The organism is Idiomarina sp. (genome assembly GCF_048265525.1).
GTDB lineage: Bacteria > Pseudomonadota > Gammaproteobacteria > Enterobacterales > Alteromonadaceae > Idiomarina.
The window spans coordinates 1-57,671 of sequence record NZ_JBLXBI010000001.1; the positions used below are offsets into that span (position 1 = coordinate 1).

Genomic DNA, 57,671 nt, shown 5'->3' on the forward strand with positions numbered 1-57,671 from the left:
GTTGTGACAGTTTATGTCTGGCGGCCATAGCGGTGTGGCACCACCTGAATCCATTCCGAACTCAGAAGTGAAACACACCAGCGCCGATGGTAGTGTGGGGTCTCCCCATGCGAGAGTAGGTCACCGCCAGACTATTAATAAAACAGCCCTTCGCTTATGCGAGGGGCTTTTTTTATGTCTGAAATTCTCCTTTCAATCAGCTACGACCAAAGTCCTATTCCCCTTGTTAACAATTGCATTTACATTTGTTATCGATTCAAAACAATAATGTTGAACAACTGGAGGGGACGTTATGGCATTCGAAAGCGAATCCCATGCCAAAGCGTATTGGAAAGAAAACCTCAGCTTGATGCTCAAGCTGCTAATTGTATGGTTTGTCGTTTCCTATGGCTTTGGAATTATATTGGTGGACGTGCTTAACGAAATCACTTTCTTCGGCTTTAAGCTGGGATTCTGGTTCGCACAGCAAGGCTCCATTCTGACTTTCATCGTGCTTATCTTCATTTATGTGAGAGGCATGGCCGCGTTAGATAACAAATACAATGTACACGAGGACTAAGGCGCTATGGATATTCAAACGCTCACCTTTATAATCGTCGGCCTGACTTTCGCGCTATACATAGGTATTGCGATTTGGTCACGTGCCGGCTCAACTAATGACTTTTATGTAGCAAGCGGCGGAGTTAACCCTATTGCCAATGGTATGGCAACGGCCGCAGACTGGATGTCAGCTGCTTCTTTTATTTCAATGGCGGGTATCGTAGCCTTCGCAGGTTATGATGGCTCTGTTTACCTAATGGGGTGGACTGGTGGCTATGTACTGCTGGCTATGTGTCTTGCTCCTTACTTACGTAAGTTTGGCAAATTCACCGTGCCCGACTTTATTGGTGACCGCTATTACTCTCAGACTGCGCGTACTATTGCAGTTATCTGCGCGATCCTGATCTGTTTTACCTACATTGCAGGTCAAATGCGAGGTGTTGGTGTCGTATTCTCCCGCTTCCTGGAAGTTGACATCGCAACTGGCGTTATCATCGGTGCCATAATTGTCTTCTTTTATACCGTACTGGGTGGCATGAAAGGGATAACCTACACTCAGGTAGCACAGTATATTGTATTGATGTTCGCTTACATTGTGCCTGCGGTATTCTTGTCATTAATGATGACCGGTCACGTACTGCCTCAAACGGGCTTTGGCGCCACCATAGCCGATGGCGTTCCGGGCTCCGGGCAGTTCTTACTTGAACGACTGGATGGATTATCGACCGAGCTAGGTTTTGCTGAATACACCGAAGGTGTGCGTAGTAAAGTTGATGTGTTCTTCATTACTGCAGCATTGATGGTAGGTACCGCTGGTCTGCCTCACGTTATCGTGCGTTTCTTTACTGTACCGAAAGTACGTGATGCACGCCGTTCAGCTTTCTGGGCTCTGACTTTCATCTCAGTAGTTTACTTAACAGCTCCGACTATTGCTTCGTTTGCTAAAGTAAATATTTTCAACACCATCAATGGGCCAGACCTACAAGGTGTTGAATACGATAACGCGCCAAGCTGGATTAAAAACTGGGAAAAAACCGGTCTTATTACGTGGGAAGACAACAACAACGACGGCAAAATGTTTTACTCAGGTGATGAACGCAATGAAATGACCATTGACCGTGACATCATGGTATTGGCGAATCCAGAAATTGGTGAATTGCCGGCCTGGGTTGTCGCTTTGGTTGCTGCAGGTGGTGTTGCGGCTGCACTTTCCACTTCCGCTGGTCTTCTACTCGTTATATCAACCTCCGTTTCGCATGACTTACTGAAACGAAATTTGGCGCCGAATATAACGGATAAACAAGAGTTGTTCTACGCCAGGGTTGCAGCTGCGACGGCAATTGTCATCTCAGTCTACTTTGGTATATACCCGCCCGGCTTCGTAGCGCAGGTGGTCGCCTTTGCCTTCGGCTTAGCCGCAGCAAGCTTCTTCCCTGCGATAATCATGGGTGTGTTCCATAAACGTATGAACAGCACAGGTGCGATAGCTGGTATGGTTGTCGGTATACTATTTACCTTCAGTTATATCGTGTACTTCAAATTCGTCGCCCCCGAGCTGAATACTCAAGAGAACTGGTTGTTCGGAATTTCCCCTGAGGGTATTGGTACCTTAGGCATGATCATCAACTTTGTTGTAGCAGTTGTCGTGCATAAGTTTACTGGTGACGCCCCGGAAGAAATTCAGGAACTGGTTGAGTCTATACGGTATCCAAAAGGGTCCGGTGAAGCTAAGTCTCACTAACGAGATGTACCTCAATTGAAGCCCAGCCCCGTGCTGGGCTTTTTATTGACTAACTCAAGTTAATACACAAAACTGAAATCAGCTTCTTTATAATTTAGGATTAGCCATGGAAGTTAATTCATTTCTACAAGACTGCCCTCCTTTTGACACGTTATCTGAAGAGCAAAGAAACTGGGCTGTCTCTCAGTTGCAGTCGGTCTATATGAATGAGCAGAACTGTAACGATATATTAAAAGATATGAGGCCTGCGCTGTTTATCGCGCGTTCAGGTGTGTTTGATTTACGAGGAGCTGACGGACGACTGATAGAGCGTTTGGAGAACGGCGATTTGTTTGGCTACCCGTCTTTGCTATCAGGTCGCGAAGTGGTTAATAAATTGCAGGCGATAGAAGACGGTATCGTGTACGTGTTGCCACAGTCGGCGTTTGATCGCCTTCGTAATGCATCAAAACCTTTCGAGCAATACTTTATAAGAGCCCATGGGCAACGTTTATTAACAGAACAAAAAAGTGATGATGGCACCGATAGTGACTGGAGCGAGCAGACGGTTGGCAGTGTTGTGTCCATGCCTCCGGTCAGTTTATCCAGTAGCACATCGGTACAAGAAGCCGCTAAGTTAATGGCTAGCCATGGAATATCGTCTGTTTTGGTCGTTGATGAAACCCAGCTGGTCGGCATTTTAACGGACAGAGACTTAAGAAACCGGGTAGTGGCTGAAGGCTTACCGCTGGATGTGCGCGTTTCTGCGGTAATGACACAATTACCTGAATCGGTTTACGAAAATCGTTCGTTAATGGATGCGCTAACCACTATGACCTCCAGTAATATTCATCACTTACCGGTGGTTAATGACCAGAACCAACCCGTAGGGATGGTAACGGCAACGGACTTAATTCGTCAGCAACGTAGCGATCCTGTCTTTCTTATCAGCGCCATTCGTAAGGCAAATAGCAAATCCCAATTAATAGAAGAAGCGCAAAAACTTCCCGAGTATCTGCAGACCTTTGCCAACCGCGTAAAGCAAACCTCTGTCTTAGGACGGCTTATGGCATCGGTCACTGATGGCATGACGCGTCAACTGATACAGCTGTATGAACAAGAAAACGGTGCTGCACCAGCCGCTTATAGCTGGTTAGCATTTGGCTCGCAGGGCAGAGAAGATCAAACTTTAAGCTCAGATCAGGATAACGGTCTTTTACTCAGTAATGATTTGTCCGATAAGCAAAAAGACTGGTTTGCCGGTTTAGGAGATTACGTCTGTGAAGGGCTAAATGAGTGTGGTATCCCATCTTGCCCGGGAAATATTATGGCATCCAACCCCGAGTGTCGGGGGACTATAGACCAATGGAAGGAACGTTTCCGGAGCTGGGTTGAAAGCCCGACACCAAAGGCACTCATGTATTGTCAGATATTTTTTGACAGCAGGCCGGTTGTTGGTCCGGGTAAGTTTTATCAAGAATACCGCGAGCAGATTGCGAGCTTAGCGAAGAACGAGATGTTCCTGGGGAATTTAGCTATTTTGGTTAACCGCATAGCCGTACCTTTGGGGTTGTTTAACCGCCTACGTACAGAGGATACCGATGACGGCGATACCATAGATATTAAACGTTACGGCATTGCTTTAATTAACGACATTGCGCGTATTTACTCATTGCAGGCCGGAATCACGTCACCAGGCACTGCTGCACGTTTAAACGCACTAAAAGGCAGCCGTTTGTTAAATCGTCGCGATAATCAGTCACTGCTGGAAGCCTGGGAATTTTTGACGCAACTCAGGTTGAACCATCAGTTAAAAGTATGGGGCAGCGACAAACCAAAGAATGCCATAGACCCTGATGAACTGAGTACGCTTTCAAGACGTCAGTTAAAAACTGCTTTTAAAATTATAAAAGAAGCGCAGCAGGGCGTTGGTCTTAAGTTTAGCCGGCAAGGGTACTAATTATGTCTCAGTGGCTGCAAAAACTGGCTCATTGGTACGACAGACGACAGAAGTTAAAACAGCCGTGGCAAAGCCTGCGATATGTAGCGCTCGACATTGAGAGCACCGGACTGGATCCGAAAAAGCATCAAATTTTATCTATTGCCTGGATGAGCATTCATCCACCCGTGATGCACCTGGGGAACGCCCAGTATCATGTTTTCGCTCACGGACAAGAGCTTGAACTCGGGCAAAGCCCCACCATTCATGGTTTAACCAGGCAAGATTTTTTGCACAGTTCTGAACCTAAACAAACCTTTGCTATGCTAAGCCGTGCTTTGAATGATGCCGTGTTAGTTTGTCACCACAAAGGTATGGACTGGCGTTTTCTGAAGCATATAGAAGCGCAGTACGGTATTCCTTTTAAACCCCTGGCTATATTCGACACCTTAGCGTTCGAAAAACATAAGCTTGAACGCAACCCTCATCAACCTATTCACGGCGGTCAGCTGACTCTTAGTGCTTGTCGTAAGCGTTACAACTTACCTGACTATAATGCCCACCATGCACTGACCGATACCGTTGCTTGCGCTGAGCTTTTTTTGGCGCAGTGTTACGGGTTCAACATGTCTAAACCCCCTTTAAATTTGTTAATAAAAAGTATTGGTTAATTCATTAAAATCAACATTTTACAATCAGTAAACATATGTGTTTTTTATAGTTACACTCGTTAATTTTTTTAATAAAAAAGAATACTTAATAGCCTTTAAGGTTAATTGTTGAGCAGTCAGTTCCAGTGCTATAAGAAAAGACCTAAGTGCCTATTGAAATGAACTCCTTACAGCGTTAAAAGGTTGTTACCGAAAACGGGTGGTCGAACAATTAGTAGTCAGGCTACCATCGGTTTCAGGTTGCTTTCGCCAATCAAGCAACTCAAAAATAATGTTCCAGGGAGTAATTTTAATGAATACTAATACCTTCCGTAAAAGCGTAACAGCTTTGGCTGTTACTGCGACGTTAGGCTTTCCTGCATTTGTTGCAGCACAAGACTCAGGCGCTAACGATGTTGAGCGCATTCAGGTTACAGGTTCGCGTATTAAGCGTACCGACATGGAAACCGCAAGTCCGGTTTCTGTATTCGACGCCGAAGCTATTGAAGCTTCTGGTTTTACCACTATGGAAAACTTTATCCATAATCTTCCTTCCATGAACGGAGCCATGAACGGTTCCAGTACAAACAATGGTTCTGGCGGTTACGCAACAGCAAACCTTCGCGGTTTAGGAAGTGCAAGAACACTCATTCTTATTAATGGTCGTCGCTATGCATCAGGTGACCTGAACGCCGTTCCTATGGCTATGGTTCAGCGTGTAGAAGTTTTGCGTGACGGCGCTTCCACTATATACGGTTCTGACGCCATTGCCGGTGTTATCAACTTTATTACCAAGACAGATTTTGAAGGTGCGGAGTTTAGTGCCCAGTACGACTTAACTGGTGAAGGTGATGGTGAAACCACTAAGCTTTCAGGTGTTATTGGTACGTCAAGTGGTAAAGGCAGTGTTGTTTTGGGTCTTGAATACCAAAACCGTAATGCAATCGGTCAGGCTGACCGTGATTTTTCACGCATTCCGCTCGCTGAGAAAAATGGCAAGGCCGTCTTTGATGGTTCTACAATAAATGAGTTCGGTTCTTTTGTACCAACAGGAGAAAAGAACACATACGTACTAGACCCTCAGACTGGTGAACAGCGTTTGTTTAATGCGCAAGAAGACGGTTATAACTACGCAACTGATTCTTACTTAAAATCACCACAAGAACTCTTTACCATTAACGCGGTAGCTAATTACGATATTACTCGCGATTTACGCGTGTTCTTAGAGGGTGGTTACGCGAATCGTCAATCTAATCAGCTATTAGCGCCAACAGGTACTTTTTGGGGCGCGCCAGTTGACGCGGACTTTGAATATAATAAAACTGGAAAAGACCTATCGGTTTACCGTCGACTGACTGAAACTGGTGGCCGGGAATATACACAGGACTTCTCAGATTATCGAATGGTCTTAGGTTTCGAGGGCTACCTGGATAACGGTTGGTCATGGGATATTTCATATAATTATGCTCGTTATGTAGATACAACGGTAGAGTATAATCAAGCAAACCGTACACGTTTCAATACGTTGCTTGATGAAGAACTTTGCAATAGCGACGAAGAGTGTCCGGGAATATGGAACCCTTTCGAGGCCGATTCATTGACTGATGAAATGATGGATTATGCTCTGATTGCCAATTCTCCTGTTGTTCGTGGCACCACCAAACAGTTTATGGCGAACTTAACTGGTGACACAGGTAGCTGGTCATTACCTGCAGGCTCTATTGCATGGGCTGCTGGTGTTGAAAAACGCTGGGAATCTTATGAAAACCAACCAGACGGTGCCGCCGCGATTGGTCAGATTTATAGCACTCCAGGTATTCCATCAGAAGGCTCGTATGATGTGGAAGAAGCTTATATTGAGGTAGATGCACCACTACTGCGTGATTTACCCGGTGTACAATCTTTAGATTTATCGGCTGCTGTAAGACGTTCCGATTACAACTTCCTCGACGCACAAACTACTACTAAATTTGGTCTTGAGTACGTTCCTAAAGATGGTTTATTGGTGCGTGCAACTATCGCGGAAGGGTTTCGTGCCCCCACTATTGATAACTTGAACAGTCCTCAGGTTATTTCATTCTCTAGGTACGTTGATCCCTGCACTGAGTATGGCGACAGCAGCAATGATATTCTGGATGCTAACTGTAAGGCCGATGGGTTAGATAGTGATTTCACTCCCAAAACTAGCCAGTCAGCAACCATTTTATCTGGAAATGCAGATCTGAAACCAGAAACTTCTGATAGCTTCACGCTGGGTGTAGTTTATCAACCAGAGTTTATGGATAATTTAAATGTCGCTATCGACTACTACGATATCGAAATTGAAAACGGCATCGGCGCGCCAGATATAAGCTTGATTGCTGAGCAGTGTTACACAAGTGAAAACTTTTCTTCTGCATCATGCGATTTAATTCTGGGACCAGAGGCCGTTGATACGAAAAGCTGGCCTTCTTCTGATTATCGCGATGCGCAGGGTACGTTAGCTGGTACCGATGCAACGACTCAAAACATTTCAACGTTTGAAACGTCTGGTATTGATTTTGACGTTAACTGGAATGATGAAGTTGCCGGAGGCCTTCTAAACTTGCGTCTTGATGGTACATACCTGAAGGACTATAACTATCAGGTTCAGGAAGGTGCTGCTCCTTTGGAACTCGCCGGTAATTTCGGTGCTGATTCTAACTTCGCAGGTCGTATCGCTGCTTTCTCAAAATGGCGTACTAACTTCACCGCGTCTTATAAAGTTGAGGATGTTGCTGTCACTTGGATCTCACGATTCCAGTCTGGAGTTGATGATGTCAACTACGATAGCAGCGACTTGAGCAGCTCAGTAGGTAGTTACATCTACCATGACATGCAAGCGTCTTACTTCTTTAATTCAGAGACAACCTTTACGCTGGGTATTCGTAACTTGTTCGACAAGCAACCTCCGTACGTATCGAACAACAACGATATGAATACGTTGAACACCTCTTACGATACAGCGGGTCAATACTGGTATGCACGTGTTGGCTTCCGCTTCTAATAGTCTTTTTAGAGCGTTATAAAACAGCAGCCCGGCTCTTTGAGCCGGGCTTTTTTGTGGTAGCATGAAAGTATCGTTGCAGTAGTACTGGAGTGTATAACAATGAAAACAACAAAAAACCCGTGGAGTGACTATTGGCAAAAAGGCGAAAAAGCTAGCTTTTTAGACGATAAAGCACGCCTACAGGCCTACCAAATGCGCAAGTTCTGGTTTGAGCGTATGGACGAAAATGAGTTGAAGCAACCAATTGTGGATGTAGGCACTGGTAACGGCATTGTCGTTCAATGGCTAACGGAATATTCGCAAGAAAAAGGCAAAAAGCTCGATGTGCTGGGAATAGATTTAGCCGAGCTTAAGCCTTTTAATGACGGATTGAAGCTACACGCCGAAACGCCTTACGAAACCTTTAAGCTGCCTTCGAATAAAAAAGTGGGCACCTTTGTGTCGCACTTTGGTCTTGAATACGGTGATATGCAAGCTGGGCTTAAAAATTTACACCTGCAACTTAAGCGTGGCGGGAATGTTATTGCTTTAGTGCATTCGACCGATTCAAACATATATAAAAACAGCAAAGCGTTGTTTGAGTTTATCCCTTCTGTGCTTAAACAGTTGAAAAAATCGGTAACACCGCTTCAGGAAGCCCTGTTAAAACATGGTCCTAATAATTTGCCAAAAGCCGCGTTGCAGGAACAGCATAACCTAAACCAATTCGCCAGAAAGTACGAGCGGTACGGCGCTTTCCAGGCCATGAACTTTGTTCCGGCAACAAAGCATGCATTGCAGGCCGCGGCACAGGGAAATTCTGATGAGTCACACCGAGTGCTGTCAGGTTACATTAACGCGATAAATGAACACAAAGCCCGGTTGGTTAGTTTGCTAAGAGCAACCGAGCAATTAGGTGATATAGCTAATACTGCAGCACTTTTCGAAAGCGCGGGTTTTAAAAATGTAACGGTTCAGACCGTCGCCTTTCCTGAAACGGGAGTGGTTGGTAGTTGCGTTACGGCCTCTAAATGAAAAAAACAACAAGGCTTATTTGAAGCCTTGTTTAACACTTACCAAACAATAACAACAAAATTAACACTAAAAGTTTACAACCTTTTAACTTCCTGTTAGATTCTAAACAGCTTCTATAAAAGAAGCGATATAATAAAAACGTTCCAGGGAGTTTTTACTCATGAAAAATATGACATTTCGTAAAAGCTTAACGGCAGCAGCAGTAGCTGCGTCTTTAGGTTTTCCTGCATTAGCAGTTGCGCAAGATGCGCAAAATGATGTAAATGCAGAAGAGCAAGTAGAACGAATTCAAGTAACAGGTTCTCGTATCCGTCGTGCAGACGTCGAAGGTGCTAACCCTGTTTCAGTTTTCACAAGCGCAGACTTGGAAAAAGTTGGTATCACGGACGTTGGTGACTTCATCCAAAGAATGCCAGCTATGTCAGGTTCACCAATTGGTACTACGACCAACAACGGTGGTAGTGGTGCGGTTACTGTAAACCTTCGTGGTTTGGGTAGCGCTCGTACCTTAACGCTAGTTAATGGTCGTCGTACAGTTGACGGTGGTGACTTCCAGACAATCCCGGCTTCAATGATTGAGCGTATTGAAGTACTGAAAGACGGTGCTTCTGCTGTATACGGTGCGGACGCTGTTGCTGGTGTTGTTAACGTCATTACTAAGAAAAGTGTTCAGGGCGTTGAAGTTAACTTTCAATACCGTACGTCTACAGAAACTGAAAGTGACCGTGAACGCACTTTAAGTATCGTTACTGGTCGTGAATTTGCCGATGGCGATTTCGTGTTTGGTGTTGATATCACTGAACAGTCTCCTGTTTACCAAGGCGATACAGAATTTGATATTTTCCAGTTCCCTTATGCTGGGTTAGATGGAGATTCTGTTGCGCAAAACGGTCCTATAGCTTCAGGTCCTAATGCTAACGCGCAGTTGTTAGGTTCTGGTTCGGTACCTTGTGGTCAAGTAATCACACCATCTGGCAACTATATCTTAGGCCCATGCCAGGACGGTGAAGGTAGCTTTGAATCATGGGATGGTGCTGGTTACGTTGCATCTCGTGATGACTTCCGTGAGTGGGTAGGCTCAGGTCCAGGTAACGATACATATAACTATGCGCCTGTAAACTTCATCCAGACCCCATATACTAAGATCAATGTATTCTCAAATGGCTCGTTTAAGGTAGCGGATGACGTTGAAGCGTATACTGAACTGCGTGTAAATAAACGTGAATCACAACAAATGTTAGCGGCTACTCCTTACGATACAGCGTTTAACCCTGCTTTCTCTAGCGATCTTGCTGTATCCCCAGATAACTATTACAACCCGTTTGATGAAGATGTAACGCGAGTTCGTCGTCGTGTTTTAGAAGTTGAGCGTGGCTTTACTCAAGACATTCTTCAAGGGCAGGCTGTATTAGGCCTACGCGGTTATCTGACAGATACTTGGAGCTTTGATGTAAACTATAACTACGGTTATAGATCGCGTACAGATATTGACACTGGTCAGTTTACAGGCTCGCGTTTAGCAACAGCCTTAGGCCCATCCTTTGAGGATGCAGAAGGAAATATTGTTTGTGGTACACCAGGAAATGTAGTTGATGGTTGTGTGCCAATGAACCTTTTCGGCGGTAATGGCTCAATCACCCCTGATATGCTCGATTATGTAGGTGTAACGCTGTCCGATCACTACAGAAGCCAATTAGATACGTTTAATGCTTCATTGTCTGGCGATTTATTTGAACTGCCTGCGGGCTGGGTTGGTGCAGCGTTTGGTTATGAATACCGTCGTGACTGGTACTCTTACTCACCTGACTCAGGTAAAGCTCAAGGCACTGTAACCGGTAACACCGGTGGCGGCACCGACGGTAGTATAGTTGTGAACTCCTTGTTCGGTGAGGTTGCTTTACCAATTCTGTCAGGCGCACCTTTAGCTGACATTTTAGAAGCAGATGTTGGTTTCCGCTACGATGACTTCAGCACATTTGGTAGTGAAACTACGTTCCAGGCAGGTATTCGCTGGCAGCCAGTTGACGGCTTGTTAGTACGTGGTACTTACGGTGAAGTATTCCGTGCGCCGACAATTAGTGACTTGTACAGCCCTCAAGTTGATAGTTTCCCTTCAGGATCTGATCCTTGTCGTGCGACTAACTGGGGTGACTTAAACGGTGATCAGCAAGCTAACTGCGTAGCCCAAGGTGTACCTCAAGGCGGTCATGGTAATGATGACTCTCAGTTACGCGCTAAAGTTGGCGGTAATGAAGAGCTACAACCTGAAAGCGGTGATACAACGACTATTGGTTTTGCATGGTCTCCTGAGTTCGCGGATGGCTTTAACGTTACTTTAGACTGGTACAAAATTGATATCGAAAATGTTATCGATTCAGTCTCGGCGCAAAACACACTAAACGGTTGTGTTAATGGCGTTCAATATTTATGTGACCTAGTTACTCGTCGTGACAACGGAACACTGCAACAGATTGTTGCATTGCCTCAAAACTTAACTTCTCGTGTTGCTGAAGGTATTGATGCGGAATTTGAATATAACTTCTCTACTGAAGTTGGTGAGTTCCGTGCATTCTTGGGTTGGACTCATGTTTTGAAACGTGAAAACACAGTTGTTAACGAATTTGGTGACCTAGAAACTGTTGATTTAGCTGGTACTTATGACCAACAATATACTGGTGAGACTTATGCAGAGGACAAAGCTAACTTTACGTTAGACTGGTTCTGGGAAGATCTCACAGTTTCGTATGCTGCCGAGTACATCGGTGGATTGGATTATGAGTTCCTTTATGTACCTCAGCCGTCTACAGTTGATTCGCAGATGTATCATGACTTGTCAGTAGCTTATGACAGTGAGTGGGGAACTCGTTTCTCTATCGGTCTTACTAATATTACTGATGAAGAACCTCCATACATTGATGGTGCTTTGAACGGTTCAACCGATCCGTCAACCTATCGTGTTCTTGGACGCGGTGCCTTCTTCCGTGTAAGCCACACTTTCTAAGTTGATTACTTTGTAAGGCAAAGCCCAGCATTAGCTGGGCTTTTTTGTTTTGGCTGTTACTGAATAGCTCGTCTTAAGTTTCTCGATTATCGAGAATTATTCAGAGAGTCCGACATCAAGAGAACTCTAGCCTCGTCGTGGCCTCAGGGTATTTTTAATATGTCTTTTCCCGTTTCAATATCATTGAGATGCTTCTCAAGCTCACGTATTCGCAGTTTATCGACGAGCAGTTGTGCTGCTTCAAGTCGAAATTGAGGACTGACATTAGGTTTTGGCCTCTTGGCGCATGATAGCGTCTTTAATTAGTTGGCCAAATTCAGTTTTACACTACATTAAAAGCTGGTGAGTGGAACAATTATTGTTTTTCATATAGCACAAGCGATCGAAAATCGAATGCACGACTTTATAGCTAAACCTTCCCCAGAACCAGCCGATAACAACACATAAGCGCTATCATTAAAGGTCAGGCTATGTTTTATCGGGTGCTCATTCTTTGTTTCTCACTACCGTTTTTCTTGTTGTCAGGCTCAGTAGGGGCGCAAGCTAACAATCCCCACGAAGCTATCGGCGACGACTTAGCGGAGCAGCTCGCGAGTCAGCTCTCGCACAACAATCATTCTCACTATGGGTCTAATATTGGCGTAACTCGCTGGGTGCTGGCGGAAACGCTTGAGCAGCCGCAAGCGGGTGACTCGTTAAACGAACTCAGCCATCAGTTGAGCGAAAGCATCTATGCGCATCTTAAAGAGCGTAATTTAAGCCTGGTTGAGTTTCGTGCCCAGTCTTACATCTCTGTCGCAGAAGAGGGAGCTACGCTGCTTTCCCGTAACGTAGATGAACTTGAACAACATCCTGAAATTGACTGGGTTCTGGTGGGAACTCTGTCTCGTAAGGACGCGGGGACTATGGTTAATTTGCGTATTGTTGACCGTCGTAATCAGGAAGTTTTGGCTGCGGCTAATCGTTATGTTCCTAAGCACTTGTATTGGCCAAATAAACAAACTGAATTAGTTAACGGTCGTTTACAACGTCATTAAAAAGAGGCATCGCCATGAAGTTATCCATTTTTGTAAGTTTTACTGCGTTGTTTCTGGGTGCCTGCACCATGTCGCCGACTAAGCAGGAAGTAGCGCAGACTGAAGTAAGCGAGGAAGAGAAAGCGGTAGCAGAAGAAATTTATACTCAGCCGTACAGTGCCAGGTATAGCTCAGAACTTGCCGAGCAACTGGTCAAGAATGCCAGCATTCGGTTAAATACCGCCAAGGTGGGTATAACCAATTTAGTTGGGGTAACTGGTCAATATGATCAAAGCTCGCCGTTAAGTATGGTGCTGTCAGAGCAATTGGTGCAGGAGCTACACAGTCGTGAGCTAAGCGTTCTCGACTTTAAAGCAACTGACTTTATCCGGGTGACTCCAAAAGGTGACTTTGCGTTAACTCGTGACTATCTGGAACTCGATGAGATTATGCCAATTACTCATGTATTGGTCGGTACTTTGTCTCATCACCGGGATGGCGTTATGGCTAACGCTCGGCTAGTGAATATCAATACCAAAGAAGTGGCCAGTGTGGCTCAGGTATTTATTCCGGAGTCGGCGGTTAGGCAGCTGGACGAAAACTATGGGCAACCGGTACTTCGCAAGGCTCCATAAATAGAAAGGGCCTGACGCTTTGTGTCAGGCCCAATACTTTCCAACGTAATACTTTCTATCGTAGCTTTTATTAACGTAACTTTTACTAACGTAATTCGGGCTTCAATAAAGACATAAACTCACGAATGCGCTCAGCATTTTTGCCCACATCGCTGCGGCCCACACGTGACTTACTGCGAATATCTAACTGGCTACCATCTGCTGTACTGCGAACTCTTATCACTACGTCGTCTTTAAAACCAAACCAGGTAGTGGTTGCCGTGGCTTCAATTCTGCCTTCTGCTTCAGAACTTTCTACTAACTCCCAGCCCATTTTATCTACGGCCAGTAATGCAGCCGAAAAAAGTTCATTGGGTGACTCCAGTGACTGGTATGTGCTTAGTTCAGGGTAAGCCTGACGCTGTTGTTTCGCGGTCTCTTCTCCGGCATATTCAACCGGATTGGGCGCATCTGCACGTAGCGGGGCTATGGCAACAAACTCAGGTGGGTTTTGTGTGTCAGTTGTTATGTCGTGAATGGCAGGCACATTCTGTGCTTTCAGGTACTGACTGAAAGGCATATAAAAAGCAAAGCCTCCGGCAATAATGGCTAAACCACTAAGCCCGGCAACCAGCCCTTGTGGGCGACGAATAAAGTACCAGATAATGTTAAGCACAAAGGTTGCCGCACCAATATAAGCAGCCCAGCGCAATAATAAGAATGCTGTGCCTAGCTCAGCCGTTCCGCTTTTGTATAAAGGCCCTGATATAGCCAGCAGCACGACAGATAATAAACCCAGAAGAATAAATAAACCGTGTAACGCTTTCATAAAGACACCCTTGAAGTAATGTTGTCTGCTATTACGTCACTACATTGGGTTTGGGTCAACGGGAATTTAACAGTTTGACCCTTTTAGCGGTTTTCTAAGTTATTTAATTTCCAGTTATAGTCAACAAAACGAATATCTAAAGACTCGAAATTCATATTCTCACCGTTGCCTGAGCTATTGGAAAGAGCCCCTGAATAGGTTCTCAGATAGTCTTGAAGCCCGTCAAAATCCTCCCGGTACCAGTCAAAAATTTTCGACAGATAAATGCCTTTATCATCAATACCGTTTTTATCGCGGTCGCTTAAAAAAGTGATCATCTGATCTTCTAGTTGAGTCTCCAGATTCTCACCGGTAAAGGCTTCCGCGCGCAGCTTAGGGCAGCTTACTGCTGCGCAGACTAAAGCGGCATGTATGCGGGGCTCGTCAAAATCGACCCGAATTTTTTCGTGCTCAACCCAATCCAAAGTACGCTTTTCACTTAGTAGTGTAAAAAACGACTTCTCCCATGGGCTGGAAAATAGCCCGCCTAAATCGCGAATAGAATCAGCATCGCCGGATTCAAATTTATCGATATTGTCGATAATAAGCTGCAGGGTGAAACCGTTATATGCGTTGATTAAAAAGGCCAGTTGCTGCTCATGCGTCCAGCTTTCATATTGCTCTGTCTCAACTGCTGACAACGATGCGAGATAATTGTCCAGAGGCTGACGGTTTTTAGACAACTCACGGTAATTAACCGCAGACTTTAAACCGTTGTTATAGACTGTAACGTGCTCACTTAAAACATCGCTGAAAGCGGCATGAGATTGGTTAAATGACTGTGCGGATGCCGCCATTTGCCAGCTCATAGCCAGAACAAAAAATATGACTCGCATAGTCGCTCCATCTTAAAGGCTCAGTTTGGTATCATACTCGCGTAGTATAAAGAGTGCGATACAAGCGGCTAACATTGGCCATGCCGCAAAAAACAGAAGGTTGTTAAAGGCGTCCAGGTATTGTGGGAATGACGAAAACGTCGACACGGCATGCATGATTAATATTAAACCGTAGGTTATCGTTTTCCATAGTCCAGCAATAAAAGCCAGACAAAGAGCCACTTGAAGTCCGCCCAGTACAGCCGCTAAAGTCGAAGACAAACCACTTATTCCATAAAAGCCTTCGAACACTGCGGCGGTATGCCCCGGGTTCACAAACTTATCTAGCGCCCACACAAACATGACAATGAAAATACCGACCCGGAGTGCTAAAAGTGCCCATGGGAGTTTTTGTTCTAGTGACTGACTCATAGTTGTTTCCGTTGTTGGTTTTGATATTTCACCTGGTGCCATCGCATTCTGCTAGGCGAACTTTTTAAATGGTTCATCTATAGGTGTATTTGCAATATGGTTTGTAAAGTTGCTCATCGTTTTCTGAGCAATTCCCAAAATAACCTCAAGTGCCTGACGCTGTCCGTAACCGGCTTTATAAAAAGACTCAAGCTCAGTTTCGTCGGCGTTACCGCGCTTTTCAAGCATGACCAAAGTAAACTGGCGCAGTGCTTCCAACTTGTCATCGCCTAAGGGCTTACCTGTTTTAATGTTGTCAGTAATAGAATCATTGGCGCCCATATTTTTTGCAATAGCAGTATGAGCAGGAACGCAGTAATGGCATTCGTTGAAAACATTGATGGTTTGCCAGACAACCGTTAACTCGTCTTTGTCAAAGCTACTATTCACGAAAAGCTCGTGCACTTGTTGGTAAGCGTCCAGAATGCCGGGCGCTTCAGCCATGACAGCGTGCAAATTGGGGATCATACCGAAAGCTTTTTCAGAGCCTTCTAACAACTTCTTGCTTTCTTCGGGGGCCGATTCTTTGTCATGCAGTTTAAAGTCACTCATATTTTGCTCCTGAGCTTTTAAGTTGTATTTAATGTTGTGAGTATGAATATAGAATAAAAGCTCAAAAATAAAAGCAGGGCGTAGCAATTCCCGCTGTTTTAGTCATGAATACAGGTGTTTTTGCGTGCTAAGACGAATTAGCTACGAGTGAGTTTGGTGGCGGTACTCTGCTGGGGAGAGACCCGCATACTTTTTGAAAAAGCGGCTGAAGGCTGTTGCCGATTGATAGCCAAGTTGCTCTGCAATCAAGTCCACCGATAGCTGCGAGCTACTTAGCATTATGCGTGCCCGTTGTAATCTGAGTTGGTCGACGAGTTTTTTCGGGGTTACGCCAGTTTTCTTTATACACCTTTCTGCAAACGCACTGACTGATAAATAAGCGAGTTCTGCCAGTCGTTCTACAGTCCAGTCCGCGCCCGGCTCGTTAATCACGGCCATAATAACTGTGCGCAACTGGCGATCACTCAGAGCGGCTAAAGGGCCACGAAGAGACTCTCCCTTATCAATGACTTGCCGCAGCAGATTCAGGGAGAGAACGTCACTTAGCCGACTAATCACGGTTTGGTATCCGGGAGACTGATTAATTGTCTCAGCTCTGATTAATTCAATAATATGTGATAGCTGCTGATGTTGGTCTGCTTGTTTTAGAATGAGCCAGGGAGGGAGAAGTTGAAATAGAGTATCATTTGCTCCTGGAGCGGAGTTAACGTCGTAACAAACAACACCAGATTGCTCATGGTCGCGCTGACAATACTTGGGAATATCGGATTCGCTTATGTCAGATGGAATTTGAGCCTTACTCAGAAAGTGAGAAACGTCTTTATTAACGAAAATAATGTCTGACGCACTTAGTTTTATTGGTTCGACCGAAGAACCCGGTAAACCAAACCAGCAGTCTCCATTTGTGACAACATGAAACGCTACTTTTCCCGGCTCTTTGGCCATTAAGGTCCAGTGGCCGCATAGGCCTGATTCAAAGTGCAGTTCGGTACCCCGGGCAACTTGTTCTAACAGTTCGTTGAGAGCTTCCGTTGTTTGAGTTGGGTTTCCTGTTGTTTTTGTCATTCCGTTATAGGCTTAAGTAGTGAATACTGACTATTATGCGTGATGCGTTTTAAGAGTAAAGGTTTTGAGCCTTTGCCGTTGATTTATGAAGATTAATACCTTCAGAAGAACGATCTTATTTCTGGCGATAAACGTAACTGACTAGCGCAACAAATAACGCTTTTAGTTTTGTTTAGTAACTCATTTGGTCTAATAAGGAAATACAAGAATGAAAAAGTGGTGGTGGCTAGGGTTCTTACCGTTAACGGCGGTGGCACAAGAAAAACCAATGGAAGTTATTGAGGTTATTGGTCGCGACGACGGAAGTGTCGTGCTGCCATCGGAAGAAGCAACCGAAGGCTTGTTTGGTTTAGCGGAAAGCCTGCAGGAAATCCCCCGCGCTGCCACGGCTATTAGTGCGTCGTTAATGGAAGAAGCTGCCATTAATGACTTACATGATATTGCGCGCTTTGCGCCTAACAGTTTTGCTGCGGCGGGTTTTGGTAATCCTTCGCTGCCGACCATTCGCGGCCAGCTTGGCGAGTTATTTGAAGCGGGCATGCGCCGTCAGGCCGGTAACAATGGGCTTGGTATTCCCATGTCGTTTAACGCCATTGAGGGCATTGCCGTTGTTAAAGGGGCGCCACCGGTTATGCTGGGCACCACACAACGCGTGGGCGGTTTTGTCAATTTGCAGCCCAAAACCGCTCGTCTGACTGAGTCGGACTCAACCTTGAAAGCCCAATTAGGCGAGTGGGAGCAGTACCGGTTACAGCTAGACCATAATTGGGTGTTAAAAGAGGGCGAGCAAGGCCTGCGAGTAAGCGCCGAGTACGTTGATGAAGACAGTTTTTACGACTTTCACCAGCATCGCAGTAATGACCTTTTGCTGGCGTATAAGCTTGCGCCTAACGACGACACGCTACTGGATATTTCCTTAGAATATTACGATGTTGACTGGACAGACAACGCAGGCATTAATAGGCCGACGCAAAACCTGATAGACCATAATTTGTACATTACCGGTCAGGGTGTTCAGCCAAATGGTTCGAGGGTTCCGGGGGCCGGGGCTGTTGTCAGCCCAACCGGAGAGGTTCGAATTGACCGCAGTACCACGTTAACCGACCCGCTCGACACTAATACCGCTGAAACTACTCTGTTACACGCAAAGCTTCAGCATTGGCTGAACGATGACATGGTGTTGGTTAACCGAACGTATTATCAGTATTTAACTCGCGAAGGCATTAACCAAAACAGCTTTGTTGAAATTATTGATGACGCTCACACCTTTGAAAACCGCACCGAACTGCACATTAATAAGAAAACGGTAGTGGGCGTTAACTTGCGAATTAACGATGTCCTGGGTTATAGCCAGTTCTCAACCGAGGCGGATAATCCTATTGATTTGACAGGCCCACTCAGTAATCGCCGTATTCCGTTAACCAGTGAACAAAAAGCGCGTCTAATTGAGTTGCGTCCGGATCTTTGGGTATCGCCGGGTAGCCAGTACGATATTGACGGCGATGGCGCGGGCGATTTTATTACGTCAGACACCACCGACTCAAAAAGTTATCAGTGGGGCGTTTTCGCTCAACACGAGCTGGATATTACGGACAAATGGCGTGTTACCGGTGGCGTAAGAGCCGACTATTACGACGTGGACGCAAAAGACCCAATTCCACCTCAAGGTGTTCAAGCAGCGAATGATACCTACAGTGACTGGCTAACGGCGATGAGTTTATCAACGCAGTATAACTGGACGCCCGATCTAACATTCTACGCAACCGCCTACGAGAGTGATTCTACGTCGAACGCGATGGCGGGTGGTACTGTGTTGAATGCCGCCGGTGAAATCGATTCGCAAAACTTTGCCACAGAGAACTCGCTTTATGAACTGGGTGTGAAATACGCTCCAAGTGATGCTCGCTGGTACGCGGACGCTGTGGTCTTTGACCAGAAGCGAAGCTTACGCAACCGTGATGGCTCTAACAGCGGTATTCGCACCGAGGGTTTTGAAACTCAGTGGCATTACAGCCATGAGGCGGGTTACTGGATAACTCTTGCAGCCAGCTATATTGATGCGCACTATGACAACTCTGCGGCGTCGCAGGGTACAGGTCAGGTGGCTGATGTGTTTGATGATTCACGGCCCGATATTATAGAAGGTACAGGAGTTGGCTCGCCTAATTTCACCGCGTTCCCTGCGTCAAACCAGCAATTACAGGGCATTCCCGAAGTACAGGCGTCAGCAGTTGCCGGTTGGCGGATAACCCCTGAATGGTCGGTAGGTGGCGATTTAAGCTATACCAAGCACTACCCTTTAGATTACCTGCAAACGGTGTTTATACGCGACCAGCATACGTTGAACCTGAACGCACGTTATCGCTTTAATGAACAGTTAAGCGCCCGTATTGACGTGTTTAATGTAACAGATCAGGACAACTGGTCACCGGTATTTGAAGGTGGTTACTTTGGTGCAACCCTGGCCTTTCCATCGCAGCCAAGACACGCGCGTTTGAGCGTCGATTACAAATTTTAAGGAAAGCTCATGTCACTGAAAAAGCTGTTGTTGCTGTTGGTTATTGTCGCGTTATTTATCAGCGCTTTTGCATTTGATTTAACGCAGTATCTGTCTCTGGATGTACTAAAAGAAAAGCAACAGCAGCTTAATCAGCTTTTTGTTGATTATCCTTTCACTGTTTTTGCGGTTTACTTTGTTATTTATGTGGCGAGCACGGCGTTGTCACTACCCGGTGCAACGATTCTGACGCTGGGCGCTGGCGCTATATTCGGCCTGGGTTGGGGGCTTTTACTGGCCAGTTTTGCAGCGTCTCTCGGTGCTTTTCTTGCCTTTTTAAGTGCCCGCTTTATTCTGCACGACTGGGTACAGGAAAAGTTCGGTGAGCGCCTAACCGCTATTAACCGTGGCATGGAGCGCGACGGCGCGTTTTACTTGCTCAGCCTGCGTCTGGTTCCGCTGTTCCCGTTTTTTGTTATTAACCTGGTTATGGGTCTGACCAAAATAAAGGTCTGGACTTTTTACTGGGTAAGCCAGCTAGGCATGCTGCTGGGCACCGCTGTATACGTTAACGCAGGAACTCAGTTAGCAGAGATATCCAGCTTGGGTGACGTTATCTCTGCCGACTTAATCGGTGCTTTCGTACTATTGGGCATATTCCCGTTAATTGCTAAAGCGGTACTGGCCTTTTTGAAACGCCGCAAAGCCTTTAAAGGCTATAAAAAGCCTAAGTCTTTTGACAATAATCTGGTGGTTATTGGCGCCGGTTCAGCAGGGTTAGTCAGTGCTTACATAGCGGCTACAGTAAAAGCAAAGGTTACCTTAATTGAAAAGCACAAAATGGGTGGTGACTGCCTGAATACCGGTTGTGTGCCTTCAAAAGCCCTGCTTCATGTGGCGGAGCTTGCTCATAATGCGCGTAACGCCTCAAGTGCGGGTGTTCATGTTGGCAAAGTGTCGGTTGATTTCAAACAGGTTATGCAACAGGTGAAGTCGGTTATAAAAGAGATTGAGCCGCACGACTCGGTTGAGCGTTATACCAAATTGGGTGTGAATGTAGAGCAGGGAGATGCGCGGATTGTTTCCCCCTGGGAAGTTGAAGTGACCAGCAATGTCGAAGGTAAGAGCGAAACCAAACGCATAACCACTCGCAGTATTATTATCGCGACCGGGGCGAAGCCGTTAGTGCCAGATTTTGAAGGGCTGGATAAGGTCGACTATGTAACCTCAGACTCGCTCTGGGAATTGGAAGAATTGCCCAAGCGCTTGTTAGTTCTGGGGGGCGGGCCTATTGGTTGTGAGTTATCTCAGGCGTTTCAGCGTTTAGGTTCACAGGTTACTCAGGTGGAAATGGCCGAGCGGCTTATGGGCCCGGAAGACGCTGACACAGTGGAGCTGCTAACTCGGCGGTTAACGGCAGAAGGCATTGATATTAAGCTGAACCACAAAGCGTTGCGTTTTGAACAACACAATGGCGAATCGGTGCTTATTGCTGAGCACACTGTTGATAACGAAAGTGTTGATAACCAGAATGCCGACCAGAGCAAAGACGTTGAGATACCCTTCGACAAAGTATTAATTGCACTGGGGCGGCAACCCAATATATCGGGCTTCGGTTTAGAAGAGCTTGGCGTGCAAACCAATAAAACAGTCAGCACCAATGAGCTTTTGCAAACCAACTTCCCTAATATTTACGCCTGTGGCGATGTTGCCGGGCCTTATCAGCTCACCCATGTTGCTTCGCACCAGGCCTGGTATGCCTCGGTGAATGCCTTGTTTGATCCTTTCAAAACTTTCCGGGCTGATTACTCTGTCATTCCCTGGGTTACCTATACTTCGCCGCAAGTGGCGAATGTGGGGTTAACCGAGCAGCAGGCGAAAAAAGCCAATAAACCTTACGAAGTAACCGAGTACGACATTGGTGAACTGGATCGCGCCATTGCCGATGACAGCGCCTATGGTCGGGTGAAAGTGCTGACTAAGCCCGGTAAAGATGAACTATTGGGTGTGAATATTGTTGGCCCGCAGGCCGGTGAGTTGCTGGCGGAATATGTGCTGGCAATGAAACACGGCATTGGACTGAATAAAATATTGGGCACCATACACAGTTATCCGACTCTGGCGGAGGCGAATAAATACGTGGCCGGTGAGTGGAAGCGCGCCAATGCGCCGCAGAAGCTGCTAACATGGGTTGAGAAATTTCATCGCTGGCGCCGGAGTTAAAATGCGTTTTACTGCTGCCATCAGTTTATTGCTCGTGACACTTTTTTCCGCCGTACCTTTAAAGGCAGAAGTGGTTAACTTTTATGCCTGGGGTGGCTCGCCGGAAGTAAACAGTTACTTACGTTGGGCGCAAAAAGAACTGCAAGAGCAGGGCATTCAGTTTCGCCATAATAAAGTGGCGGATGCCTCCGAGGTGGTTAAGCAGATTATAGACGGCCATTCCAACGCGGATATTATTTGGATAAACGGCGAAAATTTCCATGCACTGAAAGAGGCTGGCGCTTTGCGTTCCATTGCCGGTGAAATTAAGGCAATGAACAACATTAACCCGGAGCTTAACTGGCAAACTGACTTCGGCGAGCCAGTGGAAGGGCTGGAAGTGCCCTGGGGCGTTGGGCAATTTAACCTTATTAGCCGCCCCGGGCTTTTCGCCAAAAAAACGGTGAGCGCCGAGAGCCTACTTAACGCCGCCCGGGAAAATAAAGGGCGCATCAGCTACCCCAAACTGCCGGACTTTCATGGCACTACCTTATTAAAATCGTTGTTGTTGTCTCTGTGTCCGCAACAGCGCGACCTATTTCAGCAGCCGGTGAATAGCACCAATGCAAATGAACTAACAGAGCCTTTATGGAGCTATTTAGACAAACTGCACCCGCTGTTATGGCAGCAGGGCGAGAACTTTCCGTCTTCAGCCGGTGAGCAAATTTCTTACCTGGCAAATGGTCAGTTACTGATGGCGGTGAGTTTTAACCCCAATGATTATGAAACCCTGGTCAATCAGGGGCGGTTGCCTGCGGGCGTTGAGCGTCATACGTTGTCAGACAAAGCCATAACCAATAATCATTATTTGGCGGTGCCGACCAGCTCCAATAACTCCGAAGCTGCGAAAACGGTTATCGAGTTTTTATTGTCTGAAAAAGCGCAGCAACGAAAAGCCGATACCAACCGCTGGGGCGATCCTTCCGTTCTCAAAAGTGCGCAAGGCTCATCGCTGCTGGAACCCACCGACGACTTTCATGCAAGTTGGCAGGAGTATCTGGAGCGGGAATGGTCCGCGCGTTATCAATAGTTGTCTGGTTATTGCTGATCATCCTGCCGGTTGGCAGTGGTGTGCTCTTTCTGCTGTTCACGTCATTTGACCCTGAAACCGGCGTCAACGTAATAGCCTTAACTGAGCTGCTAGCAGATTACGATTCAATAGCTTCAAGCCTTATACTCGCCGTCGCGGCACCATTAATTGCTTGTTATCTGGCGTTATGGATGGCGCCGGTATTATTAAAAAACGCTCGCCTGCAGCAACTGCTGTCTCCACTTTTGTCCATTCCGCATGTGGCCTTTGCGGTCGGCCTTATGTTGTTAATGAGCCCGTCCGGCTGGCTGATACGTTTAACCGAAAGCATCAGCGGCATGTTTCCGGCACCACCGGCAGGCTGGCCATTACCGGAAAAGTCGCTATTAACCGTTATGGTGGTTCTAATTTTAAAAGAGCTGCCATTTTTACTACTAATGATATCGGCTCAGTTAAAACAATTGCCCGTTAATTCGTGGATGACCCAGGCACAGAGCTATGGTTACAGCGAACGGCAAGCCTGGTGGCGCATTGTTACGCCGGAACTTTTAAGACGTCTGACGCTGCCAATGGCGGCTGTCATTATTTACTCGCTGTCAGTGGTCGATATTCCGCTGTTAGTGGGCAGTAACACGCCGGGCGTGCTGGCGCAGCGCGTGTATGAATGGAGCTTTCAGTTCTCAGCCGGTAGCCAGGTTAAGGCAATAACCGGTGCCTGGGTTTTACTGGCTATGGCTTTGGTACTTCTGCTAATAAATGCCCGGCATTATGCTTTGTATCGCCGCTTCGTGCTCGGTAAAAAAGTAACCCACCCTGTAAAACCCAACACACATAAAGCTAGCCGTTATACCTGGATTCTTCTGGGTGTACTGTCGTTGGGGGTTATTGTTATTTTAGCCCTGCAGAGCTTAGCGACACATTGGTTTTATCCAAACTTGTGGCCGGCAGAGTTAACCCTTGAGCGCTGGCAAAGCGAGTGGGCTTATTTAACCGAACCCACGCTAAACAGTTTATGGCTGGCGCTGCTCAGTGCGTTGGTTGGTACGCTAGCCGCAATTGTTCTGCTACAGCGGCAACGACAGAAAGCCGCCGCTTCGTTTTACTGGCCTGTACTTGTGGCGTTGTTTATTCCGCAGGTGCCTTTGGTACTTGGTTGGCAACGGCTAGTTGGTGGGCAACTGAGTAGTGGCTGGCAAGCCTGGTGGGTGTTCTGGTCTCATGCCGTTTATACTCTGCCTTACGCCTACTTGGTTTTGCACGGGGCTTATACCCGCTTTAACGAGCAATGGCTAACCCGGGCTCAAAGCCTGGGTTATAGCTACCGGGCCGCCTGGTGGCGAATTATGCTACCCATGCTAAAGCAGCCCATAGCAGTGGCTTTTGCGGTCGCCTTTTCGGTCAGTATTGCTCAGTACCTGCCAACTCAATGGTTGGGGCAGGGCTTAACGCCCACTTTAACCACCGAAGCCGTTAGCATTGCCAGCGGCGGCGACTGGCGTATTGGCAGTCTTTATGCGCTGTTACAAATGCTACTGCCACTGGTGGTGTTTATTGCTGTCGGACTCATCGGGACAAAAAGTTATGCTGAACATTCGTAACCTCGAAATAAAAAAGCGCACAAAAAATGGCACTGAACCTTTATTCAGCCTGAATGAACTGACGGTTGAAAAGGGTGAGATTGTTACCCTGATGGGCCCGAGTGGCGTAGGTAAGTCGACCTTGCTGCGCTGGGTTCTTGGTGAGCCCTTGCCTAATTTTCATATTCAGGGCGAGTTAAGGTTAAACGGCGAAGATATCGGCGAGCGCTCAGTTGCCGCACGCCAACTTGGCATGATGTTTCAAAAAGGTGGTTTATTTCCGCACTTAACGGTTGAAGAAAACTGTTATTTTGCGCAAAAGCCTCGCTCAACACTAAACCGCCAGCAGCAAAAAGACAAAGCTCTAGCCATGCTGAACAATCTGGGGTTAACGGATAAATGGACGGCTTACCCTGACAGCTTAAGTGGCGGGCAATACGCGCGTATCGCATTAATCTGCTCATTATTAGCAGAGCCGCAGGCCATGTTACTGGACGAACCGTTTTCGGCATTAGATGCCAGCTTGCGAGAAGATGTCAGGCAGTGGACCTTTGCACAACTCAAAGACAAACAAATGCCAACCTTATTAGTCACTCACGACATTACAGATGCTTGCGGTCGTGTGCTTGAAATACAGGCCACTGAGGTAAAAGGAGTCGCCGCCAATGTTTGATCCAAAGCTACTTCCGGCAACCCGAAAAATTCTCGACGTACCTGCGCGCCTACTAGTTCGTGCTGGCGTCAGTGCTGATCAGGTTACCATAACGGGGTTTATAATCGGTTTGCTGGCGGTGCCATTTTTAGCCTTTGAGCTTTATGAATTCGCGCTGGTGGCTATTTTACTAAACCGCCTGTGCGACGGTCTGGACGGTGCAGTAGCAAGGCGCACTCAACTGACCGATGCCGGTGGCTTTCTTGATATTGTGCTGGATTTCATTTTTTACAGTGCTGTGGTCTTTGGTTTTTTATTGGCCTCGCCCGAGCAGAACGCCATTGCCGCGGGCTTGTTGTTAGTCACATTTATGGGTACCGGCTCAACTTTTCTGGCTTTTGCCAGCGTTGCCGGAAAGCGCGGTATTGAAAACCCGGAATATCCGAATAAGTCGCTGCATTATATGGGCGGTTTAACCGAAGGTTTTGAAACCATTTTAGCTTTTGTGGCGTTTTGTCTGTGGCCACAGCACTTTTCCGTACTGGCCTATATATTCGCTGCCGCCTGCTGGCTTACCGCAATAACCCGCATTGTTGCCGGTTACCGCACACTGAAAAAGCCAAAGGCAAAGCCGGAGGGCACCGATGTCTGAAACGATCTGGCGCTTAAGTATTTTTCTTGGCGTATTGCTTATTATGGTGTTGTGGGAAGTTGCCTCGCCTAAGCGCAAGCCCCGCTACAGTCGTAAACAGCGCTGGCCGGCAAACCTCGCCATAGTTGCCGTCGATACAGTATTGCTGAGAATTATTGCGCCCGTTGGCCTGACCGGAGTGGCACTTGTTGCATCAGAAAATGGCTGGGGGCTTTTTAATTACTTAAGCAAGGCGGGTACGGAAATACCCTTTTGGCTGGCGATGGTAGCCAGCATTGTCGCACTGGATATCGTTATTTATTGGCAGCATAGGCTATTCCACCGCATTCCTATATTATGGCGAATGCACCGGGTGCACCATGCCGACCCGGATTTTGACGTCACCACCGGGTTGCGCTTTCACCCCGCCGAAATTGTGCTGAGTTTTTTCATAAAAGCAGCCGCCATTCTTGCTCTGGGCGCTCCGGCGTTAGCCGTTATTGTGTTCGAAATTATTCTTAATGCCTGCTCTTTGTTTAATCATGGCAATGTGGCTCTGCCCAAACCGGTCGAGAAGCTCGTGCGCAAAGTGCTCATTACCCAGGAGCTGCATCGTATTCACCACAGTACAGAAAAAGAAGAAACCAACAGTAACTACGGCTTTAGTGTCAGTTGGTGGGATCACCTCTTTAGTAGCTTCACCGCAAAGCCAAAGGCCGGTTCCGACAATGTCGATATTGGCCTGCACGAATACCGCGACGCAAAACTCACCACCAAACTTTGGGGCTTATTGAAGATTCCCTTTACCCGGAATTAGAGTGTAAAGAAATAGTAAAGAAAAGCTTGTTTATTTGTTAATTTTTGTGTACTTTCCTGCTCCTCAGCTTGTAACTATTTTTCAACATGTCTTACAGGCTAAGAAAATTAAAAGGCAAACTGCACCGAAAGGGCAGGACGCAAAGCCGCTGGTCTAACCGCTTTTCAATGAAAAGTGGATGACGGCAGTAGCTGCATTAGCTTAGTCGCATCAGTTTGACGTGCTTTTCTGTGTCGTTTGCCTGTATTTAAGGTTCGGTACCGCTATTGTCGGTGTCAGGTTTGTAACGCTCAGGGAAGACACAGTCGTGATTGACTTAACAAAAGTCCGGCACTTGAATATCGGGATACTGCTAACATTAGCGTGCCTGGTAAGCTTCGGAGCACAGGCGCAGAGCTTGTCCGAACACGAAAAGCTCATTAAACAAGGGCTGGACCGGCTTAAAGAGCAAACCGCACCCCTGAAACAACGCCCCGACGTGCGCCTGCAACGTCCAGACTCCGCTATTACCGACTTCTCTAAGCTGGAAGATTCAGAGCAGTGCTTTGATATTTCCGTTATTCATGTCGAAGGCAGCCATAAGTTAGACCCCGAAGTCATCGCTGAAACCACAAAGCCATTTGTTGATCAATGTCTGGGGCTTTCAAAGATCAACGCGCTGGTTGGCGCCATTTCTAACCTCTACCTTGAACAGGGTTACGTGACCAGTCGTGCATACATAGCCCCGCAAGACTTATCCGACGGCAGTTTAGAGCTGGTTGTTGTGGAAGGCGTTATAGAAGGTTTTGACTCTGTTGACGGCAGTATTACCCCGCAGCAACTGAATTGGGCTTTTCCGGCACAACCGGGTGACATACTGAATATTCGGGCACTTGAGCACGGTATAGAAAACCTGAATAGCGTGGCGCAGAATAACTCCCGAGTTGATCTCACTCCCGGGAAAGAGCAGGGCGGTACGCTGGTTGCTATTACGAATCAGTTGGCCAGATCCTGGCGCGGCTCTCTGGGGTTGAATAATAACGGCGTGCCAAGTACCGGGGAATATCAGTTAGACGGCAACCTGGTGTTTGACAATGTATTAGGCCTTAACGACACCAGCTTTTTATCCGCTTCAACCAATATTGGTAAGCACGACTTACCCCATGCTGAGTCACGCAGTTACGCCGCTTCCTGGTCAATTCCTTTTGGCTATTGGCAGTTCTCTCTGAACAGCAATTATTACGCCTACGAGCAGGTTGTAGAGGGGAACGCCCTTAATTTCGCTATTTCCGGCTCGTCATTAAATAGCGGCTTAGAGCTGGGGCGTAATGTGTATCGCAGTCAAACCGGCAAGCTGGACCTTACCCTCGGCTTTATTCGCAAGGACAGCGAAAACTATATTGAAGACATTTTTCTGGAAACCTCGTCCAGAACATTATACGTGTGGGATCTGGCCGCCAATTACCGACACTTTTTGCCTCAGGGGACACTGAATTTAAGCGCGGGCATTGTTAAGAGCGTGCCGTGGTTTGGTGCTAAGCGACAAGTGGTCGCAGCCGAAGACGACTACCAGTTTACCAAATACCGGCTGAATGTTGGCTTCAATACCGGTTTTGAATTAGCCGGACAGCCGTTGTTATACCGTGCTTCCGCCGATTTTCTGTATTCCCCAAAAGTTATTCTTGCGTCTGAAGGCCTGACGGTAGGCGGGCGCTATTCTGTCAGAGGCTTATCGCAAAGTAGCCTGTTTGGCTATAAAGGCGGTTACTTCAGAAACGACATGAGTGTGCCAGTGCAAACCGGCTGGCCTGTGCTGAATCAACAGCAGTACTTTTTTGGTCTGGACGCCGGTTGGTCCAATTTACCCGAATACCCGGACAAAAGTAGTGAATGGGTTGCCGGTTCAGTGGTTGGCGTCAAATTTTTCGATAATGACTTTAGTCTCACCCTTTCTTATGCCAGAGCACTCAGAGTGCCTGATTTCCTGCCCCAAAAGCAGCAGGAAATTGACGTCTCTGTCAGGTTTAATTTTTAATCAGGAAAACCGGTATGTTTAACATCAAATGGCGAGTTGTTGTAGCACGTACTTTAATTATTGTTCTGGCTGGAAACCCGCTCATTATGGCGGCGCATGGAATTGAAAATGCACAGCTTGCCGCCGGTCAGCAGGCGGCAATGAAGCGCTCTGCCAATGGTACTGAAGTCATTGACATTGTTGCTCCCAGCAAAAAGGGTGTGTCGCACAACAAATTTACTCAGTTCAATGTGACTCCCGACGGTCTAATTTTAAACAACAGCCAGGGGCCGGCTATGTCTGCCATTGGCGGCTGGACGGACGGAAACCGCCGTTTAGCCGGCGGGACTGCCAGCCTGATCCTAGCAGAAGTGACCAGCAACAAACGCTCAAGCTTGCGTGGTTATACCGAAGTGCTTGGTGACTCAGCCGAATTTGTACTGGCTAACCCTAATGGCATTAGCTGTAATGGCTGCGGTTTTATCAACACGCCGCGCGTTATGCTGGCTACCGGTACCCCAGATCTTATGAACGGCAACTTAATGGGTATTGACGTGACCGGTGGGGATGTCTCCATTGACGGTGCCGGGCTTAATGCCTCTAATGTCGATAAGTTCGATATTTTAACCCGCGCAATGCGCCTGAATGCTGCCTTGTATGCCAATGAGCTGAATATTCGTACTGGCAGCAACTACTACAATTTCGACACCTTACAGTCACGGAAAAGCTCGAATAACCCTGACAACTCTGCTGACTTTGAATTTGCTCTGGATGCATCAAGCTTAGGCGCTATGTACGCCAACAGAATCAGTCTGATTGGCACCGAGGCTGGTTTGGGTGTGCGCAGTAAAGGCCTTATTACCTCAACAGACAGTATGCAGTTAACCGCAGACGGCCAGTTGGAGTTAAAAAATACCATCGCCGGTGGTGACCTCGCACTGCGTTCAAAAAATGCCGATGTGATCACCCACGGCACCACCTACGGCAAAGATGTCAACATAAAACTGGCCGACACGCTTCACAACAACGGCATCATTGCAGCGGCGGACAGCATGGATATTACCGCTGCAGAGTTACAGCAAAATGGCAATTTAATTGCCGGTCTTAGCCAGCAGGGGGAATGGCTTGCAGGAGCTTCTCAGCAATTAAATGTCAGCGGTACCCTTGTCAACCGCGGTCGCATTATCAGCCAGGGGCAGCAAACACTGTCAGCCAAACAGCTGAAAAATATCTCTGGCGCTTTATTGCAAGCCAACGAAACCACGCTGAATACCAAGAAACTGGCCAACAGCGGCGTTTTGAACAGCAACGCACTGACCATAAAAACGGAAACCGCACAGAACGCAGGCCATATTCAGGCGCAAGAATTAGCAATTGATGCGAAGCAATTTAAGCAAACACAAGGCGTGGTTTACCAGGCAGGGCCAAATGGACACTTAAGTTTTGCCGGTAATAATTTGCAGTTAGACGGCGGTGTGCTCGTTGCCGACGGTGATTCGCAAATTAATGCCTCAGATAGCATTCGAAACAAAGGCACCCTGCTTACCGCCGGTGATGCCAGCATTACGACGAAGAAGCTACAGAACACAGGCAGAATGACTGCCGGGCAACTGAATATTGACGCCTCTACGGTCACCAATGACTCCGATGCATTAATAGAAGCAACGCAGGCAAAGCTAAATACAGAATCTCTGCATAACGCAGGCACACTGCTGGCAACCGGAGAGCAGGGTGACTCATTGCTTTTGCAAACCGACGAGCTCACCAACCGTGGCCGTATTGAAAGCCATGGTGAAAACCTGACATTGAACAATGTCGAGCTTGATAACCGCCAGGGTGAAATCTACCAGCATGGTGACGGTGCGCTGCAATTAAACTTTCTGGGTGACCTGCGTAACAACGGTGGTGAAGTTTATTCTGCCGGTCAGCTGAATATTACAGGTGGCGACGTTGATAATACTGGCGGAGCCCTGACGGCACTGGAGTCGCTGAAACTGAAAGGCTCTGGCATCAGTAATAATGCCGGAGTGATGGCGTCTGATGGTCTGCTCGACATTAATGCTGATAATATTGATAACACCAGCGGTGCCTTGCAGGCGAATGCAATACAGCTGAACAGTCTGAAGGACTTGAACAATTCCGACGGAGCTATTAACGGTCAGACTGTGGATTTACGTGCGGGAACTCTCGAAAACACCAGCGGCGTTATTCTGGCCACGGACACGACCGGTGATGCTCTGCAACTAAACAACTTCGGTTTGTTGAATAATAACGGCGGTAACATAGCTTCAGCAGGTAATTTGTTGTTGAGTGCAGAGCAGGTTAACAACGACGGACGCATTTCAGCGGAGAATAATCTTGAGCTTAATGCCACCAAACTGAACAACAGCCAGTTACTTTTCGGCCGCAATAACGCATCAGTTAATGCCGAGACCATTAACAACAGCGGCACGTTGACCGCAACTCAGCTGACAGCCTCTGACTTTGGTTTGTTGCAAAACAGTGGTCGCATTGAAAGCGACTCCGCCAGCTATACCGGTGACACATTGGATAACCTCGGTGGCGGGGTGCTCATTAATGCAGGCTCTGGGGCGAACAGTCTGGAACTGAATGTAGCTGGCCTGAACAACGCAGGCACGGTACACAACAGCAGTCAGAATATGAACTTGGGCGGTAATCTGACTAACAGCGGCAGTATTATTCACGCGGGCAGTGGTGACTTAGTACTGGGGAGCAACGGCTCTATACAGAATGCAAACGGTAGTATTGCCAGTGCCGGTACAGCGAAGCTCAAAAACAGTGTGACCGGCGCGGGTACGCTATACGCCACGCAGGGCATGGAGCTGGCCAGCAGTGGCACCTTTGTTAACAACAGTCAGCTGTACACTAAAGGCAATATTCTGGTTAACAGTGCGTTGGATAACCAGGGTGGTAGCCTGTTAAGTGACGGCAACCTGACCATTAATACCAGCGACAATGTGACCAACAGCGGTACTCTACAGGGGCAGAATCTAGACCTGAAAGCAGGCGCGCTAAACAACAACGCCGGTGTTATTACCTCAACCGGCAATGAAAGTGCTCAGATTGATGCTGCCAGCCTGAGTAACAACGGTGGCGTCATTCAGTCAACCAATGACAAATTTACCATCAATACCCGTATTGGCGAGCTCGATAATAGCAATGGCCAAATCAGCCATAATGGCAGCAACTTAACCCTGGACAGTGCGTCGCACCTTAATCAGCAGTCGGGCGTTGTGCAAAGCACGGGGCAGTTGGCGGTGAACGCTGAGGCTAACCTTAATAATACGGGCGGCGTATTAACCGGCAGCCAATATCAGTTAAACAGCAGTGGTAGTCTTAAAAATAATAGTGGCCGTATTGTCGGCTCCGGCAGTGGTGCCAGCAGTATTGAAAGTGGGGCTTTGGTTAACCGCAGCGGTTACATAGCAGCTAATGGTAATAACCTGACGCTGAATACAGCCGCGCTGGACAACAATGCCGGCAGTATACTGTTAGCTGGAACAGGTAATCTGGATATTACCGCAAGTTCAGTGGCGAGCGACGCGGCCAGTTCCCGTATTATCAGTAACGGTGCTATTAACCTTAATGGTGGCACCGAACTGAAAAATGCCGGGCAAATATCGTCAGCCAAACAGCTGAGCTTGAATGCGAAGACGTTAAGCAACAGCGGCACGCTGGCAAGTCGTGCCGGTAAAGTGGACATTGACAGCACCGGAACCCTGACGAATAGCGGTACGGTGTCAGGTGCGAAAGCGGTTGACCTGGACGTGCGCACGCTGAATAACCGCAATGGTAAGGTGCAGTCTGACGGCACTGTTGCTATTAACGTTAACAGCCTGAACGTCGGCCATATTCAGGCCCGCAATATTACGCTGGACAGCAATAACAGCATAGCGTTGCAAAGCAATGAGTCCATCAGTGCCGGTGGCAATATTGACCTGGATACGAATGCCAACATCAACAACAGTGGCACCATTGTCGCCAGCGGTACGCTTACAGCCGATGCTAAAGAGCTGACGAACAAAGCCAGCGGGCTTATACGCTCTGGCGGCAATGCCATATTAGATGCCAATAAATTAACTAATAACGGTACTGTCAGCAGTAACTCAGTATTAAAACTGGATGTAGCCAATACGAGCAACACAGGCACCCTTGCCGCGGGAACGCAATTAGATATAAACGGCAACATCAACAACAGTAACCTGCTGTTCGCCAGCAATCTACTCACCGTAGATGGCAACGTCAGTAATACCGGTAATATCTATTCCAATAGAGATGCTGCGATAAAAGGAACTACCGTAACCAATACCGGTGGTTCTATTGCGGCTGCGCGAGATTTAAGTATTAGCGGGAAAATTCTTAATACTTATACGGGGGATTTTTCCTATACAGCTGACAGTCCGACGACAACGTCGTCTTACCCTGATGGTAATCCTCATTTTTATAGTGACGACTATTATGACCGAGTTAGAAGCTGGACAACCACTAAAGAATTCAGGACTAGCCGGGTTTACCGGGCTGACTTAAATGGCAAGGCAGGTGTGATAGCTGCCGGAGGAAACTTAGGGTTAAACGGTAATATAACGAATAATTTCGGAACGATATCAGCTGTTGGTAATCTGGTGTTATCGGGTAGTAATTTAACTAATAACTCTGCGAAAAGTAGAAAAGAGACTGAGGTAACCCTCATAACGGAGCACTGGGAAAATATATGTTTGAGGGGATATTCAGGTTCTAATGGATACCATTGTACAGAACCAGGTGACCCTAAAAAATTAGACGAATCGGTAACAGGCACCTACGACGAAACCACCTATATCGAAGGCGAAAACTACGGCACCATTACCGCGGGTAACATCAGCGGTAACTTGTCCGGCTCGATAGAGTTAAACGATGTTACCCCTTCAGATGTTAATGGAAAGAATGTTAATACCAAGGCTAGCGGCTCTCGTGGCAGCGCGTCGCGCGGTAGCAGTGCCAGCAATAATAACGACACAAAAGTCGTCGTTCTCCGCACAGACGGCAACAGCGAGAATATCACCGAAGCTGAGCGTCTGGCGGACGCCGGTAACGCCACAATGCCCGCAGACAATGCGGAGCTTATAAAGACCTCCTCCCCCAATAAGTTAGGAGCGAACACCTCGGGTCCTGGTGTGCAGGGCGTGGGCTTTATGACGCCGGATATGGCCGACAGTCTGCGTATGTCGCAAGGCATTGCGCCAGAAGCACCGGGCGTACAACAAGGTGTGGGTGCGGTTGGTAATGGCAATATTGCGAATGAATCTGACTACAACCCCGACTTAATTATTAAGGGTCTGGTGGATGACCAGAAGGGCACGCTTGCCCAGCAAAAAGGGAGCGTTCAGCAACAGGAAAGCATCCAGCAGCAGAAAAACGCTCAGCAGCAAGCTGCAGGCCAACGCGCCGGTCAAAATGTGTTTATGACCGACGAGCAAATGCGCGTACTAACCGAGGACTTAGGCTTTGACGCCGACGTCATTAACAAGGGACAGGAAGGCCTGTACAGCGCTATTAGCCAGAATGACTTACTGGAAGACGGTGTCACCCTAAGTGCAACCGGTGTCATAGACATTACCGCCGACGCAGGCCTGAACATTGACAGTGGCATTGCTGCCGGTGAGGGCTTGATCCTGCGCAGCGAAGGCGGCCTGAATATGGGCGACTACGGCCATTTTGACAGCGACAACTTACTGGGTCTGCAACTGGGTGGCGATTTCACCAACGACATGTCACTGGAAAGCGACACGCTGTGGTTCGATATTGGCGGTGACTTTACCAACCAGGGCGAGTTAACCGGTAACAATGTCTTAAGCATCAATGCCGGTGACGACCTTATCAACCAGAGCCTGTTAAGCGGCGGCAACGTTGTGCTGAACGCGGGCGGCGATATTGTGAACCGCACCGAGTTTAACCAGCATACGTACGAGCGAAACAACGGTAACAGCGGCACCTATACCATTGTGGGCGACAGCCCTGAAATTATCTCCGGCGAGAGCCTGAGCATGAATGCCGGCAATAACCTGGACTTACAGGGCAGTCAGTTGGGCGCTGCAGGCGACATTAGCCTGCACGCCGGTAACGACGTACTGCTGAACGCCGTAGAAAAAGTGAACGGTCACGAGAGGTACTTTAAAGGCGGCTACGATATCGAGCTGGATCGCACCTACGACGTGGTCAGCCTGGAAGCCGGCGGTAACTTAAGTGTGGTAGCGGGCAATAACCTGGAATCTGAGGGGGCTCAGTTTGGTGCCGGAGGCGTCGCAGCACTTGCGGCCGGTAATGAAATGAATCTGATGGCCGTGGTGGAATCACACTACGACGCCGATAAAAAGACCAAAAAGAGCTTCTTGAAGAAAAAGGTCACCGAAACGGTTAGCCATCATGAAGAAGTACAGGGCACCGCTATTACGGCTGAGAATATCCTGCTTAACGCGACCGTTGATAGTTCTGGTCAGGTTGTTGAGCAAGGGGGCGGCGATATCACCCTGGAGGGTGGTGAACTCAATGCCAGTGAGAATATCATTGGCTTTGGTGAGGACATTACTCTTACGGCAGGCACCTATCAGGACTACGAGTACAGCCACACCAGCAAAAGCAGCTTTGGCGGGCTTAAGTCTAGCAGCCGGGAAGACCTTGCGCAGGACGACCTGTTAGATGGCTCAACGCTATCGGCAGGCGGCAACATTCTGCTGAATGCAGGAAATAACCTGAATATTCTGGCCAGTCAGTTAGATGGCGACAATATCGGCCTGACCGCGTTTAACGACGTGCTGATAGCCTCGGGTGAAGAGAGCAGCATTCGTGAATCACGCAGTAAATCCGGTGGGTTCTTCAGTGGTGGCAGCTTATTTTCCTCCACTGAAGCGTTAACGGGCTCAGCCAGCATTACGGCAGACAGCTCCGTTATTGACGCCAGCGGCAATATTGTGATTGATGCCGGCAGTGCCACGGTAATAGGCTCCTCGCTGGATGCCGATGAAGGCATAGCCGTGAAAACCGATATTGGCGATATTCAGGTGCTGGCGGCGAAAGAAACCGAACAGCACTATGAATACCGGAAAGAAATGGATGTTGGTTTTGGTGATGTGCTAGATGCAATGAGCGACCCGGCCGGTTTGCTCAAAAATACCTACGACAAGAGCAAAGACAGCGGGCGGGCAAGCTTAACCATCGCCAATGCGGATTACTTAGAATCTGAAACTAACGTCGATATTACCCGACATAAAGGCAGTGAAATTACTGCCGGGACTGACGTCACCTTCGATTCTATTAACAACATCAATATCGAAGGCAGTAATATCCATGCTGATACAGATGGTGATAGTGACGGGGCGCTCAGCCTGAAAGCTGGTAACGATATTCGCGTAGCCGATGTTACTGACACCTACAGCGAAAACAACAAGACCACTGAAGGCTCCGCAGAAGTTAGCGTCATGGTCACGCATCAGGCCGCCGAGATGGCGAACGCAGCCGTAGCGGTAAAAGACGCAGCTGAGCAGTTGAAGGATACCCGGCGCAACTACAAAGCCTGGCAGCAGCAACAAGACACCTTAAAAGCACAGCTGACCAAACTTGAAGGTGAACTGGCACAAGGTGCTCCCGGTGTAACCCAGGCCGACGTCGATGATTTACGTACGCAGATTGATATTCTTGGTACGGATGAAGAATGGCATCTGGCTAATATCGCTGTAGCTACTACGAACCTAGCCACAGCAACAACCAACCTTACCGGTCAGTCCTTGACCAGTGCTGCCAGTAGCACGACCTGGGGCTTTAACGGTGGTCTGGAGCTAGATATCAATGCGTCAGTGACTGAAAGTCAGACACGGGAGAGCACATCCGTAGGCTCTAACCTGTCCGGCTCCGGTGTTTACATTGAAACGGGCGAGGACGGCGAGCTGGCGGTAGCTGGCTCAGCAGTCAGCAGCACGGATGATATGGTGCTGGATGTCGGCTCACTGGATATGCAGGCCGGAGTCAGTACGCACGACAGCCGGACACAATACAAGCAGGGCAATATTAATGTCAGTCAGACGGTATGGGGTGCCGCAGCCGGCGGCCCATCTATTAGCGGCAGCTTAAGCCTTGGTGAGCAGCGAGACCACAGCACCACCCATACGAATGCCAGCCTGACAGCGGATGGTCACATGGATATGACCGTGCATGACGACGCTACACTTGTCGGTGCGACTGTGCATGCCAACGAAGGCTTAACGGCCAGCATTGGTGGTGATTTAACGCTGGAATCGGTTCAGGACCTTGCCTACGGCTCAAATCAGGGCGCCGGTATCAGTGGCGGTATGAGCTTTGGCGGCGTTTACACCAATGAGGGAGGTGCGGGCGCAGACCCGGAGCAAGTTACCCTCACTACTGCACGGGGGCAGGACGAAGCCAGCGGCGCGAACGCAGGCGCCAATACCAGCAAAGGCCGTTACTACAACAAAGAAACGGTATTAAGCAGCATCACCTCCGGTGGTGAGGTCGACATTACAGTAGACGGCCATACCGACTTGACGGGGTCCGTTATTGCCAGTATTGACGAAAACGGCAACGACACTGGTGACTTAAACTTAACAACCGGCAGTCTGGACTTTACTGACTTAACCGACACCCATTACAGCACCGACAGCAGCGTTTCGTTGAATACCAATGTGCTGCTGGGTGAAAACACCACCCCGCCGCCCAAAGGCGTCACCACACAACCACAGGACAGTAAAGGTGATGACCAGCCTTCCGGCACCACAAACCTGGGGCTTCATGACAGCAGCAGCTATGGCAAAGACAAAACCTTAGCCACCGTGGGTGAAGGCAATATCACCGTTGGCGGCGAAGAAGCTGACCCGGAAGGACTGAACCGCGACACCGACAGCACCGACAAAGAGCTGTACAGCGTAGACCGCACCAAAGCGGATTTGGATGTTACGGTCGATAACCAGACTCTGGCTGAAGTGGCTGACGCGGTTGTGGCTGCCAAACGGGAAATTCAGACCTGGGGCGACCAGGCTCCTGAGGAAATTCAGGCCTTTATTCCGGGTATAGAAAACTTTATTGAAGACCAAATTATCAATGGTAAAGACGTTGATGGGTTGTTGAATGCGGTTAAGTCGGAGGAATTTAAGGAAGCGGCCGAGAAATTGCAGCCTCTGGTTGACCTGGTCCAGAACAACCCAGAGTTGCTGGAAGAAGCGTTAGAAGCAGGAAAAGAGATTCGTCCGGACCAGATAGTCAAGAATGCTGACGGTGTGGAAACGATAGTCGTCACGGGAAACAGAGGAATACCGGTAAAAACCGAAGTACTGCATGCCATGGGCATCATGAATGAGGCTGTGGAAGCTGTTATGGAAAGTGAGTCAGGGCAGATGGTACAGTTACTGGGTGCCGCACTGGGTGGCTTACCACGACTGGTCGCCAGTACCGCGGTTGACCAGATAGCAGGCGATGAGCTTGCCGAGCTGCAACAAAATGCAGCGGTTGCTATTGGCGCATGGGGCACAGACAGAAGCTCCGGAGAGTTCAGTGAAGATGTCGCCGATGAGCAGATATACAAGCACTCGGAGTTCTACCAAACGGTAGAAGGCGGTGCTAGCCTGTCGATGAACCTGGCTGCCATTCTGATAACCGGAAAGGTTGTTAGTGGGAAGAAGGGGGTAATCAAAGCTAGCGAAACCATAGGGCGACCTGTTGAAGCTGTTATCGGGAATAAGAAAAGACTTTTAAGGGTTGATATCGAACCCAACGGTAAGCTGCAAATACAGTCTGGTAGTGGGAAGAAATCAATCGTTGATTTTAGGCCTGACCTATCAAAGCCCTTGGCTCCTCAAATTAATAAGCAATTTAAGCGGCTGCCGCAGTCCTCCAGAAATCAGTTGATTAAAAATGCTGAAAAAGGTTTAAAGCGACTCCAAGACACAGGAAATATGTAATGTATTCTAAGTATATTATTTTGATAGATAAGAATGCCACTCTTCCTAGTCGATCATCGATAGTTGAACGTGCTTGGGGGAAAGACGTTCCCATTTCCTTTGTACAAGATAATGAGGTGTTAAATGACGCCTCTTATTTAGACTTTAAGGTGAACAAGTGGGAGGCAAACGGCAAATGGTCTGAGATGCAAGATCAGGAGCCGTTGATAAGGGTTGAAATATTTCGTGAAGAGAGAATTGCAGATTTTATGCGCGAGAATGAACTTCAATGTACTTTTGATTACGAGGGTTATTTTTTAGTAGCTCTCGAACTAGATGATGGGTGGCACGAAGTCGATCAATTTCTTTTGGCGCGTGTGGTGAATGTATTAGCGGAGAATCAGAAGCTTTATGCTTACGACGATGTTAAAGGGTATATTGATTGTGGTGATTGCCTTCAATCATTGCCGTCAAAAGAGGCTGTTAGAAAATCTGTTTTTTTGAACTGATAAGGGGCCGTTAACATCGTTTGCATGGGAGTGGCACTAAAAAAGCAGTTTATTTTTGCTTGTTGTTAAGCAAAGATAAATTAGTGTTGGGGGAGAGATGATTAGGAAATGAACTGGATACGTTTAATTGAAAGTAAAGAAGAATACCTAAGTCGAGGAGCTGTATTACGCGCAAAAGGCTCTTTCCCTTATGAGCCTTTAGTGGACTTTATGGTATTTGATCCATCTGAATCAGGTTTGGGGCAGGGATTAATTGTCACTACGGGTTACAAAGCGGGACTCATTTTGGTCCTACTCCCAGCCGACTCGTGTGGTGATGGAGGAGGACGAAGTATTGATAAGCAATGGTTGGTAAATAACTGGGAGAAATGGGCATATCCTGACTGTAAAGTCTCGGAGGTTTATATGCTTGAGAACTATGAATGCTCAGACTTTTCTGGATGATTTGTCCCGTTCACATCGTTCGGGTTCTACCCAGATTTTTCTGGATGATGCTGAAGAAAACTTTGAAACAGTAGTTCAAGGTTCATCATCCCCAGCTCTTACGGAAGGCGGTTCAAAAATCAATCTGATTTCCTTTGGCATTTACAGCAAGATTAACCTGATGTTGACCATCTCACTATTCAATCGTGAGGGGGAAGCTATCAAAGTTAATTATCAACCGGGTTTAACAGTTTCTGAAGCGGTTTATCCAAACGGTATTCCCGTGATAATTCAACGTGAAGCGGGTTTGGTAGGTTAAAGTGAAAAAAGCTGAAGTGATTAAATACTTTAAAAGTCATTACCCAGCCGAAAATGAGGGAGGGGGAGATTGGCGCTTTACTTTAAAAGACGATGAGGTTGGATACTCTCATATGCGTCCCCAATTGCGTGGCAAACTGAGTAATCAAATTATCGGTGTCAGTTTAGTCATGGCACCTCGCTGGTACAGATCTTTAATGAGTGCCGTTCTCGCGAAGGAAGCTGGTTTTTTGTTCTCGACCGGCGACGGTAATGTTTATATCAAAACTGGCGGCGAAGTTACCGAAGCCCATTTAAATGAAATAACGCAAATGGCGTTGAACTGGTTTAGAAAGTGTTGCGCTGAAGATTTTATTGCGCCGGAGCTAAAACGTAAATACGAGATCTATAATCGCCCGGGCGGCTGGCAATACGATCATATCATTGCCTGTATCTTAAAAGGTGATATTGAAAAGCTCCAAAGCTATTTGGATGCCTTCAAGCGTGGCGACCGGATGGAGTTTATTCCGCTTATTCAGCAAGAGTATTTCGAACGCGCCATCCCGTTGGCTGAGAAGTACCGCTCAGGCGAGCGGGTGTCTCCCGTTGCGTTTTAGTGAAGGCAATAAAAAAGTGAATTTAGGAACAACATGATGACAAAAGCTGAAATGATCACCTTTTTTAAGAGCCAGTATCCGATGGCGCAAAAAGAGGAAGAAGGTTGGCGTTTCATTTTAAATGACGATGACATTTATGTAGCCGATACGCGTCTCCAGCTGTTTGATTATCCTCTTGGGCAATCAATCAGCGCACTTCCAACATTGACTCCCCGATGGTTTGATAGTTTACGTAATGAAATTTTTCAGTATGAGAGCAGCATACCGCTATTCACGACTGATGGATGGGGAATTGAAATTAGTACTGGCTGGAAGGTAAGCGAATCGAATTTAGTGTTAATGGCAAAAATGATAAATGACTGGGTTCACAAGCGTTGCTCGGAAGAGTTTATTGCCAAGGAGCTTAAGGATAAATACAGAGCTCATAATCGACGCGGCACATGGCCCTTTATCCATATCATCACTTGCGTATTAAAAGGTGATGTCGACAAACTACAAGGTTATCTGGATGCCTTTAAGCGTGGTGACCGAATGGAGTTTATCCCTATTATCAAGCAAGAGTATTTTGAGCGAGCCATTCCGCTGGCTGAAAAGTACCGTTCAGGCGAGCTGGTGTCGCCGATTGAGTTTTAATGCGGCTCACGGGGGTTCTTCTGGCAAAAAACTAACGTTGTCTGCTAAGAGTTAAGACGCGAAAATAAAAAAGACGGCGACTTAATGGCCGATAAATAATAATTCTAGGAAAAACAATGAAGTATTTAGCAATCTTGTTTGTATGTGTTTCTATTGCCAGCTTTAGTTCAACAGCTCAGGATAATAAAGAAGCCAGCAAGCATAGTTCCGCTAAAGCGGAAAACCAATACAAAGTACTTAATTTGTTGGAGCAATTGCAACTATTTCAATATGCTCAAGATTATCGGAATAAATGCGTTCGTCCATCTGAGTCTTTTTATCTTACCCTAGGGGTGTTGGAGATGATAAGTTCAGGTAAAGGAGCTAAGCCATCAAGTGAATATATTCCTGGCTTAGTGAGTTCGGTGGTTGATAAAGCTCAAGCAGCTAAAGGTAACTCTCAAATAGAGCGTCCAGATTTGGAGTTCGTGTCGCCGCCTACGGTGCTGGCTAACTTTGAGAGGGCTTCGGAGCAATGCATTGAATCAACCTTTAACTACTTAAACGATTTGTCGGGTAAATACACCTCTCTTGCTGAAGGCAAAGAATTCCCGTCAGATACTTCCGCCTTCAGTGCTTACATAGAAGCTAAAAGCACTCTTCTTTTAAGAAGTTATTCTATTGAAACGAATGAATATCGGCTGCATCCAAATACCGATGTTTTTACGCTAGACGGCTATACAGAATTTATGTTCCGCGTATACCAGTTTATGGTCACAAGTAATGAATTGATGGCTGCTCAAGAGCTAGAACAAGAACAACAGGAAAGGCTGATTCATTCTTTTCAACAGGTTCAGGAATCGCGTAAGAAAATTGATAAAGATTTTGGCGTGTTTAATGGACTTCAACTGGTATTTAAGCTGGCCAAAGATAAAGAAGGTAAACCGGTTGATTTTTCTGCTGATTTTAAGAAGCAGAAAGAAACAATTAATTCATCTGTAGATATTTTCTATCCGTTCATTGAAGAAATAAAAGCACAGTTCGACAGTTCAGGCGTAGATCTCAAAAAGGTCGTTCAATTGATGACTAGCTTAGATAGTCTGCTTGCATTGCATGAGCGACGTGTAAGCATTGTACGAGTTGAAGTTAAAAAAACTCTGGACGCTATGATCACTCAGGCGAAATAATTTCTATATTAAAGTCATAGACTTTATCGCGTCCCCGGCAGGAGTCTAACCTACGACCTTTCTACTTAAAGGCCGTGATGCTTACTATGGTGTCATCTGTGTTATAGAAAGGTTAAAAATAACTTGTCTATTTGTAAAGATTTGTATATCTTCTGACCGCCTAGCTTGTAGTAAACATTTCAACATTTCCCACAGGCTAAGAAAATTAAAGGGCAAACTGCACCGAAAGGGCAGGACGCAAAGCCGCTGGTCTAATAACTTTTCTATGAGAAGTGGATGACGGCAGTGGCTGTATTAACTTAGTCGAATTTCTTGAACAATTGTGAACCTAATATGAACCGTTATATAAAACCTATTTTACTGGCTTGTTTTAGCCTGTTATTGCTTAATGCCTGCGCTCAAACTTCAACAAAGACCTATCCACACAGTGATATCAAAATAAAATACTCAGTTCGCTACTTTGAGGCGGACGTTATTCAGTCAGTTCCGGAGTTTGAAGGTGACTACCTAAGCCGTGAACAGCTTGAAACAATAACAAAAGCGAAATTTATTAACTTGCTGAAAGAGAATGACTTATTGGCTGAAGAGGGTGATGTCAACGTGGTCGATCTGGACATTTTTGTTGATTATTCGCGCCGTTTTGTTGGCGATGCAACGCCTTTTCCTGTTGAAAAGATGCTCTCCCCAATAATTGCGCTGCATGAAGCCAGCTATTTAGGTGACATAGCCATTCGTAAAAACATCAATCGCGGAATGACGCTGAAAGGCATTTCTACCGGCCTTATTGGTGATAATACGGAATTAGAACGTGCAGCTACGGGGGCTATCGCCAATAGCCTGATGGAGCGTCTGCAAAACGTAAACCAGTACGATCGCAATGCGTTTGCGGCTATGACTGCCGGTATGACAGATAAGCAGATTGAACAGAAGCGACGTTATACCCAGAAGCAGGCACCCGTTAAAGTTCAGCCTCCGGGGCTGGCATCGGAGCAATACTTGCCTGAAGAACTCGTCCAGCAGTATCTGACGCGGTTAGCAGAAGGAAGCAGAGATGAGCGTATTGATCTCTATAAGCAGTTGGTCGGTGAGTGGAATAACAGCTCAGCAGTGTATGATGTGATAAATGCTACAGTCTTAGCGGGCTACGAGAGCACCAACGCGGACACGACAGAGGAAGTTATATGGGCTTCTAAAGCTCTGGCGTATTCTGGTTTAGAACGCTACCGGTCAACTCTGGATGCAGTAATGAATGGTAATGCTCCGGAAAGGTTGAAGAACTATGTTGAAGGTTATCTGGAGACGATGACTGATCGCACGAAGCAGGCCAAAGTGGTTCACAATGTTTCGACCATGTACCCAGAATTAGACTGGCAGACGAATCAGCTGATGAACATGTTAAACAGCAGCGATAAGCAGTTACGGGGAAATGCCGCGCAAGCTATCTATCGAAAGCATCTGAATAATGAACGGTTGTTAGATGAGATTAGCGATATTCTTCGTCAGGAAGCTAAGATACCGCGTAACCGTTATGTTGGATTCTCTGATTTCTATGCCTGGAATTGCCGGGTTCTGGGAAGTTCCGGTAATGTTAAGTACAAAGCGCTTCTGACGGATTTAGCCGAGAATGCCTATAGCCATAAAGTACGGGAATACGCTGACGAATTTGCCGATGAACTCTAAGTATTGACTGTGGCGTCCCCGGCAGGAGTCGAACCTGCGACCTGCCGCTTAGGAGGCGGCTGCTCTATCCTGCTGAGCTACGGGGACGTGCCGCGAATTATGCCAGAAGCTGTCGCGGGTTTCACCCTCAGTTAACCGGCACCACCCAGTCGTTCACCTGAACGTTGTGCAGCATGTTCCCTTTCGTCAACTTAGCGACGGCGGTGGACTGCTGCACCTGGGACACCTCAACTTCAAATTCACTCACCTGCCACTTCTGACGATAACGGCCCTGGTCGTCGGTAAAGTGGCTGGGTTGCACAATTTTTAGCTTATCGCCGGTGTGTACGCCGTGCTTTTCACCTAAGTTGAATTGAACGGTGTTGGCATCAACGGCAATAATTCTGGCTCGTACCGGTTTGCATACCACTTGTTCTTTCACGCCGGAAGCTAAGTCGCGCAGGCCGCTATCCAGTGCTGCACCAAAAGGTTCATTCCAGAATTGCGCGGTGGCAACATCGACGTCGGTGGTGCGATCAAAGGTCCAGGGTTGGGTGTTTTCAACGCGGGCACGGGTTACTAGCTGTCCGGTAGTGGCATCGAGAAGGTAAAGTGTTAATGCGTAATGGCGGTCGGGGTCGCTGGACCAAAACCAGTTAGATTTGGTGTCCATCATGGCCAGGTCGTCAAACATGCCGAAAATAACAAACTGACTGTCATTGGCTAAGCCTATGCTGCGGGACATGCGGCCTAACTCTTCCAGATTCAGGCCGCTGAGAGCTCGGTCTAAACCGGCGTGACGGTGCAGGGTGTGGGCAATCTGCAACTGGCTGCCAACACCGCCTAATTCACGGGCTAAACGCTCGGCCGCTACCTTGCCTATTTCCCAAATTTGTCCCCAGGTACCATGGGCGCGGTCACGCAGCTCAAAAGGAACAACGGTAACGGAGTTTTTGTAGCTGCTGCGGGTGCAGTCGCCTTCGCGGTTCCAGATGTCCGCACGGAGCAGAACAATAACGCGGTCGTCGCGTACTTCCTCGCGAACTATGGTCACCTGGTCAACATTGCCCTGGCTATTCCACTGGGTTTCGGTGTTTTGTAAAACGCCGTCCACCACTTGCTGAATGCTGGAGATGTTACCGCCAGAGGTTAATAATGCCTGCTGAAGGGCGTTTTCAATGGCTTTTTCGCGTGCGGCATTGGTGTCACCATTAATAATGCGGGCAGTGCCCTGAGCTTCCACCCAACGAGCCTCGCTTGGCATAGCAATAAAGAAAACAGAGGTGATAAGTAGCAGGGTTTTCCAGTTCATGGTGTTAATGCATCCCAAGTGTCAGTTTTTAGTCGTTACTTTACTATCGGAATTAACTGCAAAAACCCTGCCATGTTTAACTCAATAAAAGTGGGGCTTAATAATAGACAACGCGTTTCACTTTCTGCTGGCGGTTGGTGCTTTGATACAGGCGATGAACCTTTTCAAAATCAAGCCGCAGCTCAGTCGCGTAGTAGTCGCCCACGGTATAGGTCTTAACCACTTCTGCGCCACGAATCACTCCGTCTACAGAGGCCTGAAAACTGTCGCGGTTTAAAGCCCAGTCTTCCACTGAGCTACTACCGGCAATGCGCTGGCCATAGACTTGCTCGGCAAGCTCGCGGTAAGCGGCTAACTTAGAGGCGCGCATAGCGTTTAAGTCTTTTAGCTGTGCATTTTCGCCTTGCTGAGTTTCAATAGGGGCGTAGCCAACCGCATTCAACACCGGAAATTCACTTGGGGTTTGGGTGTCCCATTCAACGTGTTTTTGATCGTACACAATTTTGTTGTAAGCACTACAGCCGCTTAATAACAGCGCAGATGCAAGTAGAGCGAAAGAGAGTAAATGCTTAGCCATAACGACCTCTGATTGAACAAAGTACTTATGGTTATAACGGCTGGACTGGCAAAATCTTTAACGGATTTTACCTTTACTATTGTAGGTAAGGGTATCTTTTCGTGCGGACTGTAAAATAGATTGTTTTAACTGCTCAATACTGTTTAGCGTTGACTGCACCACGCGTTCATTCACCTGACTTTGATGCTGAACGTCAGAGAGGGTGGTTTTAATGGCTGCAACCGCTTCAGCTAAGTCCGGGTCGTCTTTTAATTGCTCGTTGTCCGGGTGTTGAGCCAATTGCTGGTCGAGTTCGCTAATATGGATAAGCGTCTTTTCTTTGGCGTCGGCAATAGCGTTAACATCGGCGTGTTGGCGCTCGACAATGGCATTAAGCTCACGTTGTTGTAGCAACGCAAGGTTTTCCAGCGAGTCTGCCATATCCTGTAATATATCGTTAACAGGCGCCAACACGGTCATTATTCGTTGCTGCCGTTACTGAACAGATCAGACTCAAACTGCGCCAGTTTATTGGCTAGTTGTTCAACGTTAATTTTGTACGAACCACTTTCAATGTCGGCTTTAATTTTATCAACTTTGGCCTGGTCAATGCCGCTGCTGTTCATTGCTTTTTCCTGTAAGCCACTCAGTTGTTGCGCTTCGCTGGTTAACGAAACGGCCTCACCACCTTTTTGCGAAACCGCAGCAGGCTTCGTCGGAGCATCGCTCTGTACTTGACGGTTGCTGGATTTGCTATCAATGTTGGCATTTTTCAGCCCGGCATTGTTAATGTTAATTGACATTGTTTTTAGCCTCGCTAGATAATATGTCTCGGTTACTTATCGACCACACTTAAAAATACTTTAATAAAAATTTTAGCACGTAGCCTGACGTTCACGTCAGGTTCTGGTTAAGTATTTTATAAATTAACAGTCACTTCATTAAGTCCTGTGACAACCGCTTGTATTGATTTATTCGAACGTGCGTTTTCAACAACAACAGATTCACCTTTGAGGCCATCAGCCAGGGCTCTTCCGGCTGCAGTAATTCGCAAAGCTTTATCTTGTGCAACTATTGTAACGCTTTGCCCCTCACATACAAGACATGTATCGCTGGCACTTATTGCCTGACCTGCAGCAATGCGTTTTTTAATGCGGGCTCCAATTAAAGCTGTCATGTCAGTAAATACATTTGAGCGAACCCGATTAAGGTCAACTTCAGAAAAAACTAAATCACTTTCGCTTATCATTTGACCCGGCGCCATAGGTGAGGCCGCGGTAACAACATTTTTGTAGCGATAAATTCGAACAGGCACATAGGTGCGCCAGTTAGCGTTGCCGACACATTCAATTTCAATGGTAGTGTAGCTGTCGAGGTTGGCGTTAGTTGCCAGGCCAACTTTGGGTGGCTGCGAACAAATTTTGGGAGCCATGCGTGGGTCGAGGTTATTGGCAACGACTTCCACACGACCATTATCCGGCGCGGAAACTCGCTGTTCTACGTAATTATGAGCCAGTTCCTGTAACGCTTTGTAATTAAAACGCTGGCTGTCTTCCGAGCCTCTGGTTTCTGCGTTAACAGAATTAAAGCCACAAATTATAAAAAAAATCGAACTGATCAGCAGCGATTTACGTACTATCATAAAAATTCCTGATGTTATCCGTTAAGGTTATCTGTTCGAGTGCCGAAAAAAACGGTATAACGTCAAAAGATCGGCAGTTCGATGGTTTCAGTATGGTTAATGTAGATACAAGCAAATACCGTGCCGAAGTAGAAGTAGCCTGCCACATAACAGGAGTGAACAATGGCTAGCATTCTCGATTCAGTGAATCAACGCACACAAATGGTCGGTCAAAACCGACTGGAACTATTAATGTTTCACCTAAACGGTAAGCAGCGCTTCGGCATTAACGTATTTAAAGTACGCGAAGTATTGCCATGCCCTAAACTTACCGCAATGCCCAATCGTAACCCCCTGGTTCGAGGAATTGCGCACATTCGTGGTCAGGCAATATCCATCATTGATTTGAGTATGGCTACCGGCGGGCGGGCGTTAACCGACATTCAAGACCGTTTTGTTATCATCTCGGAGTACAACCGAACTATTCAGGGATTCTTGGTTGAAGGTGTGGATCGCATTATTAATATCAACTGGGAAGACGTCATGCCGCCGCCCAAAGGTACTGGAAGAGATGCGTATCTCACTGCGGTGACCAAAGTGGAAGATGAATTAATTGAAATTATTGATGTGGAACGCATATTAGCTGATATTATGCCGGCTAATATGGATGTCAGCGAAGAAGTTGCGAATGCACCTATCAATGTCGCAAAAGAAGATTTAACCATTTTGATTACGGATGACTCGTCGGTTGCCCGTAACCAGATAAAACGTGCATTGCAATCTTTGGGTATTACGCTGGAAGTCAAAAAGAACGGTAAGGAAGCTTTAGATTACTTAAAAGATAAAGCCAAGGAAGTGGGGGGCTTAGTGCATCCTCATGTGCCCGTTCTGGTCTCCGATGTAGAAATGCCGGTGATGGACGGTTATACGCTTACCGCTGAATTGAAGGCTGACCCGAATTTACGCGATATTCATGTTATTTTACATACATCATTGAGTGGTGTGTTTAATCAGGCTATGGTGAAGAAAGTCGGTGCCGATGATTTTATTGCAAAATTTCACCCGGATGAGCTGGCGACCGCCGTACAAAAATGGCTGAACACAGAAGTTATTGCGTAGCCTGATGCTATTGCATCAGGTGCGATATTCGACCTGACGTGAACGTCAGGCTACGAAACGAATGAAACTGAAACGGAAGTTGTTTATATAACGTGATAGATCGCGAATTAAGTTTATCGGAATATCAGGAATTTCGTCAGTTCCTTGAACATCAATGCGGTATCGTATTGGGTGAAAGTAAACTGTATCTGGTGAAGAGTCGGCTGAGCCCTTTAATGGGCCGGTTTAATGTCGACTCGCTGGCGGAGCTTGTTAAGCGCTCAATGAAGCTAAGTGAGCGGGCTTTACGGGCAGCGGTGATTGATGCAATGACAACCAACGAAACCTTGTGGTTTCGTGACACTTACCCGTTTGAAATTCTGAACGACCGTATTCTTCCTGAATATAAAAATCATACCGGGCCTTTAAAGATTTGGTCCGCAGCCTGTTCCTCGGGGCAGGAACCTTATTCTATTGCCATGACGTACTTAGAGTACAAGGCGAAGAACCCGGGGGGGCTAAGAGCTGGTATAAAAGTAACGGCAACCGACATCTCTAATAAGGTTCTCGAGCAATGTGCAATTGGAGAGTACGATAGCCTGGCTCTTGCGCGTGGTTTGTCGGCTGAGCGTAGAAAGAAGTTTTTTACTGATGCCGAAAGTAAAGCCGGCTCCATGAGAGTAAAAGACGAGCTGAAGCAGTTTATTCATTTCCGTCACTTAAACTTGCTGGACAGCTATTCTTTGCTGGGCAAATTCGATGTTATTTTTTGCCGCAATGTTCTTATTTACTTTGCCCCTGAAGTAAAGCGGAAAATTATTGCCCAATTCCGGCAATCACTGAACCCCGGCGGTTATCTTTTCCTTGGTGCATCCGAATCAATTTCAGGACTTACTGAGGATTTTGAGATGATCCGCTGTCAGCCAGGCATAATTTACCGAAGAAAATAGTTTCCTGCAGGAAATGTCCGTCTGAAAAAGTAATAACCCCTTCTTAAATTGGCACACTTCCTGCATTGTCTTCACTATCGAACACTGTGGAGACAAAAATATGGCACTTTCCATGGACAAGCTTATGGGAATACAGCAGCACACGTTGGGTGTACGCACTCAGCGCGCGGAGCTTATTGCCAACAATATTGCCAATGCCGACACCCCTGGCTACAAAGCTAAAGGTCTGGATTTCCAGCAGGCGTTGCAGCAAGCGCAGCGCGGTATGGAAAACCACAAAATGGCGCGTACTCACGAAAAGCATTTCAGCGTTGAAATTAAACCTCAGGGAACTGAAAAGTTCCGCGTACCCACGCAACCGGATACCGGCGACGGCAACACCGTTGATGTGCAGTTGGAACAAAACTTGTATGCACAAAATGCGTTGGAGTATGAAATGACCATGAACTTTCTTGATGGCCGCATCAGCGGTGTGAAGAAAGCCCTGGGCGGACAAGGGAGATAATAAGTCATGAGTCTTTTTAACATTTTTAATGTGTCGGGTTCGGCCATGAGTGCTCAGTCGGTACGACTGAATACAACAGCCAGTAACCTGGCAAACGCTAACTCAATTAGCAGCAGTATTGATGAAACCTATCGGGCCAGAAACCCGGTTTTTGCGACAGCTTTAGCTGATGCTAAAGGTGACTATCGCGGTAATAGTCTGACGAATCAGACTCAGGCCGGTCAGGAAGCAGGCGTCAAAGTACTGGGTATTGTGGAAAGTCAGGACCCGCTGCAAATTGAGTATGCTCCAAACCATCCTATGGCTGACGAAAGCGGTTATATATACCGTCCCAACGTCAACACCATGGAAGAAATGGCAAACATGATTTCGGCTTCGCGTTCCTACCAGACAAACGTGCAGGTAGCGGACACTGCCAAAACAATGACACAACGTTTATTACGTCTGGGTCAAGGGTAAGCAGGAGATAACAAATGGAAGGCGTAAGCAATAATTCCTACATCGACAACATGAAGTGGAAGAAAGAAGATGATGCCAGATATGCTGATCCGGATGAACGGAGCAAGCTTGAGCAGGAAGACTTCTTTAAGTTGTTGACTGAACAGCTGAATATGCAGGACCCATCTAAGCCGGTCGAAAATGATCAGATGATTGCTCAGATGACCAGCTTTACTATGGCGGAAGGAATAACCGGGCTTTCTGAGCGGTTCGACCAATTTGCCAGCGACATGACTTCGAACCAGGCGTTGCAGGCATCAACTATGGTTGGTCGTAAGGTTTTGGTGCCGACTGACCAGGCTAACCTGGAAACTGGTGCTGGTATTACTGGCATGATAGCCACGCCGCAGGCGGCACAGAATGTGAAAATTAATATCAAAGATTCGACGGGTGCAACGGTGAAAACCCTTGAGCTTGACGACATGCCTGCGGGAACTAAAGAGTTTGAGTGGGACGGAACGATGTCAAACGGAGACGAAGCTCCGGCCGGAAACTACTCGTTCTCGGTGAATGCTCAAGTGGGCGGCAAAACCGAAGAACTGCCCATACAGATGCACGCTCGTGTGCAAAGTGTCAGCACCGGCGGTGACCGCGGTGTGGTTTTAAATCTTAAAGGATTAGGTGGCATCAAGCTTTCTGATGTGACTGAAATTAGCTAACAGGTGAGGTGACTTATGTCATTTAATATTGCACTCAGCGGTATCAACGCATCACAAAAAGACTTAGATGTGACCGCGAATAATATTTCAAACGTAAAAACAACGGGCTTTAAGCAATCGCGTGCTGAATTTGCTGACGTTTACGCGACCAGTATTTTTAATGCCGGTAATACAAAGGTTGGTGACGGCGTTTTAACATCTTCCGTTGCTCAGCAGTTTAGCCAGGGGACTCTGGATTTCACTGAAAACTCGCTGGATATGGCCATTAGTGGTAACGGCTTCTTTGCAACCACCGATGCTTTAGGTTCAAGAGACTTAACCTACACTCGCTCGGGTGCCTTTAAGCTTAACGATGATAAATTCATTGTTGATAACCAGGGCAACTATCTGCAGGGGTATCAGGTTGATCGCAATAGCGGCACAAACTCATCAACAGCATTGGCGACGACTCAGCCTATTCGCATTCCGGATGTTGCTGGCGCGCCACAAAGCACGGATAATGTGTTTACCGCTTTTAACGTAGATGCTCGTCGTTCCCCAATTGATGGCGCGGCCAATCCGTTTGATCCGGAAACTCCGAGTACTTATCACAGCTCAACCTCGGCGACTATCTATGATTCGCTGGGTGAGTCTCACACATTGTCGACCTACTATGTGAAAAGAGACAATAACGAGTGGGACGTCTACGCAACCTTTGACGGTGATGAAATTAATTTAAACCCAACCGGTACAGCGACATCGACACCACCAGCAAGGGATTCTGTTAACGGCTACTCAGGTCTGCAAGTAAACTTTTTAGGCAGCGGTGAGCCTGATGTGCCTGCAGGACAAATAACATTTGATCCGGGCTCTATCGACTTATCTGGTAATAACGCCGATGGCGACCCCTACCTGGATAATGGTGCAGACCCCCAAACGGTTCAGTTTAACTTCCAGGATTTGAGCGGAACAACAAGCCCTACACAGTTTGCTTCTGATTTTGAAGTAACCAACCTGGATCAGGATGGTAGCACGGTAGGTCGTCTGACTAACGTGGATATTGATAAAGCAGGCTTAATTGCTGCAACTTACTCAAACGGTGATGTTCAGTACTTAGGACAGGTTGCTGTTGTTCGTTTCGCCAATGAGCAAGGTTTGACCCAAATTGGTGGTACAAAATGGCGTGAAAGTATCGATTCCGGTGAACCTTTGGCCGGTGAAGCCAATACCGGAACGTTCGGCGGTATTGAAGCTTCAGCACTTGAAAACTCAAACGTTAATCTAACCAAAGAACTGGTTGATTTGATAACTGCTCAGCGTAACTTCCAGGCGAACTCGCGTTCACTTGAAGTGAATAACACCATTAATCAGACTATTCTTCAGATTCGATAATAGCTTCTGGTTATTGCTTCACAAAAGACGCCTCCGGGCGTCTTTTGTGTTTTTGGCACGAAATCTGCATCGCATTACCCAGATGACAAAATTTTGGCTGGAGGTCAGCTATGGACAAGATGCTATGGGTAGCAATGAGCGGCGCGAAAGAGAATATGAACGCTGTCGCTGTTCGTGCCAACAACCTGGCTAACGCCAATACCACGGCGTTTAAAGGCGACCTGCAACAGGCGCGAGCCATGCAGGCCTTTGGTGAAGGTTTGCCAACACGGGTCTTTTCTATGACGGAAAGCCCCGGGCAAAATTTTGCCAGTGGAGCAATACAAACGACCGGTCGGAACATGGATGTTGCCATTAAAGATCAGGGCTGGATCGCCGTCGATGATGGCAACGGCAATGAACGTTATACCCGCAATGGTAGCCTGGAAGTGGGTACTGATGGCCTGTTGAAAAACTCCAATGGGCAAACACTCCTGGGCGACAACGGTCCCATATTTGTGCCAATGCCGATAGACGATTTGGTTATTGGCGCTAACGGCAATGTGTCAATACGGCCCATGGGCGCTCCCGTCGATGCCATGGAAGTTGTAGGCCGGATTAAGTTAGTAAACCCGCCGAATGGCAATATTGAAAAGGGTAATGATGGCTTGTTTAAGTTAAAAGACGACCAACAGGCCATTGCCGATGCCAACGTAAAACTGCAAATTGGCGCCCTGGAAGGTAGTAATGTGAACAGTGTCGAAGAAATGACACATATGATTGCACTGCAGCGCCAGTACGAAATGAACGTCAAATTAATGAAAACGGCCGATGAGAACGCTCAGCGTTCTGAGTCGCTGATGAGAATCAGCTAAGTTTAGCCCAGGAGAAAGACCATGAACCCAGCATTATGGATAAGTAAAACCGGATTGGATGCGCAGCAGCGCGATATTTCAGTTATTTCTAACAACCTGGCTAACTCCAGTACGATTGGCTTTAAAAAGAGCCGGGCGGTATTCGAGGACTTGTTGTACCAGAACATTAACCAACCGGGCGGCCAGTCTGCTCAGGACACCGAGCTACCTAACGGTTTGATGCTGGGTGCCGGTACCAAAGTTGTTGCGACGCAAAAATCCCATACTCAGGGCAACGTGCAGACCACCGATAACTCACTTGACGTGATGATTGACGGTAAAGGTTTCTTTCAGGTGTTGATGCCGGACGGCAATATTTCCTATACCCGTAACGGTCAGTTTTCTTTAAATGAAGAAGGCGAAATGGTCACTTCCGGTAATGGTTACACCATTGAGCCGGCTATTCAGATACCGGAAGACGCGATGTCGGTCAGTATCTCACAAGAAGGCGAGGTTACGGTTACTCAGCCCGGTAACCCCGATAACGTAGTGATTGGGCAGCTTAACCTGGTTAACTTTATTAACCCGGCCGGCCTACAGCCGATGGGGCAGAACCTTTATAAAGAAACCGCAGTAAGTGGTGCACCTTTAGAAGCGGTTCCTGGTGTTGACGGAATGGGTAATACCATTCAGGGCGCACTGGAAACCTCTAACGTGAACGTGACTGAAGAGCTGGTGAACCTAATTGAGAGTCAGCGTGGTTACGAGATGAACTCAAAAGTGATTTCGTCTGTGGATCAGATGCTAAGTTACATTAATCAGCAGCTTTAATTGAATAACATAACGGGTGATTCTATGCGTTTTTTCCTTTTTTCTTTAACGGCATTGGTTCTTGCTGGTTGTGTGCAAACGCCACACAAACCTATGCCGGATGACCCATATTACGCACCCGTATTGCCGGAAGAGCGTGCTCAGCCGGTAGTACCTACAGGCTCTTTATTTCAGGATGCTTACGCGGATAATCTGTATTCGGATATTAAAGCCCGCAGACTAGGCGACATTATTACTGTGACTTTGCAGGAGCAGACTACCGCCAGTAAAACGGCTACGACGGAAACGTCAAAAGAGAGCACTGCAGAATTAGCAGCACCGACGGCGTTTGGACGGGACATTACCGTAGGCGGCAATCCGCTGTCTGCAGGCATAAACGGAAGTCGTGAGTTCAATGGCGATGGCAGCTCTGATCAAAGTAATCAGCTAAATGGTGAAATTACCGTAACGGTTATAAAAGTGCTGCCGAACGGTAACTTGATTGTTCGCGGTGAAAAGTGGATGCGCATTAATACCGGTGATGAATATATTCGTTTAACCGGCATGATCCGCCCGCAGGATATCACTGCCGCTAATCAAATCCCTTCAACTCGTGTTGCCAATGCGCGCATTGAATATTCGGGTACCGGCAGCCTGGCGCAGGTGCAGGAGCAGGGCTGGTTAACCCGCTTCTTTAACAGCCCAATATGGCCATTCTAAGGAGTAAGGCATGAGAACGCTTAAAATTTTTGCGCTGGCGGTAAGTTTGATTTCTATGCTGGTTGCTCCTGTTCAGGCTTCACGGATAAAAGATATTGCCTCGGTGCAGGGTATTCGCGATAACCAATTGATTGGTTACGGGCTGGTAGTAGGCTTACCCGGAACCGGTGAGCAAACGCCTTTTACTGACCAGACTTTTCGTACCATGCTGGGTAACTTCGGCATCAATATTCCGGCGAATGAGCGTCCTAAAATTGATAACGTTGCAGCGGTTGCTGTACACGCCGATTTACCAGCTTTTGCGAAACCCGGACAGAAAATTGATGTGACGGTGTCTTCTGTCGGTAGTGCCGACAGTCTGACCGGCGGTACTCTACTGCAAACCTTTTTGAAAGGAGCTAACGGAGAAGTTTACGCGGTTGCACAAGGCAGTTTAATTGTCGGTGGCCTCGGAGCTGAAGGAAACGATGGCTCACGCATTGTTATTAATACGCCGACGGTGGGCCGTATTCCGAATGGTGGCGTTGTTGAGCGTGAAGTACTTTCCGGCTTCGGTTCATCTGACTACTTCACCTTTAATTTGCATCAATCCGATTTTACAACCGCAAAACGTATGGCTGAAACCATCAATAATCTGGTTGGCGAAGGTGCGGCTCAGGCTGTAGATGCAACTTCAGTACGGGTAAGGGCTCCCAGGGATTTAAGTCAGCGGGTGAGCTATATGTCCACGCTGGAGAACCTGGAAGTGCAGCAAGCTTCTGCGGCGGCGAAAATTATTGTGAATTCGCGCACCGGAACCATTGTGGTTGGTCAGAACGTTGAACTGAGACCAGCAGCCGTAGCCCACGGTAATATGCAGGTGACTATAGCCGAAAATGTTAATGTCGATCAGCCTAATCCATTCGCTGGCGGGGAAACAGCTATTACCCCTCAGACCATTATTGACGTAAACCAGGAAGATGCGCGCATGTTTGTGTTTGAACCAGGTACTACACTAAACGATTTGGTGCGTGCGGTGAATCAGATTGGTGCAGCCCCCGGCGACATGATTGCTGTGCTGGAAGCGCTAAAGCAGGCCGGTGCGTTATCCGGTGAACTCATCGTTATTTAACGGCAGTTAATAATATGACGGTTTCAGACTCTCATCTAAAACAAGCGCAACACGCTATGGATACCCACAGCCTGGACGGGCTGCGGAAGCGTGCGTTTAAACCTGATGATAAAGAAGCGCTGATGGAAGCCGCACAGCAGTTTGAAGCCATATTCCTTAATATGGTCATGGGTAGTATGCGTAAAGCCAATGCCGTGTTTGAGGAAGACAACATGCTGGATAATCGCTACACCAATATGTACCGCGATATGTATGACCAGCAGTTGACCTCAGAGCTGTCTAATCAGGGAAGCCTTGGGCTGGCTGAGTTGATGGTAAAACAACTGGGTGGTGACGACAGCTACGTGCCAGAGTCGATGAATCGTAGCGGCGCGAACCTTGATGACCCGCGCATGAAGAACCGTGCGGATAGACCTGCGGATTCACAAAAGTTAAGTGATCAGGGCGGCATTGACGCCGGTTTATATTATGGGAATCAGCGCGTTAATACCGCTAAGCTAAGTGACGGGAACGCAACTTTTGATTCACCGCAGAGCTTTATTGCTGCGCTAAAGCCTCATGCCGAACGAATTGCGAAAGAGGCAGGTTTGAACCCTGACGTTTTAATGGCGCAGGCTGCGTTGGAAACCGGTTGGGGGAAACGCTTAGTGCCCGGACGACACGGTGGCTCCAGCAATAATTTATTCAATATAAAAGCCGACACGCGTTGGAGCGGCGATAAGTCTCATGTGAGTACGCTAGAGTTTGATGGCGAAGTTGCTCGTAAAGAGCGTGCAGCGTTTCGCTCTTATGCCAATGTGGAACAGAGCTTGCAGGACTATGTGGACTTTATCAAAGAGCATCCGCGTTACCAGCAAGCTTTACAAGTAGCTGATGATCCGGCGCAGTACGCGGAAGCTTTGCAAAATGCGGGTTACGCGACAGATCCTCAGTATGCACAGAAGATTCAGTCGGTATTAAACAATCCGGCTTTTGTTGATAAAGAAATTTAGTGGTGCCGCAGGCGGCAAAAAGTTGCCGTTCAAACTAAATAATATTCGCTAGGTGCCGATAACGGTCACAGAGTAACTGGAGAGTCATTGATGAGTTTTGACTTATTAAATATCGGTAGGAACGGCATATTAGCGCATCAGCAAAGCCTGCAAACCACCGGTAAGAACATTAATAATACGAACACGGACAGTTACGTTCGCGAGCGCACCGAATACTTCGAGTCTTCATACGGTGGACTTGAGCGTGTGCGCGTACAGCGGATGATTGACCAATTTGCTAACCGCCAGTTACGTACCGATATTTCAAAGGTTAACTATTACCAAGCGAACCTCCAGCAGGCAGAGCAATTAGATACTTTACTTGGTGACAGCACCACGAACGTTGCTTCCTCTGTAGAGAGCTTCTTTAATACCTTGCAGGACGCCAATAATGACCCCGGTTCAGTCACTGCCCGGCAGTTAGTTCTTGCCGAAGCTGACGCTATGGTAACTAAGTTTAATGACTTTTCCAGTTATCTGGATGATCAAAAAAGCATTATTAATGACAGGTTAAAGCTATCGACTGACCGCATTAATTCAATATCAGGAAATTTAGCTGAACTGAACTCGAAGATTCAGTCGTCGGCCGGTAAAAA

The 57,671-nt window shown here is 47.3% G+C and carries 47 protein-coding genes, 1 tRNA gene, 1 rRNA gene and 2 riboswitches (1 of these 51 running past the window's edge); of the genes, 38 read left to right on the forward strand and 11 right to left on the reverse strand.

All coding sequences use genetic code 11. The annotated features are described in order from the left end of the window. Window positions 1-16: 16 nt before the first annotated feature. The 10 genes from rrf (at window position 17) to ACN0TF_RS00050 (ending at window position 13,543) form a co-directional block, all read left to right on the forward strand. A 5S ribosomal RNA gene (gene rrf / locus ACN0TF_RS00005) occupies window positions 17-132 on the forward strand. Window positions 133-292: 160 nt separating this feature from the next. Next, window positions 293-559: a DUF4212 domain-containing protein gene (locus tag ACN0TF_RS00010; protein WP_011234430.1), complete on the forward strand. Its 267-nt coding sequence runs from the start codon at window positions 293-295 to the stop codon at window positions 557-559. 6 nt (window positions 560-565) lie between these two features. Further along, window positions 566-2,281: a sodium:solute symporter family protein gene (locus ACN0TF_RS00015; protein ID WP_417440270.1), complete on the forward strand. Its 1,716-nt coding sequence runs from the start codon at window positions 566-568 to the stop codon at window positions 2,279-2,281. 106 nt (window positions 2,282-2,387) lie between these two features. Continuing rightward, a complete protein-coding gene (locus ACN0TF_RS00020; RefSeq protein ID WP_417440271.1) occupies window positions 2,388-4,220 on the forward strand; it encodes a DUF294 nucleotidyltransferase-like domain-containing protein in 1,833 nt (610 codons plus the stop codon). A 2-nt stretch (window positions 4,221-4,222) separates the two neighbouring features. Continuing rightward, entirely contained in the window at window positions 4,223-4,870 is a 648-nt protein-coding gene (locus ACN0TF_RS00025) for a 3'-5' exonuclease (protein WP_414018586.1), read from the forward strand. A 292-nt stretch (window positions 4,871-5,162) separates the two neighbouring features. Then, a complete protein-coding gene (locus ACN0TF_RS00030) occupies window positions 5,163-7,874 on the forward strand; it encodes a TonB-dependent receptor plug domain-containing protein (protein WP_417440272.1) in 2,712 nt (903 codons plus the stop codon). A 102-nt stretch (window positions 7,875-7,976) separates the two neighbouring features. Further along, window positions 7,977-8,891 (forward strand): SAM-dependent methyltransferase, encoded by a 915-nt coding sequence (locus ACN0TF_RS00035; RefSeq protein ID WP_414018585.1) that lies wholly within the window; start codon window positions 7,977-7,979, stop codon window positions 8,889-8,891. Between the two features lie 160 nt (window positions 8,892-9,051). Further along, window positions 9,052-11,892: a TonB-dependent receptor plug domain-containing protein gene (locus ACN0TF_RS00040; protein WP_417440273.1), complete on the forward strand. Its 2,841-nt coding sequence runs from the start codon at window positions 9,052-9,054 to the stop codon at window positions 11,890-11,892. A gap of 470 nt (window positions 11,893-12,362) precedes the next feature. Next, window positions 12,363-12,929, forward strand: coding sequence for a FlgO family outer membrane protein (locus ACN0TF_RS00045; protein ID WP_417440274.1), 567 nt, complete (start codon window positions 12,363-12,365; stop codon window positions 12,927-12,929). A 14-nt stretch (window positions 12,930-12,943) separates the two neighbouring features. Next, on the forward strand, window positions 12,944-13,543 hold the full coding sequence (locus ACN0TF_RS00050) for a FlgO family outer membrane protein (protein ID WP_414018582.1): 600 nt from the start codon (window positions 12,944-12,946) through the stop codon (window positions 13,541-13,543). A gap of 85 nt (window positions 13,544-13,628) precedes the next feature. Here the strand turns inward: ACN0TF_RS00050 and ACN0TF_RS00055 are convergent, their stop codons facing one another. The 5 genes from ACN0TF_RS00055 to ACN0TF_RS00075 form a co-directional block, all read right to left on the reverse strand. Then, on the reverse strand, window positions 13,629-14,351 hold the full coding sequence (locus ACN0TF_RS00055; RefSeq protein ID WP_414018581.1) for a DUF1499 domain-containing protein: 723 nt from the start codon (window positions 14,349-14,351) through the stop codon (window positions 13,629-13,631). Between the two features lie 83 nt (window positions 14,352-14,434). After that, window positions 14,435-15,226 (reverse strand): DUF547 domain-containing protein, encoded by a 792-nt coding sequence (locus tag ACN0TF_RS00060; protein WP_414018580.1) that lies wholly within the window; start codon window positions 15,224-15,226, stop codon window positions 14,435-14,437. A 12-nt stretch (window positions 15,227-15,238) separates the two neighbouring features. After that, entirely contained in the window at window positions 15,239-15,637 is a 399-nt protein-coding gene (locus ACN0TF_RS00065) for a hypothetical protein (protein ID WP_414018579.1), read from the reverse strand. A 51-nt stretch (window positions 15,638-15,688) separates the two neighbouring features. Then, the gene (locus ACN0TF_RS00070; RefSeq protein WP_414018578.1) at window positions 15,689-16,228 is read right to left on the reverse strand and encodes a carboxymuconolactone decarboxylase family protein; all 540 of its coding nucleotides are present in this window, start codon (window positions 16,226-16,228) and stop codon (window positions 15,689-15,691) included. Between the two features lie 141 nt (window positions 16,229-16,369). After that, entirely contained in the window at window positions 16,370-17,293 is a 924-nt protein-coding gene (locus ACN0TF_RS00075; protein ID WP_414018577.1) for an AraC family transcriptional regulator, read from the reverse strand. 208 nt (window positions 17,294-17,501) lie between these two features. Between ACN0TF_RS00075 and ACN0TF_RS00080 the strand changes: the two genes are divergently transcribed. The 16 genes from ACN0TF_RS00080 to ACN0TF_RS00155 all read left to right on the forward strand — a co-directional run bounded on the left by ACN0TF_RS00080 (window position 17,502) and on the right by ACN0TF_RS00155 (window position 44,021). Next, entirely contained in the window at window positions 17,502-19,811 is a 2,310-nt protein-coding gene (locus tag ACN0TF_RS00080) for a TonB-dependent receptor (protein WP_417440275.1), read from the forward strand. 9 nt (window positions 19,812-19,820) lie between these two features. Further along, window positions 19,821-22,013, forward strand: coding sequence for an FAD-dependent oxidoreductase (locus ACN0TF_RS00085; RefSeq protein WP_417440276.1), 2,193 nt, complete (start codon window positions 19,821-19,823; stop codon window positions 22,011-22,013). A 1-nt stretch (window position 22,014) separates the two neighbouring features. Further along, complete coding sequence (locus ACN0TF_RS00090) at window positions 22,015-23,082, forward strand: ABC transporter substrate-binding protein (RefSeq protein WP_417440277.1); 1,068 nt, start codon at window positions 22,015-22,017, stop codon at window positions 23,080-23,082. Further along, the gene (locus ACN0TF_RS00095; protein ID WP_417440278.1) at window positions 23,061-24,680 is read left to right on the forward strand and encodes an ABC transporter permease subunit; all 1,620 of its coding nucleotides are present in this window, start codon (window positions 23,061-23,063) and stop codon (window positions 24,678-24,680) included. The genes ACN0TF_RS00090 and ACN0TF_RS00095 overlap by 22 nt, the downstream gene beginning before the upstream one ends. Next, window positions 24,664-25,332 carry an ATP-binding cassette domain-containing protein gene (locus tag ACN0TF_RS00100; protein ID WP_417440279.1) on the forward strand — a complete coding sequence of 223 codons (669 nt, stop codon included), beginning with the start codon at window positions 24,664-24,666 and terminating at the stop codon, window positions 25,330-25,332. The genes ACN0TF_RS00095 and ACN0TF_RS00100 overlap by 17 nt, the downstream gene beginning before the upstream one ends. Next, entirely contained in the window at window positions 25,325-25,963 is a 639-nt protein-coding gene (locus ACN0TF_RS00105; protein WP_417440280.1) for a CDP-alcohol phosphatidyltransferase family protein, read from the forward strand. Before ACN0TF_RS00100 ends, ACN0TF_RS00105 begins: the two co-directional genes overlap by 8 nt. After that, the gene (locus ACN0TF_RS00110) at window positions 25,956-26,759 is read left to right on the forward strand and encodes a sterol desaturase family protein (RefSeq protein WP_417440281.1); all 804 of its coding nucleotides are present in this window, start codon (window positions 25,956-25,958) and stop codon (window positions 26,757-26,759) included. Before ACN0TF_RS00105 ends, ACN0TF_RS00110 begins: the two co-directional genes overlap by 8 nt. 103 nt (window positions 26,760-26,862) lie before the next feature. Continuing rightward, a riboswitch (cyclic di-GMP riboswitch) is annotated at window positions 26,863-26,958 on the forward strand. Window positions 26,959-27,066: 108 nt separating this feature from the next. Beyond that, window positions 27,067-28,773 carry a ShlB/FhaC/HecB family hemolysin secretion/activation protein gene (locus ACN0TF_RS00115; RefSeq protein WP_417440282.1) on the forward strand — a complete coding sequence of 569 codons (1,707 nt, stop codon included), beginning with the start codon at window positions 27,067-27,069 and terminating at the stop codon, window positions 28,771-28,773. Window positions 28,774-28,787: 14 nt separating this feature from the next. Further along, a complete protein-coding gene (locus tag ACN0TF_RS00120; protein WP_417440283.1) occupies window positions 28,788-38,717 on the forward strand; it encodes a hemagglutinin repeat-containing protein in 9,930 nt (3,309 codons plus the stop codon). Further along, window positions 38,717-39,205, forward strand: coding sequence for a hypothetical protein (locus ACN0TF_RS00125; RefSeq protein WP_417440284.1), 489 nt, complete (start codon window positions 38,717-38,719; stop codon window positions 39,203-39,205). Before ACN0TF_RS00120 ends, ACN0TF_RS00125 begins: the two co-directional genes overlap by 1 nt. A 108-nt stretch (window positions 39,206-39,313) precedes the next feature. Then, window positions 39,314-39,649, forward strand: a complete 336-nt coding sequence (gene imm45 / locus ACN0TF_RS00130) for an Imm45 family immunity protein (RefSeq protein WP_417440285.1) — start codon at window positions 39,314-39,316, stop codon at window positions 39,647-39,649. After that, on the forward strand, window positions 39,624-39,947 hold the full coding sequence (locus tag ACN0TF_RS00135) for a hypothetical protein (protein WP_153848891.1): 324 nt from the start codon (window positions 39,624-39,626) through the stop codon (window positions 39,945-39,947). Before imm45 ends, ACN0TF_RS00135 begins: the two co-directional genes overlap by 26 nt. Before the next feature lies 1 nt (window position 39,948). Beyond that, window positions 39,949-40,542 carry a DUF6990 domain-containing protein gene (locus ACN0TF_RS00140; protein WP_417440286.1) on the forward strand — a complete coding sequence of 198 codons (594 nt, stop codon included), beginning with the start codon at window positions 39,949-39,951 and terminating at the stop codon, window positions 40,540-40,542. 33 nt (window positions 40,543-40,575) lie between these two features. Next, a complete protein-coding gene (locus ACN0TF_RS00145) occupies window positions 40,576-41,175 on the forward strand; it encodes a DUF6990 domain-containing protein (protein WP_417440287.1) in 600 nt (199 codons plus the stop codon). Between the two features lie 116 nt (window positions 41,176-41,291). Beyond that, window positions 41,292-42,341, forward strand: coding sequence for a hypothetical protein (locus tag ACN0TF_RS00150; protein WP_417440288.1), 1,050 nt, complete (start codon window positions 41,292-41,294; stop codon window positions 42,339-42,341). Between the two features lie 201 nt (window positions 42,342-42,542). Further along, window positions 42,543-42,638, forward strand: a riboswitch (cyclic di-GMP riboswitch). Between the two features lie 36 nt (window positions 42,639-42,674). Continuing rightward, the gene (locus ACN0TF_RS00155) at window positions 42,675-44,021 is read left to right on the forward strand and encodes a hypothetical protein (RefSeq protein ID WP_417440289.1); all 1,347 of its coding nucleotides are present in this window, start codon (window positions 42,675-42,677) and stop codon (window positions 44,019-44,021) included. A 10-nt stretch (window positions 44,022-44,031) separates the two neighbouring features. Here ACN0TF_RS00155 and ACN0TF_RS00160 read toward each other — a convergent pair. The 6 genes from ACN0TF_RS00160 to flgA all read right to left on the reverse strand — a co-directional run bounded on the left by ACN0TF_RS00160 (window position 44,032) and on the right by flgA (window position 47,510). Further along, a tRNA-Arg gene (locus tag ACN0TF_RS00160) sits at window positions 44,032-44,108 on the reverse strand. A gap of 40 nt (window positions 44,109-44,148) precedes the next feature. Continuing rightward, window positions 44,149-45,312 carry a flagellar assembly protein FlgT gene (locus ACN0TF_RS00165; protein WP_417440290.1) on the reverse strand — a complete coding sequence of 388 codons (1,164 nt, stop codon included), beginning with the start codon at window positions 45,310-45,312 and terminating at the stop codon, window positions 44,149-44,151. Between the two features lie 97 nt (window positions 45,313-45,409). Continuing rightward, window positions 45,410-45,889, reverse strand: a complete 480-nt coding sequence (locus ACN0TF_RS00170) for an LPP20 family lipoprotein (RefSeq protein ID WP_417440291.1) — start codon at window positions 45,887-45,889, stop codon at window positions 45,410-45,412. Between the two features lie 57 nt (window positions 45,890-45,946). Beyond that, window positions 45,947-46,348, reverse strand: a complete 402-nt coding sequence (gene flgN / locus ACN0TF_RS00175) for a flagellar export chaperone FlgN (protein ID WP_253619834.1) — start codon at window positions 46,346-46,348, stop codon at window positions 45,947-45,949. Beyond that, on the reverse strand, window positions 46,348-46,671 hold the full coding sequence (gene flgM, locus ACN0TF_RS00180) for a flagellar biosynthesis anti-sigma factor FlgM (RefSeq protein ID WP_253619833.1): 324 nt from the start codon (window positions 46,669-46,671) through the stop codon (window positions 46,348-46,350). Before flgM ends, flgN begins: the two co-directional genes overlap by 1 nt. A gap of 116 nt (window positions 46,672-46,787) precedes the next feature. After that, a complete protein-coding gene (gene flgA / locus ACN0TF_RS00185; RefSeq protein WP_417440292.1) occupies window positions 46,788-47,510 on the reverse strand; it encodes a flagellar basal body P-ring formation chaperone FlgA in 723 nt (240 codons plus the stop codon). Window positions 47,511-47,672: 162 nt separating this feature from the next. Between flgA and ACN0TF_RS00190 the strand changes: the two genes are divergently transcribed. The 12 genes from ACN0TF_RS00190 to flgK all read left to right on the forward strand — a co-directional run. Next, window positions 47,673-48,608 (forward strand): chemotaxis protein CheV, encoded by a 936-nt coding sequence (locus ACN0TF_RS00190; protein WP_417440293.1) that lies wholly within the window; start codon window positions 47,673-47,675, stop codon window positions 48,606-48,608. Window positions 48,609-48,700: 92 nt separating this feature from the next. After that, window positions 48,701-49,537, forward strand: a complete 837-nt coding sequence (locus ACN0TF_RS00195) for a CheR family methyltransferase (protein ID WP_034819611.1) — start codon at window positions 48,701-48,703, stop codon at window positions 49,535-49,537. A 100-nt stretch (window positions 49,538-49,637) separates the two neighbouring features. After that, the gene (gene flgB / locus ACN0TF_RS00200; RefSeq protein ID WP_110012774.1) at window positions 49,638-50,042 is read left to right on the forward strand and encodes a flagellar basal body rod protein FlgB; all 405 of its coding nucleotides are present in this window, start codon (window positions 49,638-49,640) and stop codon (window positions 50,040-50,042) included. 6 nt (window positions 50,043-50,048) lie between these two features. Continuing rightward, window positions 50,049-50,501: a flagellar basal body rod protein FlgC gene (gene flgC, locus ACN0TF_RS00205; protein WP_034819615.1), complete on the forward strand. Its 453-nt coding sequence runs from the start codon at window positions 50,049-50,051 to the stop codon at window positions 50,499-50,501. A 14-nt stretch (window positions 50,502-50,515) separates the two neighbouring features. Further along, complete coding sequence (flgD, locus tag ACN0TF_RS00210; protein ID WP_417440294.1) at window positions 50,516-51,199, forward strand: flagellar hook assembly protein FlgD; 684 nt, start codon at window positions 50,516-50,518, stop codon at window positions 51,197-51,199. A gap of 15 nt (window positions 51,200-51,214) precedes the next feature. Beyond that, window positions 51,215-52,570 (forward strand): flagellar hook protein FlgE, encoded by a 1,356-nt coding sequence (gene flgE / locus ACN0TF_RS00215; RefSeq protein ID WP_417440295.1) that lies wholly within the window; start codon window positions 51,215-51,217, stop codon window positions 52,568-52,570. A gap of 110 nt (window positions 52,571-52,680) precedes the next feature. Continuing rightward, window positions 52,681-53,424 (forward strand): flagellar basal body rod protein FlgF, encoded by a 744-nt coding sequence (locus ACN0TF_RS00220; protein WP_417440296.1) that lies wholly within the window; start codon window positions 52,681-52,683, stop codon window positions 53,422-53,424. Between the two features lie 21 nt (window positions 53,425-53,445). Next, window positions 53,446-54,234 (forward strand): flagellar basal-body rod protein FlgG, encoded by a 789-nt coding sequence (flgG, locus tag ACN0TF_RS00225; RefSeq protein ID WP_417440297.1) that lies wholly within the window; start codon window positions 53,446-53,448, stop codon window positions 54,232-54,234. Window positions 54,235-54,258: 24 nt separating this feature from the next. After that, complete coding sequence (gene flgH / locus ACN0TF_RS00230; protein WP_417440298.1) at window positions 54,259-54,933, forward strand: flagellar basal body L-ring protein FlgH; 675 nt, start codon at window positions 54,259-54,261, stop codon at window positions 54,931-54,933. Between the two features lie 10 nt (window positions 54,934-54,943). Further along, window positions 54,944-56,044 carry a flagellar basal body P-ring protein FlgI gene (locus ACN0TF_RS00235; protein WP_417440299.1) on the forward strand — a complete coding sequence of 367 codons (1,101 nt, stop codon included), beginning with the start codon at window positions 54,944-54,946 and terminating at the stop codon, window positions 56,042-56,044. Window positions 56,045-56,058: 14 nt separating this feature from the next. Further along, the gene (flgJ, locus tag ACN0TF_RS00240; protein ID WP_417440300.1) at window positions 56,059-57,036 is read left to right on the forward strand and encodes a flagellar assembly peptidoglycan hydrolase FlgJ; all 978 of its coding nucleotides are present in this window, start codon (window positions 56,059-56,061) and stop codon (window positions 57,034-57,036) included. A gap of 90 nt (window positions 57,037-57,126) precedes the next feature. Continuing rightward, a protein-coding gene (gene flgK / locus ACN0TF_RS00245; RefSeq protein ID WP_417440301.1) for a flagellar hook-associated protein FlgK crosses the window boundary here: on the forward strand, window positions 57,127-57,671 show its start. The gene runs 1,471 nt beyond the window's last position; 545 of the gene's 2,016 nt are visible here — the first part of the coding sequence; its start codon is at window positions 57,127-57,129; the stop codon falls past the right edge of the window.

Excerpts from the sequence above, each read along its gene's own strand:
- ACN0TF_RS00045 (WP_417440274.1), top strand. The coding sequence starts at position 12,363 with ATGTTTTATCGGGTGCTCATTCTTTGTTTCTCACTACCGTTTTTCTTG.
- ACN0TF_RS00010 (WP_011234430.1), top strand. The coding sequence starts at position 293 with ATGGCATTCGAAAGCGAATCCCATGCCAAAGCGTATTGGAAAGAAAAC.
- flgN (WP_253619834.1), bottom strand. The coding sequence starts at position 46,348 with ATGACCGTGTTGGCGCCTGTTAACGATATATTACAGGATATGGCAGAC.
- ACN0TF_RS00235 (WP_417440299.1), top strand. The coding sequence starts at position 54,944 with ATGAGAACGCTTAAAATTTTTGCGCTGGCGGTAAGTTTGATTTCTATG.
- ACN0TF_RS00030 (WP_417440272.1), top strand. The coding sequence starts at position 5,163 with ATGAATACTAATACCTTCCGTAAAAGCGTAACAGCTTTGGCTGTTACT.
- ACN0TF_RS00100 (WP_417440279.1), top strand. The coding sequence starts at position 24,664 with ATGCTGAACATTCGTAACCTCGAAATAAAAAAGCGCACAAAAAATGGC.
- ACN0TF_RS00035 (WP_414018585.1), top strand. The coding sequence starts at position 7,977 with ATGAAAACAACAAAAAACCCGTGGAGTGACTATTGGCAAAAAGGCGAA.
- ACN0TF_RS00150 (WP_417440288.1), top strand. The coding sequence starts at position 41,292 with ATGAAGTATTTAGCAATCTTGTTTGTATGTGTTTCTATTGCCAGCTTT.
- ACN0TF_RS00055 (WP_414018581.1), bottom strand. The coding sequence starts at position 14,351 with ATGAAAGCGTTACACGGTTTATTTATTCTTCTGGGTTTATTATCTGTC.
- ACN0TF_RS00165 (WP_417440290.1), bottom strand. The coding sequence starts at position 45,312 with ATGAACTGGAAAACCCTGCTACTTATCACCTCTGTTTTCTTTATTGCT.
- ACN0TF_RS00170 (WP_417440291.1), bottom strand. The coding sequence starts at position 45,889 with ATGGCTAAGCATTTACTCTCTTTCGCTCTACTTGCATCTGCGCTGTTA.
- ACN0TF_RS00040 (WP_417440273.1), top strand. The coding sequence starts at position 9,052 with ATGAAAAATATGACATTTCGTAAAAGCTTAACGGCAGCAGCAGTAGCT.
- flgA (WP_417440292.1), bottom strand. The coding sequence starts at position 47,510 with ATGATAGTACGTAAATCGCTGCTGATCAGTTCGATTTTTTTTATAATT.
- ACN0TF_RS00070 (WP_414018578.1), bottom strand. The coding sequence starts at position 16,228 with ATGAGTGACTTTAAACTGCATGACAAAGAATCGGCCCCCGAAGAAAGC.
- flgM (WP_253619833.1), bottom strand. The coding sequence starts at position 46,671 with ATGTCAATTAACATTAACAATGCCGGGCTGAAAAATGCCAACATTGAT.
- ACN0TF_RS00080 (WP_417440275.1), top strand. The coding sequence starts at position 17,502 with ATGAAAAAGTGGTGGTGGCTAGGGTTCTTACCGTTAACGGCGGTGGCA.
- ACN0TF_RS00190 (WP_417440293.1), top strand. The coding sequence starts at position 47,673 with ATGGCTAGCATTCTCGATTCAGTGAATCAACGCACACAAATGGTCGGT.
- ACN0TF_RS00155 (WP_417440289.1), top strand. The coding sequence starts at position 42,675 with ATGAACCGTTATATAAAACCTATTTTACTGGCTTGTTTTAGCCTGTTA.
- ACN0TF_RS00065 (WP_414018579.1), bottom strand. The coding sequence starts at position 15,637 with ATGAGTCAGTCACTAGAACAAAAACTCCCATGGGCACTTTTAGCACTC.
- ACN0TF_RS00110 (WP_417440281.1), top strand. The coding sequence starts at position 25,956 with ATGTCTGAAACGATCTGGCGCTTAAGTATTTTTCTTGGCGTATTGCTT.
- ACN0TF_RS00015 (WP_417440270.1), top strand. The coding sequence starts at position 566 with ATGGATATTCAAACGCTCACCTTTATAATCGTCGGCCTGACTTTCGCG.
- ACN0TF_RS00220 (WP_417440296.1), top strand. The coding sequence starts at position 52,681 with ATGGACAAGATGCTATGGGTAGCAATGAGCGGCGCGAAAGAGAATATG.
- ACN0TF_RS00120 (WP_417440283.1), top strand. The coding sequence starts at position 28,788 with ATGTTTAACATCAAATGGCGAGTTGTTGTAGCACGTACTTTAATTATT.
- flgD (WP_417440294.1), top strand. The coding sequence starts at position 50,516 with ATGGAAGGCGTAAGCAATAATTCCTACATCGACAACATGAAGTGGAAG.
- ACN0TF_RS00145 (WP_417440287.1), top strand. The coding sequence starts at position 40,576 with ATGATGACAAAAGCTGAAATGATCACCTTTTTTAAGAGCCAGTATCCG.
- ACN0TF_RS00105 (WP_417440280.1), top strand. The coding sequence starts at position 25,325 with ATGTTTGATCCAAAGCTACTTCCGGCAACCCGAAAAATTCTCGACGTA.
- ACN0TF_RS00135 (WP_153848891.1), top strand. The coding sequence starts at position 39,624 with ATGAATGCTCAGACTTTTCTGGATGATTTGTCCCGTTCACATCGTTCG.
- imm45 (WP_417440285.1), top strand. The coding sequence starts at position 39,314 with ATGAACTGGATACGTTTAATTGAAAGTAAAGAAGAATACCTAAGTCGA.
- flgJ (WP_417440300.1), top strand. The coding sequence starts at position 56,059 with ATGACGGTTTCAGACTCTCATCTAAAACAAGCGCAACACGCTATGGAT.
- ACN0TF_RS00095 (WP_417440278.1), top strand. The coding sequence starts at position 23,061 with ATGGTCCGCGCGTTATCAATAGTTGTCTGGTTATTGCTGATCATCCTG.
- flgG (WP_417440297.1), top strand. The coding sequence starts at position 53,446 with ATGAACCCAGCATTATGGATAAGTAAAACCGGATTGGATGCGCAGCAG.
- ACN0TF_RS00020 (WP_417440271.1), top strand. The coding sequence starts at position 2,388 with ATGGAAGTTAATTCATTTCTACAAGACTGCCCTCCTTTTGACACGTTA.
- ACN0TF_RS00025 (WP_414018586.1), top strand. The coding sequence starts at position 4,223 with ATGTCTCAGTGGCTGCAAAAACTGGCTCATTGGTACGACAGACGACAG.
- ACN0TF_RS00050 (WP_414018582.1), top strand. The coding sequence starts at position 12,944 with ATGAAGTTATCCATTTTTGTAAGTTTTACTGCGTTGTTTCTGGGTGCC.
- ACN0TF_RS00090 (WP_417440277.1), top strand. The coding sequence starts at position 22,015 with ATGCGTTTTACTGCTGCCATCAGTTTATTGCTCGTGACACTTTTTTCC.
- ACN0TF_RS00125 (WP_417440284.1), top strand. The coding sequence starts at position 38,717 with ATGTATTCTAAGTATATTATTTTGATAGATAAGAATGCCACTCTTCCT.
- flgB (WP_110012774.1), top strand. The coding sequence starts at position 49,638 with ATGGCACTTTCCATGGACAAGCTTATGGGAATACAGCAGCACACGTTG.
- ACN0TF_RS00075 (WP_414018577.1), bottom strand. The coding sequence starts at position 17,293 with ATGACAAAAACAACAGGAAACCCAACTCAAACAACGGAAGCTCTCAAC.
- ACN0TF_RS00085 (WP_417440276.1), top strand. The coding sequence starts at position 19,821 with ATGTCACTGAAAAAGCTGTTGTTGCTGTTGGTTATTGTCGCGTTATTT.
- flgC (WP_034819615.1), top strand. The coding sequence starts at position 50,049 with ATGAGTCTTTTTAACATTTTTAATGTGTCGGGTTCGGCCATGAGTGCT.
- flgH (WP_417440298.1), top strand. The coding sequence starts at position 54,259 with ATGCGTTTTTTCCTTTTTTCTTTAACGGCATTGGTTCTTGCTGGTTGT.
- flgE (WP_417440295.1), top strand. The coding sequence starts at position 51,215 with ATGTCATTTAATATTGCACTCAGCGGTATCAACGCATCACAAAAAGAC.
- ACN0TF_RS00060 (WP_414018580.1), bottom strand. The coding sequence starts at position 15,226 with ATGCGAGTCATATTTTTTGTTCTGGCTATGAGCTGGCAAATGGCGGCA.